This window comes from Vibrio sp. Vb1554 (assembly GCF_033344235.1).
Genome location: NZ_JAWPOJ010000010.1, coordinates 115,344 through 173,014, shown reverse-complemented (window position 1 = coordinate 173,014; position 57,671 = coordinate 115,344). Strand labels below are relative to the sequence as shown.

Here is a 57,671-nt window from a genome sequence, read left to right as displayed (position 1 = left end):
CTCAACCCAGTGCATTTGCGCCAGATGATTTTGGTTATTCCGGTCCATACGCGGCGAGATATACCAGTATTGAACGTCTTTATCTTGTTGACTCTGCGAAACTTGTTTATCAATCCATTGGTTCAAACGTTTGGAGATGATTCGGCTACCAAATTGGATAATAAGTTCACAAGATTCAAGCTCGTTTGCAAACTCGGGAAGTTGAAGCCATACATCGTAATGCGCCCAATCCGAACTCAAACCACTTTGCGGGTCTGCAAGTACCGGCCATCCCATTTTTTGTGCAAACGCCTGCGCCGAACGCGCTTGTTCAAGCGGTAAGCTGCCAATCACAACCAAGCCTTTTTTGTCCGAAAAAGGCGGGATGTTCGCCTGTGACAAATGGCTAAAACGCTGAGTATAAGTGCCGCTTCCTTTTCGCCATCCGGCGACCGAATCTAAGTAGGTTTGATAATCCGCTTTTGCGCCGTTGGAATACAAAGGCTCTGGAAATGCACAATTAATATGAACAGCACTACCCTGCAATTGCTGAGTAAACATAACTTCGTCAACAGAGGTCAGCAACCAGTTAAGCGACGTTGCTAAATTTGGGCTTGGTAAATTCAAACTGGCCGAAACATGATGTGAAAAAATACCCAATTGATTTATCGCTTGGTTTGCACCACAGCCGACAAGTTCTACTGGACGATCTGCTGTCAGCAGCACCAGTTTTTCACCAGTAAGTTTGGCTTCGGCAACCGACGGTAATAGGTTCGCCACTGCCGTACCAGAGGTAACGATAATTGCCACTGGCTCCTGAGTAGCTTTCGCTAAACCAAGAGCCATAAAGCCCAGTCCACGCTCATCAAAATGAGTATGAATGGAAAAGTCGGACTGTTCTGCCGCTTCTAAAGTTAAAGGAGTAGAACGAGATCCGGGAGCGATACAAACATGCTTAACGCCAAATCGCTGAAGCTCAATCAATATGGTTTCTGACCAAACTCGATTGAGCACCGCTTGGTCATGACTCATGATGCGACTCCCAATGGCGGATGATCAGAAATCAGCGTAAGTAACGTCGACATTTTCTTATCAAGTTCTGCCCACTCATGTTCTGCCACAGAACCAGGCACAATCCCTGCGCCCGCAAACAGTTGTACTTGATCACCGAGCACAAGCGCGCTTCTGATTGCGACACAAAACTCTGCTCGTTCATGGCTTATGTAACCCATTGACCCCGCGTACCAGCCGCGTGCAAAGGGCTCATTATCAAGAATAAACTGCATGGACTCTTGTCGGGGTAAGCCAGCAACTGCCGCTGTTGGCTGAAGCGCCGATAACAACTGAACACCATTTATCCCCGCTCTTAGACTAGCGTGAATATTTCGCTTAAGGTGCTGCACTTTTCGTAGTCTGACCAAACTCGGTTCAGCTTCCACTTCAACCACTTCAGAATGTGGTGATAGACGGTCAATGATGTCGTCCACCACATACTGGTTTTCGTTCAGGTTCTTTTGGTCTTGGGATAACCAATTCGCCAACTCCATATCTTGAGTGGCATTGTCTCCCCGACCAATCGTACCTGCTAACGCTTCGGTATGTAGCTCATGCCCTACGCGAGAATACAAACGTTCTGGCGTAGACCCCATAAAACTGTGCTTACTGTCTAAGCTCAGCATAAAATGGAAGCTATGATGGTTATTTAAGTAACTTGCTTTAAGTAGCCGTGCAGCACTTAATGTGTTATCAAGCTGCACGGTAGAACGACGCGCTAAAACCACTTTCTTAAAATCATCATTCTCTATACCAGTCAGAACCTTATGAACTAACTCATTCCATTGAGGCTGACTTGGCGTATGAACAATAGAGCGGATGTGAGACGAAATTGGAGCTAAGGTCGCGACCTCACAAACCAGTTTATTCAACCCAGCTAGAGTTCGCGCTTTGTCTTCTGAAATATTAACTGCGAGAGACCACTGTTGGTCAAAACGAATTAACTCAATTTGAGGCAAAAAGAAAAAAGAAGGCATACAGCGACGATTCTTCTCATGCTGTCCATCAAAAGAGCGCCCGCCCCAGACTCTTTGCCCTTCACCTAGAATGGTATAAGCAGGACCTGGCTCAACAAAAGCGTGCAATTGCCCTAGTGCAACGACCTCTTCACGTGTATCGCGGGACTGCCAATAAAACTTAGGGAAAAGTGGTTGTGCATCAAGCCAATCAATAAATGAGAAATTAGGTTTCTCGCTAAGGGGCTCGACCAGACGTGTTTGATTGCCTTCCGATTGCTGAACTCGCTCGATAATTCTCTTTACGGCTTGATGGAACTGTGACAAATCAACCTCGTTGTATGTGAGGATAAATGGTAACTGACGGCTACTCTAAGTTTAGACCCAAAGCAAATCAAGGTCGTATGCGATCTTTTGCAAAATCCTGTGATAGCAAGCGAGCAAAACTTAACCAGCAGACAGATTATTTACAGATATATATTCTAATAAAAAACAAATTATTGTATTTTAATAAAGAAATTAACGAATTTTTAGGAATTAAACAATGCAAAATATCGGGATGTCGTCAAAACTCGACAATGTCTGCTACGACATTAGGGGTCCTGTACTCAAACATGCTAAGCGCATGGAGGAAGAAGGGCATAAAATCCTAAAGCTAAACATTGGTAACCCTGCCCCATTTGGTTTTGACGCCCCTGATGAGATTTTAGTCGACGTGATTCGTAATCTGCCGACTTCTCAAGGCTATTGTGATTCCAAAGGCATTTACTCTGCTCGTAAAGCTGTGGTCCAACACTATCAGCGTAAAGGTATACGCTCGCTAGATGTCGAAGATGTGTATGTAGGTAACGGCGTGTCTGAGTTGATCGTAATGGCCATGCAAGCGCTATTAAACAATGGCGACGAAATGCTGATCCCAGCACCAGACTATCCGTTATGGACAGCTTCAGTTGCACTATCTGGTGGTAAGCCGGTTCATTATCTATGTGATGAAGAGGCTGACTGGTACCCAGACCTTGAAGACATCAAAAAGAAAATCACACCAAAGACACGTGGCATTGTTCTGATCAACCCGAACAACCCGACAGGTGCGGTATACAGCCGTGACTTCCTACTTGAAGTGATTGAGATAGCACGCCAGCACAAACTGATCATTTTCGCAGATGAGATCTACGACAAAGTGTTGTACGACGGTGCAACACATACCTCAGTCGCCACACTCACTGAAGACGTGCTAGTCATGACATTCAATGGCCTTTCAAAAGCCTACCGTGTTTGTGGTTTCCGTGGTGGCTGGATGTTCCTAACGGGGCCTAAACATCTGGCTCAAGGGTACGTGAATGGCTTGGAGCTGCTTTCATCGATGCGTTTATGTGCAAACGTACCAATGCAACATGCCATTCAAACCGCGTTAGGTGGATACCAGAGTATCAATGAACTGATTTTACCTGGCGGACGCTTATTAGAGCAGCGCAACCGAGCGTATGAATTGATCAATCAGATTCCTGGTGTTTCTTGTGTCAAACCTAAGGGTGCGATGTACCTCTTCCCGAAAATCGACACTAAAATGTACAACATCAAGAACGATCAGCAGATGGTTTTAGATTTCTTAAAACAAGAGAAGGTCTTACTGGTGCAAGGTTCTGGTTTTAACTGGCCAAAACCAGACCACTTCCGCATCGTGACACTACCGCACGTTGAAGATCTAGAAATCGCCATTGGACGTTTTGAAAGATTCCTATCAACCTACAGCCAGTAATGAATCACTGGTAGTAATTAGTGCTGATCTCTCATATGCTTAGAGGAACTCCTAGTGAGTTCCTTTTTTACACCAGAAACGGAGAAAGCCATGAAAGAAAGCCATTTTTTCGCCCACCTGGCTCGAATGAAGCTGATCCAACGCTGGCCTTTAATGCGGTCCGTCTCACCAGAAAACGTTTCAGAGCATAGCTTACAAGTTGCTTTTGTCGCTCATGCCCTTGCCCTAATTAAAAACAAAAAGTTCGGCGGCAACCTTAATCCAGAACGCATCGCTATTCTTGCCATGTACCATGACTCCAGTGAAGTATTAACGGGTGATCTTCCAACTCCAGTGAAGTATTACAACCCTGAAATTGCCAAAGAATATAAGAAGATAGAATCGGCAGCGGAACAAAAATTACTCTCAATGTTACCGGAAGAGTTCCACGATGATTTTGCCCCCTATCTTCTTTCTCACTCTGCACACGAAGAGGACGCAAAAATCGTTAAGCAAGCCGATTCCATCTGTGCCTATTTAAAATGTCTTGAAGAACTGAGCGCCGGCAACCATGAGTTCGCTCTGGCAAAAAAACGCTTAGACGTCACTTTGCAAGAACGCAGAACGCCTGAAATGGATTACTTTCTCAATACCTTTGCCCCAAGTTTCGAATTATCGTTAGATGAAATCAGTTAGCTTACGGAGATAATCGTGTCGTTTGAATTACACCCGCAATGGCAAGAGCGCCATGATGATGAGCATAAAATCCGTCGAGACGACCATCGGAGCCCGTACCAACGAGACCGAGCGCGTATTCTTCACTCGGCTGCATTTCGACGCCTACAAGCAAAAACCCAAGTACACGGCAATAGCTTGGAAGACTTTCACCGCAGTCGGTTAACACACTCCTTAGAAGCGTCGCAACTAGGGACCGGTATCGTCGCCCAGTTAAAGAAAAAACAGCCAGAGTTCCGCGATCTATTACCATCAGACAGCTTAATTGATTCATTATGTTTGGCTCACGACATCGGGCATCCTCCATACGGTCATGGGGGAGAAGTCGCTCTAAACTACGTAATGCGCGAACATGGCGGCTTCGAGGGGAACGCCCAAACCTTTCGTATCGTCACTAAGTTAGAGCCTTATACTGAGCATTTCGGAATGAATTTATCACGCCGCACACTGCTTGGTTTGATTAAGTACCCTGCCCTCATTAGTCAAACACGCTCCGTCAAGTTGCCTCAACCAGCCGAGCATCAACGTAAACTAAAAGCAAAAGATTGGAGCCCAGCTAAAGGCATTTATGATTGTGATAAAGACTTATTTGATTGGGTAATTGCACCGCTTTCTGACAACGACAAGGCATTGCTTAGTCTGATGCGTTCAACGCCAGAATCGGAGTTTGAGCACAGTAAAACGCGTTTTAAATCACTCGATTGCTCAATCATGGAGCTAGCAGATGATATCGCCTACGGTGTTCATGATTTAGAAGATGCAATCGTACTTGGTATGGTGACACGTCAGCAATGGCAAGAAGGCGCAGCAAGTCAATTAGCGGACTGTGGCGACCCGTGGTTTGAAGCTCATATCGATTCCATCGGACAGATGCTATTTAGCGGTAAGCACCATGAGCGGAAAGATGCTATCGGTGGTATGGTTAACGCGCTACTGACCAGCATTTCAATCAAAACGGTGGATGAGCCGTTTAATAACCCGTTACTGTCTTGGAATGCGTGTTTAGAACCACAGATGGCACGTGCACTTGACGTACTCAAGCACTTTGTCAGCACCTTCGTTATCCAAGTCCCGCAGGTCCAGATCGTTGAGTATAAGGGTCAGCAAATTATTATGGATATTTTTGAAGCGTTAACAGCAGACCCAGAGCGATTACTACCCGTTCATACAAGAGATCTGTGGTGTCAGGCGAAGAGCGAGAGCAATAAAATGAGGGTCATCGCCGATTATATTTCTGCAATGACCGATGGTCACGCGCAAAAGCTACACCGCCAACTTTTCTCTTCCATCGTTCTTTAGTAACACTCAACCTTTCAAGTAATTCTTTTCAAAAACGCCCGGAGGCATCTGGGCGATTTGGAATTCGATCATCTTTTCAAACGCACGCATCAGCGGTGTAAAGTCTCGCTCGGGTTCAAGCAAGCGAAGCGAATGATAACCAGCCTCGACTGTCGATAAGCTATTCTCAGAGGGCGCCTTACGAATGGTGTAGTGCCCTTGTAGTTGCTTAGGCAACTGCACGGTTGGGAGTGGATGTAAGTTGCTTGAGAGTTGCCACATTTTGTACGCTTTTTTCCACGTACCATCGAGCAAAATCAAACGTATTTTCTTAGATACACTATGACTCGCTTGAGTGATTTCAGAAATGCATCGTGACTCTTCTGATGGGTAAAGAACAAAATGTTGATATGACTCATCCGCTAATAAGTGATTTAAGGCATCATCACAAGAAAAGTCCTCTCCTATCAAACAAATACAGTTATCTAAACTCAAATTGAGAATCCGTGCCGTACCAAGCGGACGATGTTCTTCACTCGTGTGCTGAAGAATGATAAGTTCTACCTCGCTTGCCAGCGGTACAATCCATTGGCAAATACACGCTTTTTGCGATTTTCCACAACGAGAACAATAACGAGACATAGAGTGAACCTTTATACCTTGCTGAGTATTATCAGCGTGATCTGTTTGATACTTCAATTTGAACCAATGGCAAGCCTAACCGAGTGGCACAGCTACAATATACGCCATGGTGAATGGTGGCGAATCGTAACAGGAAATCTCACACATACCAACTTTGCGCACTTAGGAATGAACCTCGCCGGATTGTGGATCATTACTTTTATTTTTCGCCCAAGCACTCGTAACTTCCTTATCGTTTTTTCAATCTTATGTGCATGTGTTGGTGCGCTGAATTTGTTTACCAACATGTCGGTATACGTGGGTTTATCCGGCGTATTACACGGATTGTTTGGATTTTGGGCGCTCAGAGAAGTCTTTGAAAGCAGAAGAAGCAGTGTGTTGTTAGTTGGAGGACTAATCGCCAAAGTAGCATGGGAGCAGGTCTATGGCCCATCCAGCAGTACTGCTGAGCTTATCGGTGCAAACGTTGCTATTGATGCTCATATGTTTGGCGCACTCGGTGGGTTAGTAATGGCTTTACTGGAAAAAGGCCTTCGCCGTCGTTTATTCGGATAAAAAATCCCGAACCACGAAAGAGGGGCTGGTTCGGGAAAGCAGTAATAGGGAAACAGATATTGTTCTGAATTCAGACTCAATATCTGCAATACATCAAGCTACAGTAAAATGCGGTCTTCGTTTTTCTTAACTGTCGCTTCACCTATGCCTTTTACGCTCTTCAAATCTGCTGCCGTTTTAAAAGGGCCATGTTCCTCGCGGTAGTCCACTATACTCTGCGCTTTCTTCTCACCTATACCTTTCAACATGGTCGCTATTTCTTCAGCAGTGGCCGTGTTGATATTTACAGTAATTTCAATTCCTTCATATTTGTCAGTGGCTGAATCCGCAGCCATGCTAAAAGGTGCAAAAACAAATAAGCACAATGTCAAAATCCATTTCATATTGAACATACAATCTCCAAAATAGTAGGCTAAAAACAGTCGTCGAGAGCGAGTCACTATCAAGTTTGCAATGGAAAGCAATATGGTTATGCATTTAACAAACTGAGATGACCCGGAATTCACAACGGCCGCTATCACTTAAACGCGCACTAATTTAAGTAATGCCTATTGATGATTGAAGTTCATAAAGACAAAAATAAAACGGACCGCTTATGCGGTCCGTTTTATTCAACATACAAATTACACTAATTGTGCTTAGTTGCTCACAACAAAGTACTCAATGTCAGTATTTGCACGCAGTACGGCTAGTACAGATGATAAATCTTGCTGAGAAGATGCACGCTGCATTTGCATCGCAACTTGATCTTCTAACTCACTATCTAGCTCTGCGTTTACAGCATCAAGCTCGATGATAATGATGTTACCTTCAAGATCTTTAGACTGACCGTATACTGGTTTACCATCGACTGGTTTTGCCATCGCGAATACCGTTGTTGCCAACGGAGAACGACGATCTACTGTCTCTTGTTCACCAAAGGCAAGATTGTTTTCAGCAAGCTCGTTCGTCTTACCTTCTTTCAATGCCGCAACGACTTGTGTTCCAAGTTCCATCGCTTCTTGCTCACCTTTAACACGAGATAGCTCTGCAACAACCTGATCTTTCACTTCTTCTAGTGGAAGAACTGTCTCGTCACGCGCATCTTCAACACGAACAACGATAATATGCTCAGGCGCAACTTCGATAGCTTCAGAGTTTAGGCCATCTTCTTTAACTTCAGGGCTTAGGATAGCTTGCATTACCGCAGGACTACGAAGCACTTCAGGTGCATCAACCTGAGAAATAAAGTCCGTTGTCTTCACTTCTTGGTTAACCGCTTGAGAAGCATCATACAATGAGTCTGGGTATTCAAACGCTACGCGCTCAAGCTCATTTTGCAACTCGTAGAATTGATCGATCGCTTGTTGGTCGACCATCTCTTGTTTGATTTCAGCAGCGACTTCTTCAAATGGCTTCGCCACAGAATCTTTTAGCTCTTCAAGCTTGATAATGTGATAGCCAAAGTCCGACTTTACTAGACCCGACGTATCGCCAGGATTCTTCAGTGCGAATGCCGCTTCTTCAAAAGCAGGGTCCATCACATCACGCTCAATCCAACCTAGGTCACCACCGTTTTCAGCGCTGCCAAAATCGTCAGATTTCTCTTGAGCAAGCGTCGCAAAATCTGCACCCGCGTTTAGCTCATCTAGGATAGCTTGCGCTTTTGCTTCATCGTCCCCTTCTACAAGAATGTGAGCGACACGTCGTTGCTCTTCTGAAGAGTATTTGTTTAAGTGCTCGTCGTAGTACTTTTTCACCTCAGCATCAGAAACATTAACTTGTTCCTTTAGCGCTTCAGCTGACAGTTCGATGTAAGAGACTTTAACCTGCTCTGGGCGTGTAAAGTTGTCTGGGTTTGCTTTGTAGTACTCTTGAATTTCTTCGTCGGTCAATTCAATATTTTTCGCAAACTCCGCTAAGTCGATCTGAATCGTGCGAATATCACGAGTTTGAGTGAACAGCTTGCCTTCTGCTTGTACTTCACCCGGCAGAATAAATTCACTGTTTTGTAGCGCATTCAGCAGTTGCTCACGAACCAATTCACGACGCATGTACTCAGCAAAAGAGTCTGGCGAAAAGCCTGCACGACGCAAAGAAGCTTGATAGATCTCTTGATCAAACTGACCATTAGATTGGAACTGAGGCATGTCTAGAATCATGCTACGCACTTGAGTGTCGCTGATTCGCAGACCCAAAGCTTCAGCTTGTTGGTCAAGCAACACGTCATTGATCATTCGATCTAAAACGGATTTGCGGAAAGATTCAACATATGCAGGGTCAGCCAGCATTTGAGAGAAGTAGTCACCCAACTGAGCTTGCATACGGTTACGCTCATTTTGGTATGCCATCTCGAACTCACCACGAGGAATCTCAGTGTTACCGACTTTCGCTGCAGAGTTGTTGCTACCACCAACGATGTAGCTACCTACACCTGCAAATACGAAAGACAGGATGATAAGTCCAAGGATAATTTTGACCGCGATGCTATTCACGCCTTCGCGTAGTCGATCCATCATAATTTAACTGCTCTCCACAATTGAAGCCTACTGCTTCTATCTAATAGAAATAATGGCGCAATAATATCAGAAAAAGAAATGCGCATCAGTATGATGCGCATAATTTAAGAAAGTTCGGCTCGAAGTTTGTAAATTTTTGTTCGAAACTTATTGTTTGAGCAAAAGTTAAGCAAATGGCCGGTTACAGAAATAACGCCGTGATTAGTTACAAGCGTCTTTCAGTGCTTTACCAGCTTTGAAAGCTGGTACTTTTGCTTCTGCGATTTGGATTTCTTCACCAGTTTTTGGGTTACGACCAGTACGTGCAGCACGAGTACGAACGCTGAATGTACCAAAGCCAACTAGAGCGACTTGATCACCAGATTGAAGAGTTCCGCTTACTGCTTCGATGAATGCATCTAGAGCACGACCCGCTGACGCTTTAGAAATATCTGCATTTTCTGCGATTTGTTCTACTAACTGAGTTTTATTCACTGTAATTTCCCCTTTGTGTCATCTGTGATTATTTTTGTGATGACTTTCGTTCCATTGTTAAGAAAATATGCTCCACCCCTTATTCATCAAGGGCTGGCAGCTATCGAAACTAACTTAGCGCCCAAAAAAAACGCTGACAAGCCTTTTTGGGCTTATCAGCGTAAACTTTTACTTATTTTTGCTACACATCACTATTTTTGAGACTCAAACTCAACGCCCGTCGGGTCTCGCTCTAGTGCGACTTTCAGTACTTCATCAATCCACTGTACAGGGATAACTTCCAGATCCGCGATAACATTATCAGGAATCTCTTCCAAATCACGCTCGTTATCTTTTGGAATTAGCACTGTCTTAATGCCACCACGGTGTGCCGCAAGTAACTTCTCTTTTAGGCCGCCGATAGGTAGAACCTCACCACGCAGTGTGATTTCACCCGTCATCGCTACTTCTGCTTTCACAGGGTTGCCTGTTAGAGAAGAAACCAATGCTGTACACATTGCTGTACCCGCACTTGGGCCATCTTTTGGTGTCGCGCCTTCCGGGACGTGTACGTGAATATCTTTCTTCTCGTAGAAGTCAGTATTAATACCTAGCTTTTCTGCACGAGAGCGAACCACTGTCATTGCTGCTTGGATAGACTCTTGCATCACGTCACCAAGAGAACCCGTTTGTGTCAGCTTACCTTTACCTGGCATTGATTGAGTTTCAATCGTTAATAGATCGCCACCCACTTCGGTCCAAGCTAGGCCAGTTACTTGACCAATTCGGTTACTTTCATCCGCTTTACCGTAATCGAAACGTTGAACACCTAAGTACTCTTTTAGGTTGTCCATCGTTACCGTTACTGACTTGATGTCCTTATCCAGCAAGATGTTCTTCACCGCTTTACGGCAGATCTTAGAAATCTCACGCTCTAAGTTACGGACACCCGCTTCACGCGTGTAGTAACGAATGATGCCAATAATCGCAGAATCTTCAATGACGATCTCATCCGCTTTCAAGCCATTACGCTTCACTTGTTTATCAACAAGGTGACGTTTTGCAATGTTCAGCTTCTCGTCTTCGGTGTAACCAGATAAACGAATAACTTCCATACGGTCTAACAATGGACCCGGGATGTTCATCGAGTTCGATGTCGCAACAAACATAACGTCAGAGAGATCGTAATCCACTTCTAGGTAGTGATCGTTGAACGAGTTATTCTGTTCAGGGTCCAGTACTTCTAGTAGAGCCGATGCCGGATCACCACGCATATCTGAAGACATTTTGTCGATTTCGTCCAATAAGAACAGCGGGTTCTTCACACCAACCTTCGACATCTTCTGGATCAATTTGCCTGGTAATGAGCCGATATAAGTACGACGATGACCACGAATTTCCGCTTCATCACGCACACCACCCAACGCCATACGAACATACTTACGGCCTGTAGCTGAAGCAATTGAACGACCAAGAGACGTTTTACCTACACCAGGAGGACCAACAAGACAAAGGATAGGACCTTTTAGCTTGTTGATACGGTTTTGAACCGCCAGGTATTCAAGGATACGTTCTTTGACGCGTTCTAGACCGTAGTGATCTTCATTAAGAACCTCTTCTGCTTTCGCTAAGTTTTTCTTAACTTTTGAGCGCTTAGCCCAAGGAACGCTGACCATCCAATCGATGTAGCTACGAACCACTGTTGCTTCAGCAGACATTGGAGACATCATCTTAAGCTTTTGCAGCTCTTGCTCTGTCTTTTCACGTGCCTCTTGAGGCATTTTTGATTCGTCAATCTTCTTCTGTAGCGTTTCGAACTCGTCTGGTGCGTCTTCCATCTCACCAAGTTCTTTCTGAATCGCTTTCATTTGCTCATTCAGATAATACTCACGCTGAGATTTTTCCATTTGCTTTTTAACGCGACCACGAATTCGTTTTTCAACTTGCAGCAAGTCGATCTCTGATTCCATCTGGCCCATCAGGAATTCCAGACGCTCAGTGACGTCAACAATTTCAAGCACTTGCTGCTTATCCACCAACTTTAACGGCATATGAGCCGCAATGGTATCCGCTAAGCGTGCGGCTTCGTCGATACCATTAAGTGACGTTAGCACTTCTGGTGGAATCTTCTTGTTTAGCTTAATGAACCCTTCAAACTGATTAATCGCGCTGCGAACAATCACTTCTTGCTCACGCTCATCCAATTCTGGCGTAACAACAAATTCAGCTTCTGCTAGGAAGAAGTCACTCTCTTTAAAGTGATTGATTTTTGCTCGCTGCTGGCCTTCGACCAATACTTTTACTGTGCCATCCGGAAGCTTCAAGAGCTGGAGAATGGTGGCTACCGTACCTACGTCAAATAGGTCGTCAACCGTAGGCTCGTCAGTATCCGCTTGCTTTTGTGCCACAAGAAGAACTTGTTTGTTGGTTTCCATCGCCGTTTCTAGACAGCTAATCGATTTCTCACGACCAACAAACAATGGAATAACCATGTGTGGGTAGACCACTACGTCACGTAGAGGTAGTACCGGGATCTCGATACGCTCGGAACGTTCCAAGTTCATATAATTCTCTCTTCCGCTTTCACGTTTAACGTATTACTTAAGGCAGTATATGGGGGCTAATTGTTTGGATTCAATAAGAGAAATAAAAAAAGGAGGTAATTACTTACCTCCTTTTTCATTATGGCTGAATTTACTCTGCTCCAGCTGCCTGATTGTCTGCGTTACTGTAAATAAGCAGTGGCTCTGACTCGCCATTAATGACGGACTCATCAATCACGACTTTACTAACGTCTGTTGCAGATGGTAATTCGTACATGGTTTCAAGTAGCACGCCTTCAAGAATCGAGCGTAAGCCACGAGCACCTGTTTTACGCTCCATTGCTTTTTTCGCGATAGCGCGCAGCGCATCTTCACGGAATTCAAGTTCAGCGTTTTCCAGCTCAAACAATGCTGCATATTGCTTGGTCAGTGCGTTCTTCGGTTCACATAGGATCTGAATCAACGCTTCTTCATCAAGCTCAGTCAGTGTTGTTGTTACAGGTAGACGACCAATGAATTCTGGAATGAGGCCGTACTTCACTAAATCTTCAGGTTCAACTTGAGTAAATAGCTCACCTACCGTCTTCGATTCATTCTTCGAACGAACTTCAGCACCAAAACCAATACCTGTACCTGTTGCAACACGCTGCTCAATCACTTTGTCTAAGCCAGCAAAAGCACCACCACAGATGAACAGGATCTTAGATGTATCCACTTGTAGGAATTCTTGCTGAGGATGCTTACGACCACCTTGAGGTGGAACCGATGCAACCGTACCTTCGATAAGTTTTAGTAGCGCCTGCTGAACACCTTCACCAGATACGTCACGCGTAATAGATGGGTTTTCAGCTTTGCGTGAAATCTTATCAATTTCATCAATGTAAACGATGCCGCGTTCCGCTTTAGCTACATCGTAATCACATTTTTGCAGAAGCTTTTGGATGATGTTTTCAACGTCTTCACCTACGTAACCGGCTTCGGTTAGTGTCGTCGCGTCTGCCATTGTAAATGGCACATCCAAGAATCGAGCTAATGTCTCCGCAAGTAGTGTTTTACCGCTACCTGTAGGACCAATTAGAAGGATGTTACTCTTACCAAGCTCCACACCTTCGCTCGTTGTATCACCATTGCGTAAACGCTTGTAGTGGTTATATACCGCAACTGCGAGCACTTTTTTCGCGTAATCTTGCCCGATCACATAGTCATCAAGGTGTTCACGGATCTGTTTTGGCGTTGGTAACGCTTCAGATTCTTTCTTAGGGAGAACATCCTTGATTTCTTCGCGAATAATATCGTTACATAAGTCGACACACTCGTCGCAAATGTACACTGACGGACCTGCGATTAGCTTGCGAACTTCGTGCTGACTTTTGCCGCAGAAAGAACAGTACAGCAATTTACCGCTGCCACTTTCTTTGCTTTTATCTGTCATTCGCTAACCTCTTAGCCTTTACTCTTCATGAATGAGTGTATATCAATTTTTGCCAAAATGCGCTGGCTAATTACTCGCCACGGTGGCTTAACACTGCATCCACGATACCGTATTCCACAGCCTGCTCTGATGACATGAAGTTATCACGATCAGTATCGCGCTCAATGACTTCAAGAGGTTGGCCTGTATGTTCTGCTAACAACTTGTTTAGCTTCTGTTTAATCGTCAGGATTTCCTGAGCATGGATTTGGATATCAGAAGCTTGACCCTGGAAACCACCCAATGGTTGGTGGATCATTACACGAGAGTTAGGCAGTACGTAACGCTTACCTGGCGCACCACCTGCAAGCAGGAAGGCACCCATTGAACATGCTTGACCCATACATACTGTGCTCACATTTGGCTTAATGAACTGCATGGTATCGTAAATAGACATACCTGCTGTTACGCTGCCGCCTGGAGAGTTGATGTATAAGAAAATATCTTTATCTGGATTTTCAGATTCTAGGAAAAGTAGCTGAGCCACGACAAGGTTTGCCATGTGGTCTTCCACTTGACCCGTTAAAAAAATCACGCGCTCTTTAAGCAGACGTGAGTAGATGTCGTAAGAGCGTTCGCCTCGGGAAGTTTGTTCAACCACCATTGGTACTAGCGCGTCCATAATTGGCGACATTGCATTTTTTTCTTGGTAGCTCATATTCTTATGTCCCTAAAATAAATGGCCCGGATGATGACTATCATACGGACCATTGTTAGCAGAATAGTTAACGTTAAGTCAACCTTCTACGCAAGATATTGCTTATTAAGCAGCAGGTTGTTGTTGGTTAAGTAGCTCGTTGAAGCCTACTTCTTTCTCAGAAACCTGTGCTTTAGCGATGATCGCGTCGATTGCTTGCTCTTCTAGAGCTACGTTGCGCATGTTGTTCATCATTTCTTCGTTTTGCTCGTAGTAAGCAATAACTTCTGATGGATCTTCGTATGCAGTAGCCATTTCTTCGATTAGAGCTTTAACTTTCTCGTCGTCCGCTTTTAGCTCTTCAGATTTGATTACTTCACCTAGTAGAAGACCAACAACTACGCGACGTTTAGCTTGTTCTTCGAACAGTTCACGTGGAAGCTGAGCAGCAGCTTCTGGGTTACCACCGAAGCGTTGTGCAGCTTGTTGACGTAGAACTTGGATTTCTTGCTCGATAAGCGCTGATGGTACGTTGATGTCGTTTTGCTCAACTAGACCGTCAATCGCTTGCTCTTTGATGCGGTTCTTAACAGCTTGCTTAAGTTCGCGTTCCATGTTCTTACGAACTTCAGCTTTAAGTGCTTCAACACCACCTTCAACAACACCGAACTTAGCAACGAACTCGTCGTTTAGTTCTGGTAGTTCACGAGCTTCAACTTTGTTCACTTTGATTGCGAACTTAGCTGCTTTACCTTTTAGGTTTTCAGCGTGGTAATCTTCTGGGAAAGTCACGTCGATGTCGAATTCCATACCAGCAGTTTTACCTGCGATACCGTCTTCGAAACCAGGGATCATGCGACCAGCACCCATTTCTAGAGGGAAGTTCTCAGCTTTACCACCTTCGAACTCTTCACCGTCGATAGAACCAACGAAGTCGATGCTTACGCGTTTGCCATCTTCTGCTGCTTCTTCAACTTCAACCCAAGTTGCTTGTTGCTTACGTAGAGTATCGATCATCTCTTCTACGTCTGCATCTTTAACTTCTGTTAGTGGTTTTTCAACAGTGATGCTCTCTAGGCCTTTAAGCTCAACTTCTGGGTAAACTTCAAAAGTTGCAGTGAAAACTAGGTCTGAACCTTCTTTGTTCTCTACAGGAGCGAAAGTTGGAGCGCCAGCTGGGTTGATTTTCTCTTTAACGATAGCTTCGATGAAGTGGCGTTGCATTACTTCACCAAGAACGTCTTGACGTACTGCTTTGCCGTACATCTTAGCAACCATTTTTAGAGGCACTTTACCCTTACGGAAACCATCGAAACGACGGTTTTTAGCGATGTTGCGTAGTTCAGCTGTTACAGCGTCTTCGATGTTTGCAGCTGGAACAGTAATGTTTAGACGGCGCTCTAGGCCCTCTAGCGTTTCAACAGTAACTTGCATTATATATAAACCTCTAAAGTGGCTCGGTTTTCCGAGCGTATGAGCGAAACTCAGAGGAGCTTACGCTTCATCCTTGTGTAGTGTTCTGTCCGAACACCTAATTTAAAATCGAGTATCGATACTGGTTGTCAGTACCGGACTAATCAGTGATATCTTCGATAAAATAACCAAAGGTATCTCCTATTAGCCTCAGGACAGAATTTTTAGACGCGACATTCTAGCGATCTGTCGCAACCCTGTCGAGCCAATAGCCACTATGTGGACATTGTCTGCGCTAAATTCTCGAATGCTGACCCATTTTTTCTTCAAAAATGCGATTCAGACACCGTCTAAGCATCGCCAGCATATCTAGAATGGGGACAATAGCGACTTTTTCAAGAGAATCGACCGGTTTTTTTATCGAAAAGCCTAAAAAGAGATCTTGCTCTTGTTTTACTCCACAGAGTTGAAAACTAAATCCCTAATCCTTCCTACAAACTATTAACATTTTCTTACGTGACCAAAGGAAGTTGTAAGGAGTGTAAGGATGTCGCAAAAAAAACGGATTCTGCTGACATTTTTTGCTTTCTATTTCCTGTGCGCAATTATCGGTGGCCATTGGGTTTGGCAGACCAGTTATCAATCTCTACTTGATAAACACCAATCACAGCTTGAGCAATTTTCTGGCCATATAAAAAATAAACTCGATAAGTACGCCCATATCCCAAATCTTCTCGCTAAAGATGATCCACTTTATCAAGCGCTTCTGCACCCCAACAACAGTGCGCAACTGGAAATCACTAATCGGTATTTAGAATCCGTTAATGGCGTGATTGAAGCAGCGGATACGTACTTAATCGATCAATGGGGTACAACGATCGCGGCCAGCAACTGGCGTAAACAGCGCTCCTTTATCGGGCGAAATTTTGCATTTCGCCCTTATTTCAAACAAGCCATTGTAGGCAAAAGAAGCCAATACTACGCACTGGGCTCAACATCTGGTAAACGTGGCTACTACTATTCTTATCCCATCATATACGCTGGCGGTGTACTTGGTGTCGTCGTGGTGAAGATGGACCTAAGTAAGATAGAGGACAACTGGCAGCAACCAAACAGTGTTTTTGTCGCCAGCGACCCATACGGAATTGTTTTCATGAGTAGCCGAAGTGAATGGCTACTCAAAAGCTTACAACCACTGACAAAAAAAGAGAAAAAGCAAGTTTGGGCAAGCCAACAATATCTTGATGCGCCAATTGAAACGCTTGGATTAGTGGGTAGTTTGGACGAGGTGCATTCTGAGCTTAAACAGGGTTACCCATACAATAAAGGAACCTTGGTGGTCTCTTCGCTGCCCCTTCCCGAACTCAAACTGACAATTCGTGTGCTGTCTCCTAAACAGTCGATCGTTTGGTTCACCATGGGTTACATCTTTGTACTCACTCTAGCATTCATGGTTTTGTTTTTAATTGGTCAGCTTATCTATCACCGTCAACAGCGTCACTTGCAACTTGAACGAATTCAACAAGAAGCAAATCAAAAGTTGGAATATCAAGTCATGGCACGGACTGCCGAGTTGCAAGCGGAGATCGCACAGCGTATCGATACCGAGCAAACTTTACGCGTTACTCAAGATGAATTGGTGCAAGCAGCGAAACTCGCGGTGTTAGGACAAATGTCGGCCAGTATCAGCCATGAACTGAATAATCCACTTGCAGCAATTCGTAGCTTTGCGGAGAACGGCAAGCTGTTTCTAAAAAAAGAAAAATATGAGCGAGTGGAAGATAATCTCACTCGCATTTCTGCTCTCACTGACCGTATGGCAAATATCAGTCAGCAACTTCGCTCTTTCGCCAAAAAAACCAGTGGTGACGAGTTGGCTCAATCTCGATTGTTCCCTGTGATAGCCTCTGTAAAAGAACTGATGAAGCCCGCATTTAAATCAGGGCGCGTCACGTTAGAAACAAATTTGCCAGAGCATGATGTTGAAGTGCAGATCAATATTATTCAACTGGAGCAAGTGTTGGTCAATTTACTGACTAATGCGATAGAAGCACTCAAAGAACAACAAGACAAACAGGTAGAATTATCTGTAGAACACGATGAGCACACTGATTTAGTTTGGATTCATGTTGATGATAATGGCCCAGGACTTGGCTCTTTCTCACTTTCTGATTTATGTGAGCCGTTTCTAACCACTAAACTGAACGGTTTAGGTTTGGGTCTCTCTATCTCGCAACAAATCTTAGCCAGTATGAATGGAAAATTATGTGCCCATAATCGAGAACAAGGCGGCGCTCGATTCTCATTGTGTTTACCTATCACTTCTTACAACACTGAACCATCAAAAGGATAAGATCATGTGTCAGGTGTTTTTTATTGATGATGAGGCCGATCTCAGACTCGCTATAGAACAGACCTTTGAACTTGCGGATATCGACGCCAAGTTTTTTGTGGATGCAGAATCGGCTTTAATAGCGATGCAGCAAGGAGAAGAAGCTGGCGTCGTGGTCACTGATATCTGTTTACCGGGCATTTCTGGTATGGATATGCTAACAACTTTGACTCAACGCGATGCAAACTTACCCGTCATCATGATCACTGGACACGGTGATATTTCCATGGCAGTGCAAGCCCTTCATCAAGGCGCTTACGACTTTATTGAGAAACCTTTTGCGCCAGAGCATTTGGTTGAAACGGTTAAGCGGGCGATTGAGAAGCGCAAACTAACCAATGAAAATGAAAAACTGCGCCTGTCACTTAAAGCCAGTAAAACCCTTGGTCCACGAGTTATTGGTGAAACCTCTAGCATCCAAATATTACGAGAGACCATCACCCAAATCGCCGATACCGACGCCGATATTTTATTGTTTGGTGAAACCGGTACAGGGAAAGAGTTAATCGCTCGTTCTTTACATGAGCAAAGCTCTCGCCGGAACCAAAACTTTGTCGCCGTAAATTGTGGAGCGGTTCCAGAGAACTTAATTGAGAGTGAACTCTACGGCCATGAAAAAGGCGCATTCACTGGCGCCGAAAGCCGTCGTATCGGTAAATTTGAGTTTGCACAAGGCGGCACACTTTTCTTGGATGAGATCGAGTCGATGCCTATCCAAGCCCAAATTCGTTTATTGAGGGTATTACAAGAGCGCGTGATTGAGCGTGTCGGTTCAAATGAATTATTGCCTTTAGATATTCGAGTGATTGCAGCAACAAAGGTCGATTTAAAACACGCAGCTGAAGAAGGTACTTTCCGTCAGGATCTCTATTATCGGCTCAATGTCGTGACCTTGGATCTCCCGCCACTACGCGAACGAAAAGAAGACATTCCAGCCCTCTTTCACCACTTTCTGTTGGTAGCAGCTTCACGTTATGGCAAAAGCTCACCTAGCTTGTCACCCCAAGATCTAGCGCAACTGATGAGCCATGACTGGCCTGGCAATGTTCGAGAACTCAGAAATGCTGCAGAGCGTTTTGTGCTATTGGGTAAGTTAATTCAGTTGGGAGAATCAAACCCAGTCGCTAAGTCTTCCTCAAGCCTTGCAGAGCAAGTGGCGGAGTTTGAGAGAGCAGCCATTGAAGGCGCTTTATTAGAAAACAACGGTAGTATTAAACAGACAATGTGCCAATTGAATGTGCCAAGAAAAACCCTTTACGACAAGATGCAGCGCTACCAAATAAATAAAGACCTTTACAAATAAAACACGTTCAAATAGCTGGCATTATATTCAACTTGAATCATAATTTTTAACAACGGGTTTATCATGGTTGTTATAGATATGAACGAAAAAGTGAGAATACCGATTGTTACAGATACCGTGCTCGTAGACGGTTGCTATCAAGAAGAGAGAAGATTCGGTGAAGAGCGTCGTAAAAATAAAAAGAGGTGGCGACACTATGAACGTCGAATTAATTCAGACCCGCGCAAAACTTGTTACAAGTCAATAGACGAAGAGGTGTGAATTCTCACACCTCTTTCTACTTTCTGGCTTCCATTACTTGGTAATGATCTCCGGCCCCATCAAGGTAGTAGGCAACCAAGTCGAAACCCATGGTACATATGTGACGATAATTAGGAACAAGAACATCACTCCAACCCAGGGTAATGCTGCCTTCACTACGTTCATCATCGACATTTTGGCAACACCAGCGGTCACAAATAAGTTAAGACCCACGGGCGGCGTTATCATTCCTATCTCCATATTCACCACCATCATTATGCCCAAATGAATTGGGTCTATACCTAATGCAATCGCAATTGGGAACACGAGCGGCGCAACAATGATCAACAAGCCTGATGGCTCCATGAACTGACCACCAATCAGCAACAAGACGTTCACCACAATCAAAAAAGTGATTGGTCCGAGACCAGCCGAGAGCATCGACTCGGTGATCATTTGCGGGATGCGTTCTTCCGTTAAAACATGCTTCAAAATTAAGGCATTAGCAATGATGAACAGCAGCATGATGGTGAGTTTGCCCGCTTCATACAGGGTGTGTTTCGTGTCTTTATGAACAAAGGTTTGGAAGATTTTAACGAGCGCAGGTTTAGTGTTTTTCTTGTCTGCAAATGGCCCCATGTCTTTGTATACAAAGTTAGCAATAAAGAATGAGTACACAGCAGCAACCGCAGCGGCTTCTGTCGGCGTAAAGATACCGCCATAGATACCACCAAGAATGATGACGACCAACAACAAGCCCCAGCTTGCATCCTTGGCGGCATCAAAAGTTTCTTTCCAACCGACAAAAGGTTGCTTTGGAAGGTTCTTGATTCTCGCGGCAATGTAAATCGCGATCATCAACATGACACCCGCCAGCAAACCGGGAATCACACCACCAAGGAACATACGTCCAACTGACACATCCGTTGCGGCTGCATACACCACCATCACAATCGAAGGTGGGATCAAAATCCCTAGCGTACCTGCGTTACAAATTACCCCAGAGGCAAACTCTTTTGAGTAACCGTTTTTGATCATACCTGCGATAACAATACTACCTATGGCAACAACCGTTGCAGGTGAGGAACCTGACAACGCGGCAAACATCATACACGCTACAACCGAAGCCATCGCCAAACCGCCGCGGAACCAGCCTACAATGGCAATGGCAAAACGAATTATCCGCTTTGCTACGCCACCCGTCGACATAAAGCTTGAAGCCAATATAAAGAATGGAATAGCCAATAGCGTGTAGTGGCCCGCGAATGCATTAAACAGCGTTTGAGCAACTGACGCTAAAGAGGCATCCGAATGCATTAAAAGGAAAAGAACACTGGAAAGACCCAGCGAAATAGCAATTGGCACGCCAACCAGCATAAAGCCAATTACCATCAAAAATAGAAATAAGATATCCATGGCTTATTGCTCCTTGTTTTTAGCGTCTTGCGAGGCCTTTGGAGCCATTACGTCTTCAGCGTCACTCATCTCAGCTTTAAGAGATTCGAGCTCTTCCTCCGCTTCATGTCCTGCAATCAAGCGATCGAGCTTACCAGTAGCGATTTGCCACGTGACTTGAACAAATCTAAACGTTAGTAGCGCCATTCCAAGTGGCAAAGCGAAGTAAGGAATAAAACGTGGCAGCTTTTCATAACGCTCTCCCTCATTTAACCAGTCGGCCATGAACTGGAGTATTTCAGGCATCGGAATATCGTCCGTTTCATACCACGCTCGGTCAGTAGCGAACGGATACCAGTAGTTCCAAGCGCCAATTAACAGCAAAATAGAGAAGGCTAAGCAACACATTGCAGCAAAAAGCGCCAGGGCTTTTCGTTTACCTTCCGGAACGATGTTAATAATGACATCGACACCAATATGAAAGTGTTTTTTCACACCATAAGATGCGCCAACCAACACCATCCATGCGAACATGAAAACGGTGAGCTCAAGCGCCCAAAGAATATTGTCGTTAAAGACATAACGAAAGATGACATTGGCAAAGGTCAGCAAGGTCATGGCACCCAAGAAGAAAGCAATCAAAGTCTCTTCAATGGCATCGGTGATTCGTCCAGCCTTGGCAAAAAAAGTCTGTTCCATAATTACATCACGTCGTCTGTAGGGGGAAAGAGCCCCCTCAGTTTGAGAGGGCTAAATGTGCTAGGTGTTATTATTTTTGGTTAGACGCCAAAGCGGCTTCGATTAGGTCAGAACCAATGTCTTTTTCGAACTTCTTCCATACTGGTTGAAGTGCAGTGACCCATTCTTGGCGCTGTTCTGGCGTTAGAGTACGAACCACACCACCTGCTTCGATGATATTGTTCTTATTCGCAAGGTTTACTTTGGTTGACTCAGCATTACGCTGCGCAGTTACCTCTTGAATAATGGTGTTTAACTGCTCGCGCTGATCATCTGGTAAGTTTTTCCAGAAGTCGTTTGACGTCACAACTAAGTAATCCAGAATTCCGTGGTTCGTTTCCGTAATGCCATCTTGAACTTCGAAGAATTTTTTGCCGTAAATGTTTGACCAAGTATTTTCTTGACCATCAATAACCTTAGTTTGCAAGCCGCCGTAAACTTCTTTGAACGACATTTTTTGTGGGTTAGCACCTAGCTGCTCAAACTGAGCAACGAGTACATCAGAGGCTTGAACACGGAACTTAAGTCCTTCAGCATCAGTTGGAGAAATGAGCGGCTTGTTGGCTGACATTTGCTTCATGCCGTTATGCCAAAACGCAATGCCTTGTAGGCCACGACGTTTCATTGAGTTTTTCAGCTTTTCACCCGCTTCCGAGTTTTGGAAACGGTCAACCGCGTCGACATCATCGAACAAGAAAGGGAGATCGAAAAGGCGGTACTTCTTGGTGAATTTCTCAAACTTAGAAAGAGAAGGAGCAGCGAGTTGAACATCACCATTCAGTAGCGCTTCCAACACTTTATCATCATCATAAAGTGTTGAGTTAGGAAACACCTGCATACAGACTTTACCGTTCATCTCTTCGTTGACGCGCTTTTCAAGTAACGAAGCCGCGATGCCTTTAGGGTGTTTGTCCGCATTCGTTACATGGCTAAACTTGATGACCGTTTCACCCGGGTCACAATTTGCGGCAGCATTAAAACTGGTAACAGCAAGTGCAGAGACAGATAGTAGAGTTAGAGGCTTAAACATTATTATTCTCCTTGTTGAATCACATCCCATCCCGTCCATGAGTAACTAGGTGTTAGGCGATGGGTACGGATGTTCAACAAAGAGCAATTAATGGACCATGTTAAAATTTATATGCATTTCAATAAATTAACACAGTCCATTAACATGAATCCGAAGTGTAACGAGTGAATTCCACCCAAGAAAAAGATACAAATGGGTGGAAAATGACCCACTTATGAAGAACAGCTTATCTCCATTTTCTTCCCCCATTCCGGTGGCAATTTCGCATAGTCATCAAACTCGGGTTGCTCATCAAATGGGCGTTTTAACAGTTCGACCAATCGGTGTAATTCGCTAAAGTCCCCTTCTTCCGCTTTATCAATCGCCAACTGAGCCAAGTAGTTACGCAAGATGTATTTGGGATTGGCCTGACGCATCTGTTTGCAACGCTGTTCGGTTGAAATCAGGCCCCCTAGTTCATCAACCTCTAGCTCACACCGAGCTAAGTACAGATCAAGCCAAGCTCGCGCAGCTTCTCGGTCGAGAAATAAATCGATTACGGCTTGGGAAGGCGCATTATCAAGGTTTGAAAGCGTTCTGAAGAAGCGAGTGTAGTCCGTTTTGTTCTGGTGAAGAAGCTCAAACATAGCTTCAAACAAACGCCCATCTTCCGCTATCTTGGTTTTTAAGCCCAACTTCTCACGCATGAGGCGGCTGAACTGCTGGCTTAAATGAACTTCAAATTGACTCAACGACGATTCTAAATCTTCTCGTTCAACGAGTGGCGATAACGCATGCGCCAGTGCTGACAGGTTCCAAAGCGCAATTCTAGGCTGTTGATCAAATGCGTAACGACCCTGGTAGTCTGAATGATTACAAATGTATCCCGGCTCATAATCATCAAGAAAGCCAAACGGACCATAATCAAAAGTTTGCCCAAGAATTGACATGTTATCGGTATTCATCACGCCATGCGCAAAACCAAAAGCTTGCCAATATGCGATCATCTCGGCTGTTTTAGTCACGATGGCGTCAAACATCGCGGCATATGGTTTCTCCGCCGATGCACAATCAGCAAAGTGCCACTCAATCACCTTATCCGCCAACAGCTTCTGCTCTGCTAACTGGTTGGTGTAAAAGAAATGCTCAAAGTGACCGAATCGAACATGGGTTTCAGCCATTCGAAGTAACAAAGCGCCCGATTCCGTTTTTTCTCGATAAACAGGTGTATCACTGACCATCATACCGAGAGCACGTGTCGTGGGAACCCCAAGGCCCGCCATGGCTTCACTGCACAGGTACTCACGGATAGTCGAGCGTAATACCGCTCGCCCATCCCCCATTCGCGAGTAAGGCGTTAGCCCTGCACCTTTGAGGTGAAGATCAAACCAAGTACCATCCTGATGCTCAATTTCTGCCAACAGTAATCCACGTCCATCGCCCAAATCTGGGTTGTAAACGCCAAACTGATGGCCTGCATATTTCATCGCAAGAGGACGAAATTGTTCGAATTCGCTTAGCCCAGAAAAAACCGCCAATAACTCATCGTTTTGCTCTGCTGGTAAACCAAACTGCTGTGCAAACTCACCATTCCAAGCGACCCAGCGAGTGTTGTCCAAGGGTTGTGGCTCGACCAACGTATAGAACGCTGACGGTAATTGACTAAAGCGATGGGTGAAATTGACCCGTTGCCAAATGGACATGTAGGGTTCCTTAATAAAAAGAAGTACTGTTGTGAGTATACGTGTGAATGTCCCTGTCATTCAGCCATGAAATGGACATGGGTATTTTGCGTGAATAACGCGAAAGCGGCAGGAAGGTATCAACCTGCCGCAGACCGTCTCCTAAACGGAGGTAGCATGTAAAAACGATCAAAGGGTTAAGCGGAAAATTCTTCACCCGTTTTTGGTGGCTGTGATGGCGTATCAAAACGAGCGCGTTCGATATCCACTACCGTTTTATAGCTCAACGATAACAATGCCAGCTGGTACGCGCCAAAAATACCATAGGCCACACCGACAAGGCTCAACATAAAGAGATTCGTAAAGTGGCTAAAGATCAGCTGACTGAGCAAGCCCGCACCCAATGGAATTAGTCCCATCAAAATGAATACTTGTTTGTTGTATGGTCTGCTCTGGTTCCACGAACGACGCAAACTGCGCGGCTGATGATCCATTGCAGTCGCTGGCAACACAAATGACCATCGCGCCATTACCCAATAGCCAGGAATGCTTGCAATCGTTGTGATAATAGCCATAGCAACGAAGTCGGCTTCACCACTTTCTGCAATGTAGATAAACGACAACACAAAGATCGGGATACCAATAACGAGCATCATCATCAGTCCAAACAGTATCCACCAGCCTATGAAACGGAATTCTCGAGCTGACAAACGAAATACATCCAACGCAGAGTGCATGTAATCGCCGGCTAAATAAATTCGATGCACACGCACAGCCGCCATAGCGGCAACAAGTGGGTACAAAATAATTGTGACGAAATAAAATCCTGAGACATTGCCTTCTTGAACGTTCGCTTGATCTTGCCCCGTCATTTCAGGATACATAAAAGCAAAAATTGAGTGCACGATAATCAACGGAATACAAGCAATAACAATTGCGAGTAGATTCCTTCTGACCATCACTGCCGCTTCTCGGCATATTTCCGAAACAGAAAAGCCCTCGGTAGACATATAACATCCTTAGTTCATAAAAATCGGCCCCTAGGGTAACCGCAGAGTAGAAAAATCGCTTTAAAAATAATGAGAAACACATCTCATAAGATAATGAGAACGAAACCAAAATAAATCAGATAAAAAATAAGCCACTCAATGTGAGTGGCTTATACAGCAATTCCATACCGTTTTAGACGCGACGTCGCCAGCCTAATGTTGCAAGTAACATCAAAGCCCAATAAGAAACACTGCCGCTACCTTCAGAGTTCTTGAATGTCGTTGTCTTCAAAGAAGCAACAACCGTCACGATAACTTCCCCCGTAGCAGTGGCACCATGACCATCTGAAACCGTATATTGCAGCTTGATGCCGTCAGTAGGGCTATCCGGTGCTTGAAAACGGATTTTGCCATTCTCTACACTCGCACTTCCCACACCCGTTACGTTCTGTACGCTTTCTACAACCAGTTTATCGCCGTTCACATCCGAATCATTGCTCGCTGCATCAATCAGAATACTTTCACCAACGGCAACGGTCGCCGTATCTGCAAGCGTAAGTGGCGCTGCGTTTTTCATGGTTAAATCGACGGTAGCACTGGACGTTTCATTACTAGGATCAGTCACGGTTAAACGGAATGTCAGAACCTCACCCGCTTTTGCACCTTGAGGCACCGTAAAGCTTGTGCTAACACTGGTTGCATTGCCAAGAGAAACTGAAGTGCCAGCCAACTGCTCCCATTTATAACTCAACACGTCACCATCAGCATCCGTACTATTTAACGCAGACAACGTGACTCGCTGCCCAACCGTCATGTCTTTATTATCAACATCAATCACGGCCACTGGCGCTTCGTTGCTGCCAAGCACTTCCACCTGCACATTCACGATTGAAGATGAGTACGCACCATCAACCGACAACAAACGATATTGGAAAGTGTCCAGACCAACGAAGTTAGCTTCAGGTTGGTACTGGTTGCCAGAGATGGTGCCGTGCTCAGGCTTCTGCACAATGTCCACATTGAACTGATACCCTACCGCCATGAAATCATTGTCCATCAGGTTCAGTTTGATTGGCGTATTTTTATTGGTTTGTAACGAATCAGATTTCGCTTCAACCAAGTTGCTCGCATCCACATTTAATAATGCTGCAAACGGAATATAAGAGAACCCGGCTTTTTCTAGACCAAACGTGCCAATCTCACTGTAATCACCAGTCCACATTACAGGTAGGGAGGCTTTTTCAGTTTTTAGCAAGCGGCCGAAATCAAAGTTTGCATCAAATTGACCGCCTTCCAATTCAACAACCAATAAGTGCTGACCCGCACTCAATTGGCTTGATTGAGGGAATAAAATTCGAGATGACTTTTGGAAGTTACCTTGCTGTAAAAGCTCAGCGTTGTTTTGATTCAATATTAATCGATAGCCAATGTTTCCAGAAAATGGGAATCGCCAAACTCGATAAGTCATGTCACTTTGAGCGCTATCTCTTTGCGCGTAAAGTTGAAGACCATCAAGCTCTGTATCACTATTCAAGTCCAGTGACACCGCCAGAGTGTTACTCCCACTCGCGTACACATAACCTTGGTGAAGAGAGTTCAGCCATGCTGATTTATTTGGTTCGTTTGTATGCTCAAGAGAAAAGCTACCGCCGTTGGTGTTGCTGGCAATGTTGGAAATACGAACCCCAGTATCAAACCCTGTGATCGCTCTCAGACCCGGGGTCGATGTATCTGAAATGACATCGCCACCATTAGGGTATAAATCGTCAGCGTCACTCCTACCATCATTTTCTAACTCATTCAGACCATCAGCCTGCATGATTTGAACCTGCATCGCGCCAACATCATTAAAGCGGTTCTGGACATTAACCGACGTCGCCAGGATACCTTCAGCCGCCAATGCTCGGTCGTAACCGCTAAAGGTGCGATTTTCCAAGTAAACACGTGGGCCAAACTCTTTCAAGTACGGGTCGAGATACACCAGCTTGACATCGTCGTTGTTCACAGAAATAGGCGCTGGACTTTCATGAGTTACCGTTGGTACAACAAAACCAGCAGCGTGTTTGCTCCATGCACTCATGTTCACCGGAGTGTCACCAGCGTATGAATCTCCCGGTTTCTGCGCCCATGAACCGCCACCCATCACGCCCCAAGAGCCGATCGAGGCATCACTGTTCCTTGCGTACAAATCCGGTAAGCCAAGCATTAAGTGGCCAAGCTCGTGTACGATCACGCCCAACGTCGCTTGATGATCAACTTGATAGTCAGCGAACACACAATAGTCTGTGATCTTTTTACCATCTAGTGTGACATCATCGTGAGAGAATTTGTGCGGCCAAATCGCAGGACGGTTGAGAACCCCTGTTGAACGATCTCCCCCCGCAAAAATAAACATGACAGAGAGTTCTGACGGTTCTACGGTACCATTTTGATTGCTGTCGTAGACCGAAAGATTAAAGTATGGATCCAGTTTTTGATAAGCCTCGGTGAAAACCGCATTCAACTTGGCGGTGCATGTTTTATCAGTCGAACTAGAGTGACAGTTAGGGTGGCTTTGTGCCACAGTCACATCTATCACACCGTCATTGGCGGTGCCGTAACTCTCAAGTGCAGGAACAACTTTGAATTTACCTTGAGAGTTTTTATCAAAGTAATCCACAACGCTTTGACCATTGGTATTAAATACGCGTTGCTCAAAATCATGCACCATTGCTTGGTCATCAAACGAAACTTGCACAACCAATAGGGGCTGCTGCTTCACCGTTGAACTGCTCATCGCCTGGTAACCTTGCGCCGAACGCAGTAGGTTTTTTCGTGCCATCGGTTCAATGGTTTTTAGAGAAGATAATTGCGGTTTAACTTGTAAATCCGGGCGAAACCTCGCCGACTCAGGTGGCTCACTCGACTGCGTTTTCACCACACCTGTCGAGATCAATATTGGCGTGCCTGACTCGCGCTGAATCTGCGCGAAAAACCAAACGCCGTCTTCCTGAAGTAAGGCATTGCCCTGCTTATCTTCAAACCAGTGGAAATCTGCCGTTCCACGTAGAATTGCCTCACTGGAGCTACCATCACTCAACGCAATAGTATGCCAAACCGGTGATGGCGGAGTAGTTGCCATGCTCTTCCCTGCAAGAAGCGCAGTTAACATAGCCATGGCGAGTGTGTTGAATTTCAAAGTACGACTCCATCTTTTCGATTCGTTCATTAATACCAAGCACAACAAACACAAAGTAACCCTATGGGCATAGAGTAAGACTGAGTGACTATTGACGAAGGCTGGTATCAATTCGCTCAGATAACACGACGTAGTTTGGTGTCACACTACAAAAGCGTCGGATTCCAAAACGCTGTTATGAGCGTAGCTTCTGAGAATATAAATTGAGTGAATGAATAGTATCGAAACGAAAGGAAGAAGAAATGAACTTCTACGAATTTATAGGTAAAACTGGGCAACATTCCACATATTCTATAAATGTACGAGCACTGCTATTAATCAATGCTCGTAATGGTCGCGCGGCCATTGTTTAACGCTATATTAACCTGTAAGAACGGCGTCTTCTGGGTATTTGACCAAGGTAGGTTCAGGACGTGCCAACATGTAGGCAAGCGTGAGCGGCCCAATACGACCAATGATCATCACCACGATCATAATGTATTTACCAGGTTCAGAAAGTTCCGCAGTCAAACCGGCGGTGAGCCCCACTGTGGCAAATGCGGAAATGGTTTCAAACATAACTTTATCAAAGCTGGCCTTCTCGGTAAGCATCAATAAAAACATTGCGCTTGTCAGGATGGCTCCGCTCACAACGATAATTGCCAATGATTTAGTCACAGTTTGCCAATTTATGGTTCGCTTAAACATAACCACATGTTTCTTTTGGCGTAAAAAGGTCCACGTAGCCATAAACGCAACAGCAAATGTGGAAACTTTAATACCGCCCCCCGTTGAGGTGGAACCCGCTCCAATTAACATCAGAACAATCATGACCAGTAAGGCCGGCTGGGTAAACAACGCCAAGTCAACACTATTAAACCCTGCCGTTCGCGCACTCGCAGATTGAAAGAATGCCGCCAACCATTGCCCTGTTGCAGGTAAAGACGCCATTGTGTTTGGGTTGCTTCGCTCAAGTAACCAAAACATCATCGTTCCGACTAAGAGCAATATCGGTGTCGCAATCAGCATGATTTTGGTGTGAAGATGCAAAAAGTGGAAACCTTTGCGCCAGTTTAGCCAGATGTCACCCACAACAGTAAAACCAAGCCCGCCAAAAATGAATAGCCCCGCCAGTGTAAAGATAACCAACGGATCATTCACAAAGCTCATCATACTGTCAGAAAACAGCGCGAACCCAGCGTTGTTAAATGCAGAAATTGCATGAAACAAGGCGTAAAACATACCAGTCTGCCAGCCCATTTCAGGGACCCAGCGGATAGAGAGAAAAATAAACCCGATCGTTTCTGCAACAAGCGCGAAAACAACAATCCGCTTTACTAGTCGGTTTAGATTGACTTGCCGATCTTGCCCTAATGCTTCTTTCGCCAGCGCTTGTTGACGCAAACTCAAACGCACGCCGAACATATAGAGTAAGACCGCCGACAACGTCATCTGCCCCAACCCACCGATTTGCATTAAAAACATCAGCAAGATTTTACCCGCAAGCGTAAAGTGTTGCCCAGTATCGACTACACCAAGCCCTGTCACACTAATAGCGGACGTTGCGGTAAACAAAGCATCCGTTATCGACAGGCCCGTAACAGAAAAAACTGGCAAGGTTAGCAATACCGCAGAAGGCAGTAAAACACCGAGAAAACTGAGCAATATAATTCGCGGTTCGTTGCCTTTCGCTTTCTCTTGTTTACCATCTGGTGCGTAAAAAACACCTTTCTGATGAAAATACGTCATAGCGATTTTAATTTATTTGCGAGCGCATCTTGAGGGCCGACCACAATAATTAGGTCACCAATTTCTAGTGTGGTATTAAGGTCAGGTGCCTTGGTAATTTCTGGGCCCCGTTTAAACCCTAGCACTTGCACGCCATCGACTTTGCACAGAGCCAAATCACTTAGTGTCTTACCCATCCAACGAGAGCCAATCACAAACTCCGTCATAGCTAAGCCACTGCCTAATGGGTGGAACTCAAGAACCCGTTTATCGAGCATTTTACGCGCGACACGTATCCCCATGTCACGCTCAGGCATGATAATGTGGTCTGCGCCAATTTTTTGCAGAACACGAGCTTGGAAGCGATCGTTGGCTTTAACCCATACTGACTTTACTCCCGCCTCTTTAGCAATCAATGTCGCAAGAATACTGGCATTGACATCCGCTCCGATGGCAATCATCACCATGTCGTAATCATCAAGTTTGAGCTCAGCAACCGTCTCTTCGTGAGTACAGTTAGCCACAACCGCCTGACTAACAAAACTGGCGGCTTCTTTAACTCTGTCTTCGTTGATGTCAACGGCTAAAACTTGAGCGCCTGAATCTTGTAACTCTTTACACACTGCCAAACCAAATCGGCCAAGACCAATAACGGCGAATTGCTTATCACCTGTTTTCATTTGTGCCCCATCTTATGCATTCATTAGCAAGCAAAAAAGTTTGCGCCCATTCCTTACCTTGTGCAAACCTGCGGACAGATAATTGACAAAAGCTTAACGCACCTTGATTCACTTTACGTGTTAAGCGTATGACACTGATTAACTTTTTTCCTCATTACCGAATAGAAACCGTCGCGATGGCTACATAATTGGATGCCTAAAAACGCAAAAAGCCGCAAGAATGCGGCTTTTAGATCATGGGATAAACTGGCTATTTTGATTCGCGCTTATCGTGCGGTTTACGTTTATTCTTAGGCACGTAATTTAAAATTGAAATTGGTACTGGCTTTCTTGGCGCAAAACCTTCAATTTCCACTCGCTCTAGCAAGTGCCCTAAACGACTTTCAATCATGCAGAGGTTCTTAAAGTCGTCTTTTGAAACCAGTGATATCGCCTCACCTTTCGCGCCAGCACGACCTGTACGACCAATACGATGTACATACTCATCCGCTGGGTAAGGTAAATCGTAGTTGATGACAACTGGCAGATTATCAATATCAATACCGCGCGCAGCAACGCCGGTTGCGACTAAGTACTGGATTTCACCCGCTTTAAACTTTTCTATTAATTCCTGGCGAACACGCTGATTACGGCCACTGTGGAATGCTTCTGCCACAATGCCACGTTTCTCAAGTTGGCTTACCAGTTTGGCTGCACCGTGTTTAGTTTCAATAAATACCAGTACTTGCGACCAGTCATTTTCTTTAAGCAAGTGACTTAACAGCGACGACTTCATGTCTTTATCGACGGCCGTGATCCACTGTTTAATATTTGATTTTGAGGCACTGTGCTTTGCAATCGTGATCTCTTCAGGATCAATAATCGCATTTTTCGCCAAGTCACGAACAGGGTTAGATAACGTCGCTGAGAACAGCAAACTTTGCACATGTTCTGGCATACAGTCGACGATTTTGTCGATCGCATCGATGAATCCCATATCCAACATTTTGTCGGCTTCATCAAGCACTAGCATTTCCACTTCATCAAAGTGAATCGCGCGTTGACCGTACAGATCAATCAAGCGCCCAGGCGTGCTTACCACAATATCGACACCCTCGATCAAGGCTTGTTTTTGTGGTGCATAATCCACACCACCAAACATCGCCATTGAGCGTAATGGTAAGTTTTTACCATAAGCTTCAATACTTTGATGAACCTGAAGCGCAAGTTCGCGTGTTGGCGTTAGGATAATCGCACGAGCGCGTTTTTTACGTTGCGTTTCGCCTCGACTAAGCTTTTCTAAGATTGGCAGAACAAAACTGGCCGTTTTACCTGTGCCCGTTTGCGCTGCTGCAATTAAATTGCGGCCACGCAATACGATTGGAATGGCTTTTTGTTGGATAGAAGTGGGGTTTTCATAACCTAGCGCTTTTACTGCATCAGCAATCGATGCGCTTAAACCAAGCTTAGAAAATGGCATAGAAAGGTCTCAACAGAGGAAATGGGCGCGTAGTGTATCAGAATCCCCGTGAAGTAACAGAAGGATTCATGCGCGAAAAACTAGGAACATGACACAATCTTAGCCCATGAAATTGGGCTGCAAACCTTTTTCTAGTTTTTTCCTCACTTTGTAGGAAACATCATTAAGCGTGATTTTCCCCGTGTTGTGGCGGTCGATACCTGCATTCTGTCGATAGGCAATTGAGCCTTGTCTGAACAAAACGAAAGACGGCGGTTTGCCAATCGCAGCAGGGTAGAGAATGGCCATGTAAGCATCTTCTAGGCTATTAATTTTATTTCGATAGGGCCAATAGTACGCTTTCACATAGTCAAGTTGTTCAAGCGCGCTCATTCTCGCAAGAGTCTTTGTGTTCACTCCTAATGACTCTGCGGTAGAGGGCATAAATTGAATTAACCCTGTAGCCCCGCTTCCGGAACCATTTTTGATGCTTGGACTGAAAGTTTCAGCAGTTTCAAATGCCATGCACGCCATAAGATGATTAGGATTGATCTTTAGCTCTTTACTAATACGGATGACTTTAGATTTGAACTCTGGAGAAACTTTACCTCCCCACGCTACCGCGTTCTCGGGATCTGCAATCGAAGAGACCGTTGATGCGTCATGTTCTTCGACAATTTTAGAAAGTAGAGGAAGCGTTTGGCGTAGTCGATGGCTCGAACTCACCAAGCGAATTGATTTGGTAAGAAACTTGTCTTTTTTTTGATGTAGTTTTTGGAACTTTACTAACTTATACAGTTGCTTATAAACCGTTTTCACAACGAAGCCGGATGTAGGGAACACTCCCAGAATGTGATCCATTTCCCACAAATTTAATATAAATATCAGCAACAGGAACTCTAGACGTGATCAATATCACCATAAAAATTCTCAAATTCGATACACACCGATGTAAGTGGTCAATGTGTCTCCAACACGCTAGAAGTAAAAGTAAAGAGGCATTAAAAAGGTCTTACCAATTTTTTGGTAAGACCTAGGTTTACTGATTCTCGGATAAGCGAATGTATATTCTTACAGTTCAGCTTCCCGAACCAGTTCTGCAAGCGTCGACAAACGCTGCTCACTTTGTTTTACGTAAGGATTATTCGTATCCCAAGCATATCCAGCCAAAATCGCACTAATCATCTGTTTAATACGTGGGTTCGGGTTTTGATAGAAAATCACATCTTGCAACGTGCCGTTGTACCAGCCTTCCACATAAGTGCGGAATGTGTTCACTCCCACCATTAAGCGTTGCGAGTACTCTTCTTGCCAATCAACCTTTTCACCATTCAGCTGACGAACCACGCAGTCCGCTGCAAACTCGGCCGATTTCATGGCGATAGTGACACCCGATGAAAATACAGGATCAAGAAACTCACCTGCATTACCAAGCAACGCGTAGTGCTCTGTCGCTAAACGTTTGACGTTAGCAGAATAGCCACCCAACTCGCCTGCTGGATTCGGGTAATTCGCATTTCGCAACAAAGAAGCCAAACCCGGCTCTTCATTGGCTAACTGCTGCAACGCTGCAATCTTATCTTCTGGGTATTGTTCGAAAAATTCTGGCTCACCCACCACACCAAACGAACAAGTACCATTAGAGAATGGGATTAGCCAGTACCATACGTCGTGATTTTCAGGATGAACTGAAATTAAAATTTTGTTGCGATCGTATTCCGGCTCTTGGGGAGAGATATGATCTTCGATATGGGTAAAGATCGCTTTTCTAGGCGGAAGACAAGAAGGTTCTTCTAGCTCCAACAAGCGTGGCAAAACACGCCCAAAGCCACTTGCATCCAACACAAAATCTGCTTCGATTTGATAAGCCTTCTTATTTGAGTCGAGCACTTCTAATCGAGACTTTTTCCCTTCAAACACTAGGTTGAGCAGCTCATGCTGATAGCGAATCTCTACGCCTTGATCTTCAGCGCTATCTGCCAATACTTTATCAAAGTTGGCACGTTGAACCTGAAACGTCGTGCCCGGTCCTGGCGTGTATTTGTTTGTAAAGTCGAACTGGGTGTATACGCCATTACGACGAAATGCAGCACCATCTTTATACTGGAAGCCAAACTGCTTTACTGCATTGGTCATTCCTGCTTGTTCAACAACTTCCATACAGGCAGGGAGTAGGCTTTCTCCTATGGAAAAACGTGGAAAAGTCGCTTTTTCTAAGACAACAACATCTATGCCACGCGATTTTAATAACGCAGAAACGGTTGAACCTGATGGCCCCGCTCCTACGACAACAACTTGCTTGAGCTCTGTTTTCATTCTGAATTTAGTTTGCTTGTAGTTTTAATAAGGTATGACCAAGGCCAATATTGTCGGTTCTTTCAACGACAGATAAACCTGCCGCTTCGACAATTTCTAAGAAATCATCACTGCGATAAAAGCGACTATTACCGTTAGCTAAACAGGTAAAATAAAGAGAAGTGGCATTAAGGCTATAGGAAGCTCCCGCGTATTTTTGAGCATCCCAAAACAGCTCCAATACGTAAATAGTATCTCCCTTCGTTAACTGGGCTTTAACTTTTTTAAGGATATTGAGGATCTCAATTGGGGAAAAGCAATCCAAGAACTGGCTCATCCACCATACGTCAGCATGCTCAGGCAATGTTTGTGCTTTATCAAGCATGTTTGCAGGGTATGGACGTACACGCTCGACGAACTGGTTTTCTGAAACATTCTTCATCGCTACTTCTAATTGCTGCGGTAAATCAACAATCGTCACTTGAACGTCAGGGTCATGTTTACAACACAGAATCGCCCATTTTCCCGTATTTCCGCCAATATCCACAAGATGCTTTGGCTTGCTTGCAAATACCTCTTTAAGCAGAAGTGGGAAAGAGCGATCCGAATAGAAATGATCGAACTTAAACCAGCTCTGTTTGGCTTGTTCTGGTAACGTCGATAGACCTTGATAGATGGTCTCCCAATTGCCCAACTCTTTCAAACCAGACGGTTTACCTTCTTGAATTGCTTCCGTCAAATGCATCATCGCGGCGTAACAAACATCTGCTGTAAAATCCATGTTTGCATTCGTCATACCATCATGAAGAAGGTAAAAACCAAGGTTTGCAAGCGAATAGTTAGGTCGTTCCCATAAAACAATATGCGCACTAATCGCCATATCCAACAGTACTTTAACACCATATTCTGATACTCCCGTTTTCTCGGCAATATCTGTGGCACTCATGCCTTGAGCGCCAGCGCTGTCTAAAGCGGCTAAAATACCTAAATCTCGAAGCGTTTTGGCGGTCTGGAACACGATTGGTGCAAAAGATAACTTCTGAGCTTCTGTCTTCGCTTCAAAAGCATTAAAAGGGTCATTATTTTGATTTAACACGGAAAAACCTAACTGCAATTAATAGTTTTATTGTTGAGATTGATTGCCCAACAATGCAATAGCTCGCTGAATATCAACATTCAAGTTGTTTACCCAACGATTGTAATTGCGGTGGATTTTGCCATCACTTGCTTTGAGATTTACTGAGTTGAGATAAATAATTGAGTAATATTTATTATTGTATGGGATTTTTACTTCTGCAGAGTGTTTACGAACGTGGATTTTTGCAATAAGAACACCAGGGCTTACTTCTTCGATCGTCCAGCCTCGGTTAGTTGCTGATTGCACTATGGCCATTTTTACTTGTTTATTTTGAAGATCATAAGCAACTGGAGTATCCTCCACATTCATTACAGGTTGTACTCGTCCACAACCAACAAGAAGCAAAGTTAATAATAACGAGACATACAGCTTAAAACGCGACATGATAATTTCCTTTTTATTGTGAATTTGGGTCAACCCCAATTTGTATCGAGCTGTAAAATAAACAATTTAACCCAATATGCCAAACTCGAAGATCAACATTTCGTTCAATATTGATGCGTGGACAGCGAATTCATTCGGTTTATCCGAATCCAATGAATGGAAACAATGGGCAACAGAGATAAAATGGCCAGAAGATGGCAAAATCAATGTTGCAAATATTCCTGCGATGATGCGTAGAAGAATGAGCCCACTCAGTAAACTGGCGGTACAAACTGCAATCGAAATGCTTAATCAACATCAAGTTGATTACCTTGTATTTTCAAGCCGTCATGGTGAACTGCATCGCAGCGTAGCACTAGTTGAAGATATAATTAATGGAGAAGAGGCGTCTCCGATGGCTTTTTCTCAATCGGTGCACAATACCGCCGCAGGGCTTGCCACTATCGCAACTAAACAACCCATTCCCCTAACTTCTATCGCTGCGGCAGAAAACACATTCCAAAGCGCAATATTAGAAGCATGGCTGTTTTTGTCCGACAATCCTGACAAAAAAGTACTGCTTGTTGATTTTGATGAGCCTATGCCTGACTCTTATTTAGAATATGAAAACCAACAATACCAAGGGTTTGGACTTGGCTTAATACTTTCTCATGGAGACAATTTCGCGATACAAAGCTCCATAAACGCAGAACGTTCCGGTCATCCTCTTCCTCAAGGTTTAGTATTTTTGCAACAATACTTGTTAGATAAAAGCCAGTGGACTATTTTCGCTCCGCATCAAGCTTGGGAATGGCACAAAAAATGACTCGCTTAAATCAGTATTGGCGTGTGCTAGCAACAGGCTTTTGTTTTTCAGTATTTGGGTTAGGTGGTTTAGTACTGAGTTTCATTGTTATTCCGACCATTCGTATTTTTGTTTCAGACCAAACGGAACGCGAATATAAAGTTCAGGGTGCGATTCGATATTCATTCAACACATTTTGTAAATTGATGAAGTTGAGTGGCGCAATCGATTATCAAATTATTGGTGCCGATATTCTTCAACAAGATCGTAATTGTTTAATTGTTGCCAACCACCCTAGTTTAATCGATTACGTTCTCATTGCTTCACAATTAAATCGCTGCGACTGTTTAGTAAAATCGGCAATATGGTCGAATCCTTTTATGAAGCACATCGTAAAAGCAGCCGGATATATTCCCAATGAAGCACCGGATGATTTATTAGCACTTTGTGATGAACGATTTAACAAAGGCAACGTGTTGCTTATATTTCCTGAAGGAACAAGAACAACACCAGGTGTAGAGCCGAAATTACAACGCGGTGCAGCACAAATTGCGGTAAGAACAGAACGAGATTTAAGAGTTGTCCATATTACGGTAACGCCAAGTTTCCTCACAAAAGAGAAAAAATGGTATCAAGTACCGGCAACAAAGCCCTTTTTCAGGGTTGAAGTTAAGGATAAAGTTGAGATTACCCCCTTTATAAAGCAAACTACGTCGCCGACAATAGCGGCGCGACGCTTACAACAGCACCTAGCTGAAAACATTTTTCCAGAAAACTTTTATTAATAAGCAGGTCCCAGTGGAACAGTTACACAACGACATTAAGCAACTTATTATTGATGCTTTAAACCTTGAAGATTTAACCGTAGATGATATTGAAACGGATGCACCACTTTTTGGTGATGGACTTGGCTTAGATTCTATCGACGCGCTTGAGCTTGGACTCGCAATAAAAAAACAATACAACATCGTTATTGATGCCGACGACTCAAATACGCGCGAACACTTTGCGTCTGTAGCAAATCTAGCGAAATACGTTTCTTCTCAAACTAATGAATAAGTTGTAGGTATATTCATGACTGATGTAAATAAAGATCAAGTATTTGAACAAGTTAAAGATGCGCTTGTTGAGCTGTTCGAAATTGACGCAGCCGACATTCAATCAGATGCGCACTTATACCAAGATCTCGATCTTGATAGCATTGACGCCGTTGATTTGGTCGTACACCTACAGAATGTCACTGGCAAAAAAATCAAGCCAGCAGAGTTTAGTGCAGTAAGAACCGTTGACGATGTGGTTAACGCTGTCACTGAATTATTGAAGGAAAGTTAATGCGCCAATTGCTGACTGGTCTGTCTGCAATTGTACTGTTTGCCTACCCCTTCGCCGTCTATTTCGGTATAGATAAATTTGGCTTGAACTTAGTTGGGGGCTTGTTAATTGCTGCGTTACTTTTGCGTGTTTTCGTCGCAAATAAGACCCCACTAAAAGAGTTTAAGTTCTTGGCGCTCGTTACAGGCGCTGTTGGCATTGTCCTAATTACGCTTGGCATGGTGTTTAAACAACATGGGTGGCTTCAGTTTTACCCTGTCGTTGTCAATGTATGTATGCTGTGTGTATTTGGACTGAGCTTAAAACAGCCGCAATCGATCATAGAGAGGCTTGCTCGCTTGCAAGAACCCGACCTTCCGGCTAGTGGCGTTGCTTACACTCGCAAAGTGACGATGGTTTGGTGCGCCTTTTTTACGCTCAACGCTGCCGTTGCACTCTATACCTGTTTCCTACCAGTAAAAATATGGACGCTTTATAACGGCCTCATCAGCTACTTACTTGCTGGTGGCTTGTTCGCTGGAGAATGGATCGTGCGTCAATTTGTTCGAAAGGAACACTAATCGTATGAATACAACGTATTCGAGCTTTACCTCCCTAGCGACCTTGTTCATCGCAGAGAGGTCTGAGCAATCTCCTGTCTCTTACGATCGCGACACGGTTATCACGTGGGGTGATTTCCAGCAGCACGTCGCAACACTTGCTCAGCAGTTAGAAACCCAACCAACGCAAAACATTGCGTTGTGTTTTGGCAGCAGCTACCTGTTTGCCGTTGGCTTTTTTGCTTGTTGTTATGCAGGAAAATCCATTGTATTACCTGGTAATTACCAACCAGAAGCACTCAAAGAGCTCAGTGAGCACTACGATTTGTTGCTGCATGATGCCGATGTCTCGGCTCCAGAACTCGTGAGCTCGCTTTTGATCGAAGCTCAATCATTGCTAGAAACCACCGTGATTAGCGAGCCAGAGGCCAAACAACCTTATTTTTGGCGTGAATTAAACCTGGCAGAAATACCAGTAACGCTATTTACTTCGGGTTCAAGCGGCACACCAAAAGCCATTGCAAAAACGCTGAAACAGCTTGATATCGAAGTTGCTATTCTAGATAACCTGTGGGGCGACACAGTTGCCAACACACGCGTTGAAAGCACCGTTTCTCATCAACACATTTACGGCTTGCTGTTCCGCGTATTGTGGCCTTTGTGCTCTGCACGTCCATTTTCAGCACACAACCTAGAGTTCCCAGAGCAAATTGTCCATCACGCCGATGCTGACACCACGCTAGTAAGCAGCCCTGCGTTACTAAAACGACTCAGTGAAGAGCACAATCCGGTTGCGATTCGGTGCGTATTTTCTTCTGGTGGCCCCTTGCCAAACCAAGCGGCGCAGCACAGCCAGCAGTTGTTTGGGTCACTTCCTATTGAAGTTTTTGGCAGCACAGAAACCGGCGGCATTGCTTACCGTCAGCAGCACGAAGCCAGTACTCCCTGGACGTTATTCCCTGGTGTTGAAGCCGAGCTTAACCATGAAAATTGTTTAAAGCTCCGCTCGCCACACATTGATGAAAACACTTGGTACCAAACTGCGGATGAATGCTATTTCCATGATAGTATTTCTTTTGAATTGCGTGGACGCACTGACCGAATCGTCAAAGTCGAAGAAAAGCGTGTTTCCCTTGTCGAAGTGGAAAAACGTTTAGATCAATTGCCGTGGGTTCAAGAAAGCGTGGTGATCCCAATGGAAGAATCTGGTCGTCTCACGTTAGTCTCGATCATCGTACTTAACGATCAAGGCAGCGATGTGCTTAATGAACTTGGTAAAGGCAAATTTTGGCTTGAGCTTCGCAAGGCACTGCGCAATTGGCTAGAACCGATCGCTATCCCGAGAAAATTCCGAGTGGTCGACGAAATTCCCTTGAACAGCCAAGGCAAACGCCAAGTTGCTGAAATTGAAAAACTATTCCAATAAAGCTAGTAACATGGATAAAAGAAAACCAACTATTCAGAATATTGAAGTGAGTGACCATACCGCGGAGCTGTCGCTGCGAGTGGATGCTGACATCTTAGATTTCCAAGGTCATTTCAATCACTTCCCTCTTTTACCCGGCGTCACTCAAATTGATTGGGCGCTGTTCTACGCCGTTCAACATTTGAATACTCCCAAGGTATTTAAAGGAATGGAAGTCATCAAATTTCAAGAGCCGATTCTACCAAACGCAGCCGTTTGCCTCTCACTCTCTTGGGACAATGAGCGCGAGAAATTGACCTTTAAGTACACATCGAAAAACGGTGAAACCTTGGTGACTCACTCTTCAGGCAAAATGAAACTGGGTGAGTCACGTGAGTGATTATCGCCCCTGCTTTTTAATTCCTTGCTACAACCACGGCAGCACAATTGCAGACGTGGTTGCGTCGTTATCCTCTTTCGCTTTGCCAGTGCTGGCCGTTGACGACGGCAGCAATGAAGACACCAAACAAGCGCTTTCTGCTTTGAGCAAGCAAGGACTGATAAAACTGATTAGTTTGAGAGAAAACCAAGGCAAAGGTGGCGCTGTGATGGCAGGCCTACATCAAGCTCACCAACTTGGTTTTACGCACGCCATTCAAATCGACGCAGACGGTCAACACGACCTAGAAGCATTGCCGAAATTGCTCAGCGCCAGCGAAACAAAACCAGATAACCTGATTTCGGGCCAACCGATATACGACGAGAGCGTACCTAAATCCCGTTTGTATGGTCGCTACGCTACGCACGTGTGGGTGTGGATAGAAACCTTGTCACTATCTATCAAAGACAGCATGTGCGGTTTTCGCGCCTACCCAGTGGCGAAAACGGTCGCCGTGTTGAACAAGTACAGCATCGGCAAACGCATGGATTTTGATATCGAAATTCTAGTGCGAATTTATTGGGAAGGCGTCGACATTGATTTTGTTCCAACGCGCGTGATCTACCCTGAAGGTGGCATTTCCCACTTCGACGCATTGTGGGACAACGTCAAGATAAGCTGGATGCACACTCGCCTATTTTTTGGCATGTTGCCGCGCATTCCTTCGCTACTCGCCAGAAAGCGCCAAAACACAGATGACAGTAATGCCCACTGGTCGAAACGAAAAGAACAAGGCACGATTTTAGGCATCAAAACCTTACTCGCGGTTTACCGCTTGTTCGGCAGAAAAGCGTTTGACCTGATTTTAAAATTAGTCATGCGCTACTACCACTTCACGGGTAAATCTGCCCGTGAAGCGTCTGAGGTTTACCTGCAAAACTTGCAGTACTACGCAACGCAGCAGAGCATCGCACTACCAAAACAGTTGGACAGCTATCATCATCTGCTTTCTTTTGGGCGAACCATGCTCGACAAACTGGCTGCCTGGCAAGGTGACTTTAACGTCGATAACCTAACCATTCACGGCCAGCATCATTTCGAAGAGATGGCGCAGAAAAAACAAGGCGTGCTCATTTTAGGCTCGCACCTTGGCAATATCGAACTCTGCCGCGCGCTTGGTCGTCGACACTCTCATGTCAAAATCAACGCCTTGGTATTTACCCAACACGCTGAACAATTTAATGCGGTAATGAAGGCGGTAAACCCAAACTCGGAACTGAATTTGATTCAAGTCAGCTCAATGGGACCAGACACCGCGATTCTGCTTCAACAAAAAATCGAGCAAGGCGAATGGGTGGTGATCGTTGGCGATCGCACTTCTACCAGCAAAGAAAATCGTGTCGTTTGGGCAGATTTTCTTGGTAAACCAGCGCCATTTCCGCAAGGCCCATTCATGCTGGCCTCGGTATTAAAAGCGCCGGTTTATCTACTCTTCGGCCTACGCGACGATGAAGCAAACACTCCGCATTTTAATGTGTACTTTGAACACTTTAGTGACCAAATCACGCTACCGCGCAAGGAGCGTCAGCAGGCACTAGAACACGTTGTTCAACAGTACGCCCACAGATTAGAACACCACACACTGCAAGCGCCGTTACAGTGGTACAACTTTTTTAACTTCTGGACTTTAAGTAATCAGCCACATGACAAACAACAATAATCACAACATCACTTTTGGTGCCCAATCTTTAACCATCGAAGATGTCGTTGCCATTGCTCAAGGTGCAAAGGCAAACATGAACACCTCGCCAGAATTTACCGCGAAAATTGATCGTGGCGTGGCGTTTCTGGAACGATTACTGAAAGAAGAAGGCGTTATTTACGGCGTGACTACCGGTTACGGCGATTCATGTACTGTGGCGATTCCACCCGCTCTTGTGGATGAACTTCCGTTGCACCTTACACGCTTCCATGGTTGTGGCTTAGGTCAAATCCTTTCTCATGAGCAAGCTCGCGCGGTGCTGGCAACCCGTTTGTGTTCATTGTCGCAAGGCGTATCTGGCGTGTCTCACGATCTGTTGAACCAAATCGTTACGCTTATCAACCACGACATTGCGCCGCGTATTCCACAAGAAGGCTCGGTGGGCGCAAGTGGCGATTTAACGCCTCTGTCTTACCTAGCGGCGACCTTAATTGGCGAGCGTGAAGTGCTTTACAAAGGCGATGTGCGACCAACACAAGAAGTGTTTGCAGAGCTGGGCATTGAGCCAATTCGCCTAAAACCAAAAGAAGGTTTGGCGTTAATGAACGGTACATCCGTGATGACTGCCCTCGCCTGTCTTGCCTACAAACGCGCAGAATACCTAGCTCAGCTTTGCACCAAGATTACCGCGATGGTCTCTGTGGGTATGCAAGGTAATGACTTCCACTTTGATGAAGCGTTGTTTGCGGTAAAGCCTCACCCTGGTCAACAGCAAGTTGCGGCTTGGCTGCGTGATGATCTCAATGCTGAGCGTCCGCCACGCAATAGCGACCGACTGCAAGATCGCTACTCGCTGCGTTGTGCGCCACACGTAATTGGCATGGTGCAAGACTCACTGCCTTGGCTACGTCAATTGATTGAGAATGAACTAAATAGTGCCAACGACAATCCAATTATCGATGGCGACAACGAGCGCGTTCTGCACGGCGGTCACTTCTACGGTGGTCATATCGCAATGGCGATGGATACGTTGAAAGTGAACATTGCCAACTTAGCTGATTTGCTGGATCGTCAGATGGCGCAATTGATGGATTACAAGTTCAATAACGGCCTGCCGTTTAACTTAACCGGTGCAGAAGGCGAGCGTAAACCGATCAACCACGGCTTTAAAGCGGTTCAGATTGGTATCTCAGCTTGGACGGCAGAAGCGTTGAAAAACACCATGCCAGCAAGCGTTTTTTCTCGCTCAACCGAATGTCACAACCAAGACAAAGTGAGCATGGGCACCATCGCGGCTCGTGATTGCTTACGCGTACTTGAGTTAACAGAGCAAGTTGCTGCGGCTTCACTCCTAGCAAGCGTTCAAGCGGTTGAGATTCGTCGCCGTCATAACGAATTGGACGAACACCACATGAGTCAGAGTTTGCGAGTAATTCGTGACGCCGTACTGAGCGAGTTTGAGTTTGTGATTGAAGATCGCCCGTTAGAACAAGATTTGCGTCATTTCATTGAACGCATTCAGCAACGTCATTGGCCACTCTACGCGGAGGTATAATGCAAGAGCAGGTTCTCTACCCATTAGAAGCGGAGGTGACTATGGTCACCTCATTCCAAGATGCTGACCCGATGGGCGTGATTTATCACGGCAACTTCTTTCGGTATTTTGAAGAAGCGCGTCGTGTGCTGATGGAGAAGATTCAATACAGCTATCGCGATATGCAAAACTCTGGGTATATGTGGCCGATCATCGACACGCGCGTTAAATACGTCAAGGCGATTCCGTTTAATCACACCATTCGTATTACCGCGCAACTCACTGAGTGGGAAAACCGCTTGCGTGTGGATTACGTGATTTACGACGCCGAAACGAATCAACGTATGTGCAAAGCGCATACAACGCAAGTCGCCGTATCCATTGAAAGGCAAGAGATGTGCTTTGTTTCTCCAGCAGTTTTTTTAGATAAAGTAGAGCAATGGCACAACCATGGGAGCCTGAATTAATGCAAAAGTGGTTACTCTCTTTTTTGCTGATATTTTCTGTTTCAGCACTGGCCACACCGACAGCAAACGTAACGGATTTGGCGTCGCTTCAACAGCAGTTGTCTCAGCATGAAATAGTACGCGGAGATTTTACGCAGCAGCGTCATCTGGAAATGTTCAGTCAACCTCTAACCTCTAAAGGTCAGTTCACACTGAGCAAAACATATGGCTTGTTGTGGCAACAAACAGAACCTTTCGCAGTCAATTTGGTATTGACGGAAAACAAACTTCGTCAGACTTTTGCCGACCAAGCTCCGAAAACGATCTCTGCACAAGAAAACCCAATGGCGTTCTACTTTAGCCACGTGTTTTTATCCGTGTTCCACGGGGATACTTCTGCACTGCAAGAACAATTCACACTCGATTTTTCAGTTGAGAACAATCAATGGCAGCTCGTTTTAGTGCCCAAACAGTCGCCATTAAATGCGGTGTTTGAAGCCATCACTCTTTCCGGTAAAACGCACATTGATCGCCTAACCCTACAAGAGCTGCGTGGCGATAAGACCGAAATCACGTTTACGAACCAGACCTCTCTACCTCAGGAACTCACGGATGCCGAAGACGCTCAATTCCGTTTCTAAACTCAGTCTCGGCACTCACACCTTTGCTATTGTTTGGCTCAATCTCGTTGTTTTAGCGGGCGCGTTGCTACTCAAACAATGGGTTTGGAGTGCAGAATCTCCGATTGAGACCAACATTTTAAAACTGCTGCCTAAGAACCAACAAAACCCGGTGGCTGAGCAAGCCTTTGAGTCGGTCTCGGCAAGTATGAGCGACAAAGTCATTTTCGTGATCACAGCGCCGGACAAACATGCCCTTTTTGCAGCGGCCGCTGAATTTGATAAGGGGTTACGCCAAAGTAATCATTTTCGCGATGTGGTGGGAAAAATCTCACCTCAAGAGCAGCAAGCTTGGGCAAGTTACTACTTTAAGCACCGCTTCCAATTGCTGACACCTGAACAACGAGAGCGTTTAAGCCAAAATCCAGAACAGCAAGTGCAGCATGTGATTCAGTCTCTGTATAACCCGTTTTCTGGGGTGACCGGGCAAGAGTTACAAAATGACCCGTTCTTGCTATTTCGTGATTATTTAAGCCAAGTTACCCAGCAATCGTCCTCTTTTCGATTGGATAACGGCTATCTGTCCGTCGAAAAAGACGGTGCTCAATACTTGCTTATTACTGCCGAACTAAAAGACTCGCCTTATAGCCTAACGGGGCAGCTTGCAGTCCCTGATATTCAAGCGCTAGAACAAAGCGTCGCGCAGAAATATGGCGCTGAAGTCGCACATACTGGCGTTCTATTTTACGCCGACTTTGGTACGCAAAGTGCAAAATCGGAGATCAGCACCATCGGTGTGTTCTCTCTGCTCGGTATCATTGCATTGTTCGTGTTGGTCTTTCGTAGTGTGATGCCACTGTCTCTGGCGCTGCTTTCCATCACCATTGGTTTGCTCGTTGCGTTGTCCGTTACGACGTGGATTTTTAGAAAAGTCCATCTGTTCAGCTTAGTGTTTGGCGCAAGTTTAATCGGCGTGTCTATCGACTACGCATTCCACTACCTAACCGAACGTCTTGCGGCGGGAAATGAATGGGATAGCGAGCAAGGGTTAAAGCATATTTTCATCGCTATCACACTTGGCTTAATCACCAGTTTGATCGGCTATTTGGGCATGTTAGTGGCACCGTTTCCTGGTTTGCAGCAGCTTGCGCTGTTTTCATCCATTGGTCTGATTGCCGCTTACATCACCGTGGTGGCTTGGTATCCGATACTGGCTCGTAACCCATCGCGCTCCATTTCGAATTTACCGGGACAATCACTGTTGGCGAAATGGTTAACGCTTTGGAATCAACCTCGAATTAAAATCGGATTACCGATGTTATGTGTGGTTGCGAGTGGCATTTTCTTGCTGCAATTGAACTACGATGACGACATTCGTCTGCTGCAAACGATGCCGAAAGATCTCAAGCAGCAAGAAACCTTGATTACGACGCTCAGTGGCATGCAATCTTCGCAGCAAATGTTGGTCGTTACCGCCGACGATGACGAAAACCTAATGAAAAAGCTGGAGTCTTTAACGCCAACATTAGAAGCGTGGAAAGCGGACAGCACCATCGAAAGCTACCAGAGTCTGAGTCGCTACTTGAGCTCAGTGGAGCGTCAGCAACAAGACTATCAATTGATTCACGATCTTTACGCGACACAATCCAGCCCACTTGCATCCGGACTGCGCTTAAATAAAAAGCCGAAAATGGACGCCGACTTTATCCCTGTCACGGTTGATCAGTACTTGCAAAACCCAGTATCAGCGCCTGTGCGTTTTCTCCATTTGGGTAAAATTAAAGGAAAATCGGCAACGGTAGTGGTGTTAAACCAATTGCAAGACTCCGCTGTTGTTAAGGCATTTGCCAAATCACAGTCTGATGTTGTCTACCTAAACAAAGCTGAAGAAATATCCACCCTATTTGGTGAATACCGAATCAAAATCATGGAGCTATTGGCAGCCGCCAGTGCTGTGATCTTTCTGGTATTAATCAAGCGGTACGGTCTGCAACACAGTTGCCGAGTTTTACTGCCATCATTGATTGCTTGCGCCTGCGGTCTTGCAACTGCTGTCGCGATGGGAACAACATTAAACCTGTTCAACTTGCTTGGCTTGGTGCTCATTCTTGGTATAGGGATCGATTACACTCTGTTCTTTGCCGAGAAAGCCCGCAGTGTGAGCACACTATTGGCGATCACCCTTTCGGCAATGACCACTGTGTTGTCATTTGGATTGCTGTCACTCAGCCAAACTCACGCGATTCACAGTTTTGGCATTACGGTGTTAAGTGGTATTTTTGTCGCTTGGCTGCTCTCTCCGATTGCAATTAAAACAGAGGAAACGACGTCATGATTTTCAATCACGCCTTTCGCTGCGCGACGTTATTCGCACTGAGCCTGTTTTTAAGTGCATGCAGCTTGGTCCCTCACCAATCGACGCCTCAGGTCGACATTGCCGAGCACACCCAAGTTAGCTTGCCCACTCCCGCAAGCTTGGGCTATCAGTTGTCTGCCAGTCAGTTAATTACGGCTTCTTGGGCAATAGATGGTAAAACCAAATCTGAGCAACTTCCGGTACAACTGCAAGTGATCAACAACGAAGTGGTGCTGGCAGGCTTCTCATCCTGGGGGACGAGAGTACTCTCACTGTCTTACGATGGAGAACAAATTCAAACCGAAGTGCTCAACGGTTTACAAGGTTCGCTACCGCAGCCAGAACAGGTATTATTTAACCTGATGATCACGCTCTGGCCGAGTTCCGCTTGGGAAGGGTCGTTAAATGAGGTAAGGTGGCGAATTATTGATAAAAATAATTCTCGCGCCATCTTTGATAGCGACGGTGAAAAGATCATTAAGATTCAATACAGCTCTTCTAACAAGTTAGAGGGTAAGATTGATTTTCATCACCTCAAACATCAGTTTTCAATTTCTATTCAAACACTGCAACATCAGATTAATTAAGAACAATTTAGAATAACAATATGCCTATTCGCTCTTCTCAACCTTTGTATATTCAGGCCTGTGGCTTTCACTCTGCCATGGGACAAGATGATGCGCTCATCCACCAGTGTTTATCAGGAGCGAAGCCATCCAACATGGTGGTTGACCAAGATATTTTAAATTCAGGCCGCCAAACAGTAATCGGTCGAATTGCACAGACGTTACCGCAATTACCGACCGCACTCAGCCAGTTTGATACGAGAAACAACCGCCTCGCACTTTCGGCTTTGCTGCAAATCGAAGGCGACGTGCGTGACGCCATTGCTAAATATGGTCGTGACCGTATCGCAGTCGTGATCGGCACCAGCACATCTGGCATTTCAGATGGCGAAATCGCATTTGGCGAAAAGCTGGCAAACGGTAATTTTCCTGCCGACTACCATTACACCAAACAAGAGCTTGGCAACTGCAGCGATTTTATTGCCGCCTACTTTGATTTGAGCGGCCCACATTACTCAGTTTCAACCGCCTGCTCTTCTAGTGGTCGTGTTTTTTTAACCGCGCAACGCCTGATTCGCTCTGGCATTGTTGATGCGGTCATTGTGGGTGGTGTGGATACCATTTGTCGCCTAACACTAAACGGCTTTAACGGTTTAGAAGCTCTATCCGATACCCTTTGTAAGCCGTTTGACCAACATCGCAACGGCATCAATATCGGTGAAGCAGCAGCATTAATGTTGCTAAGCAAAACACCTGCGCCCGTTGCTCTTCTCGGAGCTGGCGACAGCTCAGACGCACACCATATTTCCGCACCACATCCAGAAGGGTTAGGCGCAGAAGAAGCGATGAAAAAAGCGTTGGCCAATGCAGGACTTACAGCGCAAGACATTGGTTACATCAACGCGCATGGCACAGCAACGCCGTTAAACGATGCGATGGAAAGCAAAGCCATTCATCGCTGCTTTGGTGACTCCGTTCCCGTAAGCTCGACAAAGCCACTTACCGGACACACATTAGGCGCAGCAAGTGCAACGGAAGCCGCGATCGCTTGGCATATTCTCAAGTACAACCTTGATTTGCCAATACAACACTGCGAAACCAAAGCAGACGATATCCATATATCGTTAGTTGAGACGCCAACCAAACTGGGTAACAAAGCGATTCTCAGCAACTCTTTTGCTTTTGGTGGCAATAATATTAGTCTTATTTTTGGTTACGCTCATGACTAAACTTCCTCCCATCGAACAACTTTTGCCACACGGCAAACCAATGATCTTGGTTGATCGTGCTTTGGATGTTCAACAAGATACGATTCACTGCCAGGTTGATATCGCAGAACACAACCCGTTCTTCGACTCAACTTCTCAAACCGTGCCAGCTTACGTTGGCATTGAGTTTATGGCGCAATCTGTCGCGGCGTGGTCTGGTTACCACGCATTAATGAAGGAACAAGCGCCACCGATTGGCTTTTTGCTTGGTAGCCGTCGATACACGTCTGAATGCGATACGTTTTCTCGCGAACAGGTGCTCGATGTGTATGCTGAAAAAGTTATGGAAGATAACGGTATGGCGGTTTTTTCAGCCCGTATTGAGCTACAAGGAACTGTTGTAGCGACTTGCCAATTGAACGTTTACGTTCCATCAGAAGAAAAATTACAAGAAATGAAAATCAGGAGTCAACAATGACCCGACAAGTCCTCGTTACAGGTGCCAGCAAAGGCATCGGTAAAGCCATTGCCGTTCAATTAGCCAAAGATGGTTTCCAAGTCATTGTCCATTACATGGGCGATCAACAAGGCGCGCAAGACACCCTAAACACCATCGAACAGCATGGTGGTAGCGGTCGTCTTATCCAATTCGACATCAGTGACCGTGCAGATTGTCGTGAGAAGCTAGAAGCCGATATCGCCGAACACGGCGCTTACTATGGCGTCGTAAACAACGCTGGCATCACAAAAGATACCGCTTTCCCTGCGATGACCGAAGAAGAATGGGATGGTGTGATTCATACCAACTTAGATAGCTTCTACAACGTTCTTCACCCTTGTGTTATGCCAATGGTGCAAAAGCGCAAAGGCGGCCGAATTGTTACGCTTGCATCAGTCTCTGGCCTAATGGGGAATCGTGGTCAAACTAACTACAGCGCAGCGAAAGCGGGCGTAATTGGTGCAACAAAATCACTCGCGCTTGAACTGGCAAAACGCAAAATCACCGTCAACTGCGTTGCTCCAGGGCTTATCGACACAGGCATGGTAGACGAACACGTGAAAGAACATGCGATGCCGCAAATTCCTTTGCGCCGCATGGGAGAGCCAGAAGAAGTTGCTGGTTTAGTCAGTTACCTTATGTCTGACATCGCAGGCTATGTAACTCGCCAAGTCATTTCGGTAAACGGAGGCCTAGTATGAGCCGTCGAGTTGTTGTAACCGGAATGTCAGGCGTGACTGCGTTTGGTAACGATTGGCAATCTGTCGAACCAAAACTGCGTGACTGCCAGAACGCGACGCAATACATGCCTTCTTACGAACAGTATGATGGTTTGAACACCAAGCTCGCGGCACCAATTTTAGATTTTGAACTGCCAAAGCACTACAAGCGCAAGCAAGTACGCGGCATGGGGCGTGTTTCCAAATTGGCGACCGTCGCAACAGAAAACGCACTAAGCCAAGCAGGTTTGATTGGTAACGACGTACTCACCAATGGTCAAACGGGTATCGCATACGGCTCATCAACAGGCAGTACTGACGCAATCGGCGCATTTGGTGTCATGCTGAATGAGAAAACCACTAAAGCGATCACCGCAACGACTTACGTGCAAATGATGCCGCATACCACGGCAGTGAACGTTGGTCTATTTTTCGGTTTGAAAGGCCGAGTGATCCCAACCAGCAGTGCATGTACCTCTGGCAGTCAAGCAATCGGCTACGCCTACGAAGCGATCAAGCACGGCTACCAAACGGTCATGGTTGCTGGTGGCGCTGAAGAATTGTGCCCAACGGAATCCGCGGTCTTCGATACCCTTTTTGCCACCAGTCTGAAGAATGAAGACCCGAAAAGCACACCAAGACCTTATGACTCCGATCGCGATGGTTTGGTGATTGGTGAAGGTGCGGGAACGCTAGTTTTGGAAGAGTACGAACACGCCGTCGCTCGTGGCGCGAAAATCTATGCAGAAATCATCGGTTTTGCCAGCAACTGTGATGCCGCACACGTCACTCAACCACAGATGGAAACCATGCAAATCTGTATGGAAATGGCTTTGCAAAACGCGGGCATTCCTGCTGAGAAGATCGACTATGTATCTGCTCACGGCACTGCCACCGACCGCGGCGATATTGCGGAAAGCAACGCAACAGCGAATGCTCTGGGCAAAGTGCCAATCAGTTCACTCAAGAGCTACTTTGGCCACACACTAGGCGCCTGTGGCGCGATTGAAGCGTGGCTAGGTTTAGAAATGATGCACACAGGTTGGTTTAACCCAACGCTCAACCTAGAAAACCTCGACGAGCAATGTGGCGATTTAGACTACATCGCCGGACAAGGCCGAGAGCTGGACGTGAAATATTTGATGAGTAACAACTTCGCCTTTGGCGGCATCAACACCTCCATCATCTTTAAAAAGATGTAATGCCCTTAATAAATGCAAAAGCGCTGGTTAACCAGCGCTTTTTTGTTGGTGGCTATCCAGATTGCTAGAAATTGCAATGGCTAGAATGCCATTCAAAAGTTGTAGATAGAGTGGCAATTACAGCCAAAAACCTAAAAACGACAAAGCCCCGACAACTCAAAGAGTTATCGAGGCTTTTGAATAAATGGCACGCCCTATTGGATTCGAACCAATGACCACATCCTTAGAAGTGATATTGTCTTATGATTACCCTTGGTTACATATTATTAAATTAACCATTAATAACAAAAGCTTAAATTAATACGCGACTAATTTCCAATTACCTTCGATTACATATAACTACACTAACCCACCTCCTTACTTGACTAGTTACTTGACTAACTTTAATGTTAGTCAAGTAACGGCCACTTAGGGATTTCAGTAAACATATGCTAACGGTTAAAGAAATAAAGGGACTAAAACCCAAAAAAACACCCTACTACACCTGGGACAAATCAGGCGAGAGGGGGAAAGGTCGTCTTGGTGTACAAGTGATGCCTTCAGGAGCTATCAACTTCAAATTTCGCTACTTCAAACATTCCAAGTCCATCTTCATACAGTTAGGTAAGATGCCAGGAATGAGCCTCGCTTTAGCTCGAGACCTTTGTAAAGAGTACGGCGATTTATTGTCCCAAGGCATAGATCCAAAAGATGAGCTTGAAAAGCGTGCCAGAGAAAAGTCTCAAAAAGAACGTGAAGCGACTGAAATTGGTAGCTTTGAGCAATTAATCACGCTACATGCAGAACACAAGAAAACAGAGGGAAAGCGATCTTATCAAGATGAAATGAAAAAGATTGTTGATAACGTATTTCCTTATCTGGATATCAAGCGAAAGGCTAAGGATTTTAAAGCTGAAGACTTCATCCACATCCTTTCCATTCCGATCGAGTCAGGACATGCAGCTAAAAGCAACAAGATACGCTCAATCCTTCACGCTGCTTTCAATTTTGGTCGTTTCTATGACAATGACCCCGCATACAAAAACCGTAACACTAAGTTTGGCATTTCAGGGAATCCGATTGCTGACATACCAAAACAGACTTGGGCAGAAAAAGCTGGTACACATTTCTTAAGCTGGGAGGAAGTCGAAAAACTACTCTGGGATATGGATCATCGATATGCAGATCTTGATTTTGCTTTTCAAACCCGCCAAGCCATAAAACTGTGCTTTCATCTAGGTGGTCAACGTCCATACGAAGTCGTAACGCTTGAATGGAGTGACATTAATTTCAAGGATAAGTATCTCACCGTTCAACAAGGAAACTTCAAAACGAACGTTCCTCACGTAATTCCTTTAACCAAAACAGCAATTAACATACTTCATGACTTAAAGAGCAACGCAGCACAAGATAGCCCTTACGTTTTCTACAAGAAGACAAATCCTCTTGAGCACATGCCTACGAATTCGATTGCTCAAGCATTGTTAACTTATAAGTCCCGCACAAAGGAAGTTAGACCATTCATCGGCAGAGATTTCCGAAGAACCGTAAAAACTCTTGGTGCAACAATAAAGTTATCCAAAGAGATTCGAGATCGCATACAAGGTCACGCTCTTTCTGACGTCTCGTCTAAGCACTATGATATGTACGAATATCTCGACGAGAAAAGAGAAGGTTTGGAAATTTGGGAAAAGGAACTAAACAAGCGGGTAAAGAAGTTTACACCCTAACTAAGCCAAAATGACTACCAAACTTAGCACTAAATCATCGTCCTAGATTGTAATAGCTTGAAACTCAACCTGTCAGAACTCACACTGCGATGCAATCAGATCTGACAGATTTTTGTATCTAACTTCTGCCCCCTTGTATATTTGCGAGAGTTCGGGCCGATATATATCTTCCCTTATCTATGGACACAAACTAAGTGAACGAGAGCTAAGAGGCAGCGAAAGGCAACTCCCAGTTTCACGCAAAACAAGAGTCCTACTACTCTGAATAATTGTTCAAGTTGCGATCAGTAATGATCTATGTCTTTATAAAGGCTTTTGCTCAATCATTACATCCATCCCGACCTTATTACGTCTCATCACGACATTAGTTTTGAACCTCCTAATATTTGGATCGTCGAAAAATAGTCTATGGGTTAATACTTCGAAGTCTTCCATATCTTTCGCCAGACAAATCACCGCAAAGTCTGCTTCTCCAGTAATGTAGTAACATTGCTGTACTTGGGGCTCATTAATCATTCTCTTTCGAAAGTTATCTAGCATATCGGAGCGCTCTCGCTCCATTTCGACTAAAACCAAAAAGGTCATTTTCCACCCCAGTTGCTCTGGGTCGAGAACAGACACATCTCTTAGGATGACTCCACTATCTCGTAACCGTTTTATTCGCCTTTGGACAGTAACCGTTGATAATCCTACTTCATCGGCGATCAGGTCAAGAGGTGCGCGACAATCTTCCTGAAGAATAGAGAGTATTGCTAAATCAGCTTTATCAAGTTCTATCATCGTTTTCCTATCTCATCGGTATGCATGTTCATTTTTAACACATAAAGCCAAATTCTGACAGATAGTCATCAAAAGTTTAGATAAGTATGAGGCATAGACATCACCTAGAAAAGTTAAGCTATAAAAAAGCTCACAAAACTTGGATGTATGATGAACAAAGTAACTTCAGACTCTATAGAAATATCGTGTCCAACGAAGCCACTATCATGGCTAACACACTGCACGGATTATGAACCAACTCCATTAACAGAGTTAGCTCTTGCTACTGAGGCCGTAGGGGGCTCGACTCTATATATCAAAAATGAAACTAACAGAATGGGGCTTGGTTCCTTCAAAGCTCTCGGCGGAGCGTATGCTGTTTTTTCTTTGGCTGAAGAAAAGCTGGGTCGAATTCTGAAAAGGACTCCCAGCCTAGAAGAGGTAACGCAACTAAGCCATGAATATTTGAAACAAGAAACTATTTGTTGTGCATCAGCAGGAAATCATGGTCTCTCGGTTGCAAAAGGAGCAGCTATTCTGGGCTTACAGTGTGAAGTGTTTATATCTGAGCAGGTTCCTAGCGGATTTGAAAAACGTTTGCAACAAATAGGAGCGAGAGTAATTCGTGCAGGAGTGACCTACGAGGAATCCATGAGTAAAGCTTTGTCTCGTTCACAAGCAGATAAAGTCACTCTCATTACAGATTCATCATGGACAGGTGAAACTTATTATCCTTCTTTAGTAATGCAGGGATATTCAGTATTGGCTCAGGAGATGCTAGATGAATTTAAACGATTAGGTCAATGGCCGACACACGTTGTTTTGCAGGCTGGCGTGGGAGGTATGGCAGCGGCTGTAACTCAACACATACGAAACAAATGGCCAGTACAACCTGAAATTATCGTGGTCGAACCCGAATGGGCAAATTGTTTACAGCAGAGTGTCAAGCATGGAGTTATAACCTCTGCTAAAGGGCCTGTTTCAAATATGGGGAGACTAGATTGCAAAGAACCTTCAATCTTGGCATTTGACATCCTCAAAGTAGGTGCAGACAGTTTTGTTACTATCACAGATGAACAGGCTACAGCAGCAAAAAACATGCTTTTTAGTCATGGTATCAATACCACAACATCAGGAGCGGCTGGATTAGCTGGCTTAATGTTTTCCACCATTCCAAGCGATGCTAGACCATTAATCATTGTTACAGAGACCCAATGAGATCGAAGATCGATTTGAACACACATAACTTAGCAAAAACCAATAGATAGTTATTAACAACTTCAAACAAGAGATTAGTCAGATGAAGAAAACGCAAATCTTAGCCTTTGGCGAACCAACTTTACATATTCCAAGTGCGGAAGTTGACTTCAACGATCCTGGATTGTCCGATGAGATTGAACAACTAATCGTTGCTTTAAAAGAATTTCAGTCTGAGCATGGCTGGGGGAGAGCTATGGCTGCACCGCAAATTGGTATAAACAAGCGTATGATTGCTATCAGGATTAATCAAAAAACCCAAGTATTGATTAATCCTCAGATTACCCGTACAAGCTCAGAAAAAATGGTCGTCTGGGATGATTGTATGAGCATGCCTAATATTGCAGTGGAAGTAGAAAGGCACTGTAGTATTGATATCCGCTATACAGATGAGAGCGGACAGCAATGTTCTTTGACCAATATAGACCCTGACTTTTCCGAACTTTTGCAACATGAAATTGATCATTTAGACGGTATTGTAATGACAGATAGGATAATAAGTGGTGGTGCAGTCATTCAACGAGACCTAGTTGAGAAGTATGAGGGACATAGGGAGCTAGCAAAACGACATAGTGACAGATAGCGGCAAAGCAGAGGTCTTCCACAATACAGTGAAGGCCTTACTTGGATACACTGCACACCATGTACATCTCTTGAATAGGATAAAATAACTAACAAGAACCTAAGGCAAGGGTTTTATCCATTTTCGAGCACGAGCGGCATCATCTTAAGTGGTTCCGCTCTGCTATTTAGGATGTAAAAAACTCCCTAATGAGTAGATTTCGTCCGCGAATAAAACACATCTTTTTCAAAATGTGAGTTGCGATAACAGTAGCTCAACACAAATCACATAGCTGAGAATAACTAACGTGTGTAAGATCGAATCTGAATCACTATGTCTAAATACCCAAACAACATTACAAACATTTGGTTGCTACGCCCATTAGCGTTTAGTTTTCACTGCGCTATCTATGGAATCAGCAGGTTTCTTTTCGCGAACCTGCCTTGCTGCCGCATTAACAGCTTGTGCAAAGGATTCAGCTATCTCAGGTGTATAAACCTTACTACCTTTGCGTTGTTTTACTTTATCTACCATACCTCTACCACATAACCGCTACTTCAACTCGACAAGTTCGACGAAGTCGGCCAACATACTTACATAGTCAACCTTAAGCATAATGGTGTTTCCTCTCCTACTCAATCAATTTGGTTCGATTCGTTAATTATTTACTTAATCAATCCAAGACAAGAAACCACTACTCCATACCTTTTAAAAGGTAATAAGTTGACTAACTCTAATTTTATATTATACGAAAATTAAGTTATTCCAACATATTCCCATTATAAGCAATTTACTTTTTAATAATCCAACGATACATAATTTACTTTATACAACACAAATCAATTAATTCCCTAAAAAATTAAAATCATACTAAATATTAATTTTAATGTCAGTTGAACAAATACCATATAACGAATTAAAATATAGAACAGGCACTCTCTGTTTATTCCCATCTGTAAATTTTGACACTGCTCTCCATGAGTGCGAGCAGGAGAATAATCACAATGGTTCCACTAAATTAAAAAACACGGAAACAAGCCAGTACTAATTATTTCTCGTTCCTCGAAATTAATTAGCAGCTTGTCCTGCGGAGCTTCCTCGCTAACGCTGCGGTGCTCGAACCTTACGGTTCTGCGCTTGTCGCTCCGCTCCTCCTTACCACTAATAAAAATAATAAAGGTAATCAGTATGATTAATTTTGAATTAAGCATCAGAGAAAAGCTAGACCAAATGAGCAGTGCAAAGCTCATCGAACAACGTCAGCTCGTAATTGAAATGCAGGGTGACTACCGTCATCTGAGGGATTCTGATGAGCAACTTGAAGTCCTAAAACTTATTGAACAGCGTATCAATAAGCCAAACCGCGGCAGACCACGGAAATCAGCAGAATCAAAATGCAGTGAACAGGTCAAAATCAATATAACTCCGCAGGAAAGAGCAGAACTCGAGTACCGTAGAACAAAGCTAGGCTACAAACATCTATCCACTTACATGCGCGATATCACCCTTAACCTGACGCCAGATCTGCAAGTCAGTTCTATAGAAAGACCCGAGCTTGATGAAGGTTTTCTGGA

53 protein-coding genes (2 of these 53 cut by a window edge) are annotated in these 57,671 nt (G+C 44.8%); 28 read left to right on the top strand and 25 right to left on the bottom strand.

The window, feature by feature from the left end:
* Both menD and R8N28_RS11095 read right to left on the bottom strand, forming a co-directional pair.
* Positions 1 to 1,011 carry the 5' portion of a 2-succinyl-5-enolpyruvyl-6-hydroxy-3-cyclohexene-1-carboxylic-acid synthase gene (gene menD / locus R8N28_RS11100; protein ID WP_065274279.1) on the bottom strand. 708 nt of this gene lie to the left of the window's left edge, so only the first 1,011 of its 1,719 coding nucleotides appear in the window; it begins with the start codon at positions 1,009 to 1,011; the stop codon falls past the left edge of the window.
* The gene (locus tag R8N28_RS11095) at positions 1,008 to 2,315 is read right to left on the bottom strand and encodes an isochorismate synthase MenF (RefSeq protein WP_065274278.1); all 1,308 of its coding nucleotides are present in this window, start codon (positions 2,313 to 2,315) and stop codon (positions 1,008 to 1,010) included. The genes menD and R8N28_RS11095 overlap by 4 nt, the downstream gene beginning before the upstream one ends.
* A 217-nt stretch (positions 2,316 to 2,532) precedes the next feature.
* On the opposite strand from R8N28_RS11095, the gene R8N28_RS11090 reads away from it, so the two are divergent.
* From R8N28_RS11090 to R8N28_RS11080, 3 genes are all read left to right on the top strand, one after another.
* Positions 2,533 to 3,747, top strand: coding sequence for a pyridoxal phosphate-dependent aminotransferase (locus R8N28_RS11090; RefSeq protein WP_005384283.1), 1,215 nt, complete (start codon positions 2,533 to 2,535; stop codon positions 3,745 to 3,747).
* A gap of 90 nt (positions 3,748 to 3,837) precedes the next feature.
* Entirely contained in the window at positions 3,838 to 4,422 is a 585-nt protein-coding gene (yfbR, locus tag R8N28_RS11085; protein ID WP_017634778.1) for a 5'-deoxynucleotidase, read from the top strand.
* Between the two features lie 15 nt (positions 4,423 to 4,437).
* Complete coding sequence (locus tag R8N28_RS11080; protein ID WP_017634779.1) at positions 4,438 to 5,760, top strand: anti-phage deoxyguanosine triphosphatase; 1,323 nt, start codon at positions 4,438 to 4,440, stop codon at positions 5,758 to 5,760.
* Between the two features lie 6 nt (positions 5,761 to 5,766).
* Here R8N28_RS11080 and R8N28_RS11075 read toward each other — a convergent pair whose 3' ends face one another.
* Positions 5,767 to 6,381, bottom strand: coding sequence for a tRNA-uridine aminocarboxypropyltransferase (locus R8N28_RS11075; RefSeq protein ID WP_025766956.1), 615 nt, complete (start codon positions 6,379 to 6,381; stop codon positions 5,767 to 5,769).
* A gap of 3 nt (positions 6,382 to 6,384) precedes the next feature.
* Here R8N28_RS11075 and rrtA point away from each other — a divergent pair, with 3 nt between their 5' ends.
* Positions 6,385 to 6,936 (top strand): rhombosortase, encoded by a 552-nt coding sequence (gene rrtA, locus R8N28_RS11070; RefSeq protein WP_005382331.1) that lies wholly within the window; start codon positions 6,385 to 6,387, stop codon positions 6,934 to 6,936.
* 98 nt (positions 6,937 to 7,034) lie between these two features.
* Here the strand turns inward: rrtA and R8N28_RS11065 are convergent, their stop codons facing one another.
* The 7 genes from R8N28_RS11065 to tig all read right to left on the bottom strand — a co-directional run bounded on the left by R8N28_RS11065 (position 7,035) and on the right by tig (position 15,972).
* Positions 7,035 to 7,319, bottom strand: a complete 285-nt coding sequence (locus R8N28_RS11065) for a ComEA family DNA-binding protein (RefSeq protein ID WP_031777211.1) — start codon at positions 7,317 to 7,319, stop codon at positions 7,035 to 7,037.
* 255 nt (positions 7,320 to 7,574) lie between these two features.
* Entirely contained in the window at positions 7,575 to 9,434 is a 1,860-nt protein-coding gene (gene ppiD / locus R8N28_RS11060) for a peptidylprolyl isomerase (protein ID WP_042524021.1), read from the bottom strand.
* Positions 9,435 to 9,635: 201 nt separating this feature from the next.
* Positions 9,636 to 9,908, bottom strand: coding sequence for an HU family DNA-binding protein (locus R8N28_RS11055; RefSeq protein WP_005382341.1), 273 nt, complete (start codon positions 9,906 to 9,908; stop codon positions 9,636 to 9,638).
* 191 nt (positions 9,909 to 10,099) lie between these two features.
* Positions 10,100 to 12,451 carry an endopeptidase La gene (gene lon / locus R8N28_RS11050; RefSeq protein WP_005382343.1) on the bottom strand — a complete coding sequence of 784 codons (2,352 nt, stop codon included), beginning with the start codon at positions 12,449 to 12,451 and terminating at the stop codon, positions 10,100 to 10,102.
* Positions 12,452 to 12,581: 130 nt separating this feature from the next.
* A complete protein-coding gene (clpX, locus tag R8N28_RS11045; protein ID WP_005382345.1) occupies positions 12,582 to 13,862 on the bottom strand; it encodes an ATP-dependent protease ATP-binding subunit ClpX in 1,281 nt (426 codons plus the stop codon).
* A 70-nt stretch (positions 13,863 to 13,932) separates the two neighbouring features.
* A complete protein-coding gene (gene clpP / locus R8N28_RS11040; RefSeq protein WP_005382347.1) occupies positions 13,933 to 14,559 on the bottom strand; it encodes an ATP-dependent Clp endopeptidase proteolytic subunit ClpP in 627 nt (208 codons plus the stop codon).
* A gap of 105 nt (positions 14,560 to 14,664) precedes the next feature.
* A complete protein-coding gene (gene tig, locus R8N28_RS11035) occupies positions 14,665 to 15,972 on the bottom strand; it encodes a trigger factor (RefSeq protein WP_005382251.1) in 1,308 nt (435 codons plus the stop codon).
* Between the two features lie 526 nt (positions 15,973 to 16,498).
* On the opposite strand from tig, the gene R8N28_RS11030 reads away from it, so the two are divergent.
* The 3 genes from R8N28_RS11030 (at position 16,499) to R8N28_RS11020 (ending at position 19,907) form a co-directional block, all read left to right on the top strand.
* A complete protein-coding gene (locus R8N28_RS11030; RefSeq protein WP_017819921.1) occupies positions 16,499 to 18,304 on the top strand; it encodes a sensor histidine kinase in 1,806 nt (601 codons plus the stop codon).
* Between the two features lie 4 nt (positions 18,305 to 18,308).
* Positions 18,309 to 19,646 carry a sigma-54-dependent transcriptional regulator gene (locus R8N28_RS11025; protein ID WP_017819922.1) on the top strand — a complete coding sequence of 446 codons (1,338 nt, stop codon included), beginning with the start codon at positions 18,309 to 18,311 and terminating at the stop codon, positions 19,644 to 19,646.
* Between the two features lie 78 nt (positions 19,647 to 19,724).
* The gene (locus R8N28_RS11020) at positions 19,725 to 19,907 is read left to right on the top strand and encodes a hypothetical protein (RefSeq protein ID WP_021034161.1); all 183 of its coding nucleotides are present in this window, start codon (positions 19,725 to 19,727) and stop codon (positions 19,905 to 19,907) included.
* A 33-nt stretch (positions 19,908 to 19,940) separates the two neighbouring features.
* Here R8N28_RS11020 and R8N28_RS11015 read toward each other — a convergent pair whose 3' ends face one another.
* From R8N28_RS11015 to R8N28_RS10955, 13 genes are all read right to left on the bottom strand, one after another.
* Positions 19,941 to 21,302, bottom strand: coding sequence for a TRAP transporter large permease (locus R8N28_RS11015; protein ID WP_005382255.1), 1,362 nt, complete (start codon positions 21,300 to 21,302; stop codon positions 19,941 to 19,943).
* Between the two features lie 3 nt (positions 21,303 to 21,305).
* A complete protein-coding gene (locus R8N28_RS11010; protein WP_005384308.1) occupies positions 21,306 to 21,980 on the bottom strand; it encodes a TRAP transporter small permease in 675 nt (224 codons plus the stop codon).
* Between the two features lie 70 nt (positions 21,981 to 22,050).
* Positions 22,051 to 23,049 carry a TRAP transporter substrate-binding protein gene (locus R8N28_RS11005; protein WP_017634784.1) on the bottom strand — a complete coding sequence of 333 codons (999 nt, stop codon included), beginning with the start codon at positions 23,047 to 23,049 and terminating at the stop codon, positions 22,051 to 22,053.
* A 212-nt stretch (positions 23,050 to 23,261) separates the two neighbouring features.
* The gene (locus R8N28_RS11000; RefSeq protein WP_065274277.1) at positions 23,262 to 24,731 is read right to left on the bottom strand and encodes a protein adenylyltransferase SelO; all 1,470 of its coding nucleotides are present in this window, start codon (positions 24,729 to 24,731) and stop codon (positions 23,262 to 23,264) included.
* Between the two features lie 176 nt (positions 24,732 to 24,907).
* The gene (locus R8N28_RS10995; protein ID WP_053303269.1) at positions 24,908 to 25,720 is read right to left on the bottom strand and encodes a hypothetical protein; all 813 of its coding nucleotides are present in this window, start codon (positions 25,718 to 25,720) and stop codon (positions 24,908 to 24,910) included.
* Positions 25,721 to 25,892: 172 nt separating this feature from the next.
* A complete protein-coding gene (locus R8N28_RS10990) occupies positions 25,893 to 28,877 on the bottom strand; it encodes a M6 family metalloprotease domain-containing protein (RefSeq protein WP_237289056.1) in 2,985 nt (994 codons plus the stop codon).
* A gap of 360 nt (positions 28,878 to 29,237) precedes the next feature.
* A complete protein-coding gene (locus R8N28_RS10985) occupies positions 29,238 to 30,605 on the bottom strand; it encodes a TrkH family potassium uptake protein (protein WP_005388288.1) in 1,368 nt (455 codons plus the stop codon).
* Complete coding sequence (locus tag R8N28_RS10980; RefSeq protein WP_005388291.1) at positions 30,602 to 31,264, bottom strand: potassium channel family protein; 663 nt, start codon at positions 31,262 to 31,264, stop codon at positions 30,602 to 30,604. The genes R8N28_RS10985 and R8N28_RS10980 overlap by 4 nt, the downstream gene beginning before the upstream one ends.
* A gap of 250 nt (positions 31,265 to 31,514) precedes the next feature.
* Positions 31,515 to 32,723, bottom strand: coding sequence for a DEAD/DEAH box helicase (locus tag R8N28_RS10975; protein ID WP_054576724.1), 1,209 nt, complete (start codon positions 32,721 to 32,723; stop codon positions 31,515 to 31,517).
* Between the two features lie 99 nt (positions 32,724 to 32,822).
* A complete protein-coding gene (locus R8N28_RS10970) occupies positions 32,823 to 33,563 on the bottom strand; it encodes a transglycosylase SLT domain-containing protein (RefSeq protein ID WP_262635450.1) in 741 nt (246 codons plus the stop codon).
* A gap of 210 nt (positions 33,564 to 33,773) precedes the next feature.
* Positions 33,774 to 35,018, bottom strand: coding sequence for an NAD(P)/FAD-dependent oxidoreductase (locus tag R8N28_RS10965; RefSeq protein ID WP_065274276.1), 1,245 nt, complete (start codon positions 35,016 to 35,018; stop codon positions 33,774 to 33,776).
* A 7-nt stretch (positions 35,019 to 35,025) separates the two neighbouring features.
* The gene (locus tag R8N28_RS10960) at positions 35,026 to 36,093 is read right to left on the bottom strand and encodes a class I SAM-dependent methyltransferase (RefSeq protein ID WP_065274275.1); all 1,068 of its coding nucleotides are present in this window, start codon (positions 36,091 to 36,093) and stop codon (positions 35,026 to 35,028) included.
* Between the two features lie 27 nt (positions 36,094 to 36,120).
* Entirely contained in the window at positions 36,121 to 36,519 is a 399-nt protein-coding gene (locus R8N28_RS10955) for a hypothetical protein (RefSeq protein WP_005382272.1), read from the bottom strand.
* A 76-nt stretch (positions 36,520 to 36,595) separates the two neighbouring features.
* Here R8N28_RS10955 and R8N28_RS10950 point away from each other — a divergent pair, with 76 nt between their 5' ends.
* From R8N28_RS10950 to R8N28_RS10865, 18 genes are all read left to right on the top strand, one after another.
* A complete protein-coding gene (locus R8N28_RS10950) occupies positions 36,596 to 37,324 on the top strand; it encodes a beta-ketoacyl synthase chain length factor (RefSeq protein ID WP_054865733.1) in 729 nt (242 codons plus the stop codon).
* Positions 37,321 to 38,088: a lysophospholipid acyltransferase family protein gene (locus R8N28_RS10945; protein WP_005388305.1), complete on the top strand. Its 768-nt coding sequence runs from the start codon at positions 37,321 to 37,323 to the stop codon at positions 38,086 to 38,088. The genes R8N28_RS10950 and R8N28_RS10945 overlap by 4 nt, the downstream gene beginning before the upstream one ends.
* A gap of 13 nt (positions 38,089 to 38,101) precedes the next feature.
* Positions 38,102 to 38,362, top strand: coding sequence for a phosphopantetheine-binding protein (locus tag R8N28_RS10940; protein WP_005382278.1), 261 nt, complete (start codon positions 38,102 to 38,104; stop codon positions 38,360 to 38,362).
* A gap of 15 nt (positions 38,363 to 38,377) precedes the next feature.
* Complete coding sequence (locus R8N28_RS10935; protein ID WP_005382279.1) at positions 38,378 to 38,635, top strand: acyl carrier protein; 258 nt, start codon at positions 38,378 to 38,380, stop codon at positions 38,633 to 38,635.
* On the top strand, positions 38,635 to 39,195 hold the full coding sequence (locus R8N28_RS10930) for a hypothetical protein (protein WP_025766967.1): 561 nt from the start codon (positions 38,635 to 38,637) through the stop codon (positions 39,193 to 39,195). Before R8N28_RS10935 ends, R8N28_RS10930 begins: the two co-directional genes overlap by 1 nt.
* Positions 39,196 to 39,199: 4 nt before the next feature.
* The gene (locus R8N28_RS10925; protein WP_065274274.1) at positions 39,200 to 40,600 is read left to right on the top strand and encodes an AMP-binding protein; all 1,401 of its coding nucleotides are present in this window, start codon (positions 39,200 to 39,202) and stop codon (positions 40,598 to 40,600) included.
* A gap of 10 nt (positions 40,601 to 40,610) precedes the next feature.
* Positions 40,611 to 40,979: a 3-hydroxyacyl-ACP dehydratase gene (locus R8N28_RS10920; protein WP_053315508.1), complete on the top strand. Its 369-nt coding sequence runs from the start codon at positions 40,611 to 40,613 to the stop codon at positions 40,977 to 40,979.
* Positions 40,972 to 42,678, top strand: coding sequence for a glycosyltransferase family 2 protein (locus R8N28_RS10915; protein WP_065274273.1), 1,707 nt, complete (start codon positions 40,972 to 40,974; stop codon positions 42,676 to 42,678). Before R8N28_RS10920 ends, R8N28_RS10915 begins: the two co-directional genes overlap by 8 nt.
* Positions 42,662 to 44,215 carry an HAL/PAL/TAL family ammonia-lyase gene (locus tag R8N28_RS10910; RefSeq protein ID WP_017448720.1) on the top strand — a complete coding sequence of 518 codons (1,554 nt, stop codon included), beginning with the start codon at positions 42,662 to 42,664 and terminating at the stop codon, positions 44,213 to 44,215. The genes R8N28_RS10915 and R8N28_RS10910 overlap by 17 nt, the downstream gene beginning before the upstream one ends.
* A complete protein-coding gene (locus R8N28_RS10905) occupies positions 44,215 to 44,661 on the top strand; it encodes an acyl-CoA thioesterase (RefSeq protein WP_065274272.1) in 447 nt (148 codons plus the stop codon). Before R8N28_RS10910 ends, R8N28_RS10905 begins: the two co-directional genes overlap by 1 nt.
* Positions 44,661 to 45,281, top strand: a complete 621-nt coding sequence (locus tag R8N28_RS10900; RefSeq protein ID WP_065274271.1) for a LolA family protein — start codon at positions 44,661 to 44,663, stop codon at positions 45,279 to 45,281. The genes R8N28_RS10905 and R8N28_RS10900 overlap by 1 nt, the downstream gene beginning before the upstream one ends.
* Entirely contained in the window at positions 45,253 to 47,595 is a 2,343-nt protein-coding gene (locus R8N28_RS10895; protein WP_065274270.1) for an MMPL family transporter, read from the top strand. Before R8N28_RS10900 ends, R8N28_RS10895 begins: the two co-directional genes overlap by 29 nt.
* Positions 47,592 to 48,203 (top strand): DUF3261 domain-containing protein, encoded by a 612-nt coding sequence (locus tag R8N28_RS10890; RefSeq protein ID WP_017634797.1) that lies wholly within the window; start codon positions 47,592 to 47,594, stop codon positions 48,201 to 48,203. The genes R8N28_RS10895 and R8N28_RS10890 overlap by 4 nt, the downstream gene beginning before the upstream one ends.
* Before the next feature lie 20 nt (positions 48,204 to 48,223).
* On the top strand, positions 48,224 to 49,411 hold the full coding sequence (locus tag R8N28_RS10885) for a beta-ketoacyl-[acyl-carrier-protein] synthase family protein (protein ID WP_054730341.1): 1,188 nt from the start codon (positions 48,224 to 48,226) through the stop codon (positions 49,409 to 49,411).
* A complete protein-coding gene (locus tag R8N28_RS10880; RefSeq protein ID WP_065274269.1) occupies positions 49,404 to 49,868 on the top strand; it encodes a hotdog family protein in 465 nt (154 codons plus the stop codon). Before R8N28_RS10885 ends, R8N28_RS10880 begins: the two co-directional genes overlap by 8 nt.
* Positions 49,865 to 50,590, top strand: a complete 726-nt coding sequence (gene fabG / locus R8N28_RS10875; protein WP_005388326.1) for a 3-oxoacyl-ACP reductase FabG — start codon at positions 49,865 to 49,867, stop codon at positions 50,588 to 50,590. Before R8N28_RS10880 ends, fabG begins: the two co-directional genes overlap by 4 nt.
* The gene (locus tag R8N28_RS10870) at positions 50,587 to 51,810 is read left to right on the top strand and encodes a beta-ketoacyl-ACP synthase (RefSeq protein WP_025508283.1); all 1,224 of its coding nucleotides are present in this window, start codon (positions 50,587 to 50,589) and stop codon (positions 51,808 to 51,810) included. Before fabG ends, R8N28_RS10870 begins: the two co-directional genes overlap by 4 nt.
* A gap of 428 nt (positions 51,811 to 52,238) precedes the next feature.
* Positions 52,239 to 53,519 (top strand): tyrosine-type recombinase/integrase, encoded by a 1,281-nt coding sequence (locus R8N28_RS10865; protein ID WP_318183379.1) that lies wholly within the window; start codon positions 52,239 to 52,241, stop codon positions 53,517 to 53,519.
* A gap of 303 nt (positions 53,520 to 53,822) precedes the next feature.
* Here the strand turns inward: R8N28_RS10865 and R8N28_RS10860 are convergent, their stop codons facing one another.
* Entirely contained in the window at positions 53,823 to 54,299 is a 477-nt protein-coding gene (locus tag R8N28_RS10860) for an Lrp/AsnC family transcriptional regulator (RefSeq protein WP_318183378.1), read from the bottom strand.
* A 150-nt stretch (positions 54,300 to 54,449) separates the two neighbouring features.
* Between R8N28_RS10860 and R8N28_RS10855 the strand changes: the two genes are divergently transcribed.
* Positions 54,450 to 55,496 (top strand): diaminopropionate ammonia-lyase, encoded by a 1,047-nt coding sequence (locus R8N28_RS10855; RefSeq protein ID WP_318183377.1) that lies wholly within the window; start codon positions 54,450 to 54,452, stop codon positions 55,494 to 55,496.
* A gap of 82 nt (positions 55,497 to 55,578) precedes the next feature.
* Complete coding sequence (locus tag R8N28_RS10850) at positions 55,579 to 56,118, top strand: peptide deformylase (RefSeq protein ID WP_318183376.1); 540 nt, start codon at positions 55,579 to 55,581, stop codon at positions 56,116 to 56,118.
* A gap of 360 nt (positions 56,119 to 56,478) precedes the next feature.
* Here R8N28_RS10850 and R8N28_RS10845 read toward each other — a convergent pair whose 3' ends face one another.
* Complete coding sequence (locus R8N28_RS10845) at positions 56,479 to 56,631, bottom strand: hypothetical protein (RefSeq protein WP_318183375.1); 153 nt, start codon at positions 56,629 to 56,631, stop codon at positions 56,479 to 56,481.
* Between the two features lie 654 nt (positions 56,632 to 57,285).
* Here R8N28_RS10845 and R8N28_RS10840 point away from each other — a divergent pair.
* Positions 57,286 to 57,671 carry the 5' portion of a hypothetical protein gene (locus R8N28_RS10840; protein WP_318183374.1) on the top strand. 262 nt of this gene lie beyond the right edge of the window, so 386 of the gene's 648 nt are visible here — the first part of the coding sequence; its start codon is at positions 57,286 to 57,288; its stop codon lies beyond the right edge, outside the window.

Excerpts from the sequence above, each read along its gene's own strand:
- R8N28_RS11005 (WP_017634784.1), bottom strand. The coding sequence starts at position 23,049 with ATGTTTAAGCCTCTAACTCTACTATCTGTCTCTGCACTTGCTGTTACC.
- R8N28_RS11065 (WP_031777211.1), bottom strand. The coding sequence starts at position 7,319 with ATGAAATGGATTTTGACATTGTGCTTATTTGTTTTTGCACCTTTTAGC.
- R8N28_RS11020 (WP_021034161.1), top strand. The coding sequence starts at position 19,725 with ATGAACGAAAAAGTGAGAATACCGATTGTTACAGATACCGTGCTCGTA.
- R8N28_RS10975 (WP_054576724.1), bottom strand. The coding sequence starts at position 32,723 with ATGCCATTTTCTAAGCTTGGTTTAAGCGCATCGATTGCTGATGCAGTA.
- R8N28_RS11090 (WP_005384283.1), top strand. The coding sequence starts at position 2,533 with ATGCAAAATATCGGGATGTCGTCAAAACTCGACAATGTCTGCTACGAC.
- lon (WP_005382343.1), bottom strand. The coding sequence starts at position 12,451 with ATGAACTTGGAACGTTCCGAGCGTATCGAGATCCCGGTACTACCTCTA.
- ppiD (WP_042524021.1), bottom strand. The coding sequence starts at position 9,434 with ATGATGGATCGACTACGCGAAGGCGTGAATAGCATCGCGGTCAAAATT.
- R8N28_RS10845 (WP_318183375.1), bottom strand. The coding sequence starts at position 56,631 with ATGGTAGATAAAGTAAAACAACGCAAAGGTAGTAAGGTTTATACACCT.
- R8N28_RS11030 (WP_017819921.1), top strand. The coding sequence starts at position 16,499 with ATGTCGCAAAAAAAACGGATTCTGCTGACATTTTTTGCTTTCTATTTC.
- R8N28_RS10935 (WP_005382279.1), top strand. The coding sequence starts at position 38,378 with ATGACTGATGTAAATAAAGATCAAGTATTTGAACAAGTTAAAGATGCG.
- R8N28_RS10925 (WP_065274274.1), top strand. The coding sequence starts at position 39,200 with ATGAATACAACGTATTCGAGCTTTACCTCCCTAGCGACCTTGTTCATC.
- R8N28_RS11000 (WP_065274277.1), bottom strand. The coding sequence starts at position 24,731 with ATGTCCATTTGGCAACGGGTCAATTTCACCCATCGCTTTAGTCAATTA.
- R8N28_RS10970 (WP_262635450.1), bottom strand. The coding sequence starts at position 33,563 with ATGGATCACATTCTGGGAGTGTTCCCTACATCCGGCTTCGTTGTGAAA.
- clpX (WP_005382345.1), bottom strand. The coding sequence starts at position 13,862 with ATGACAGATAAAAGCAAAGAAAGTGGCAGCGGTAAATTGCTGTACTGT.
- R8N28_RS10860 (WP_318183378.1), bottom strand. The coding sequence starts at position 54,299 with ATGATAGAACTTGATAAAGCTGATTTAGCAATACTCTCTATTCTTCAG.
- R8N28_RS10870 (WP_025508283.1), top strand. The coding sequence starts at position 50,587 with ATGAGCCGTCGAGTTGTTGTAACCGGAATGTCAGGCGTGACTGCGTTT.
- R8N28_RS10945 (WP_005388305.1), top strand. The coding sequence starts at position 37,321 with ATGACTCGCTTAAATCAGTATTGGCGTGTGCTAGCAACAGGCTTTTGT.
- R8N28_RS10920 (WP_053315508.1), top strand. The coding sequence starts at position 40,611 with ATGGATAAAAGAAAACCAACTATTCAGAATATTGAAGTGAGTGACCAT.
- R8N28_RS10865 (WP_318183379.1), top strand. The coding sequence starts at position 52,239 with ATGCTAACGGTTAAAGAAATAAAGGGACTAAAACCCAAAAAAACACCC.
- R8N28_RS10895 (WP_065274270.1), top strand. The coding sequence starts at position 45,253 with ATGCCGAAGACGCTCAATTCCGTTTCTAAACTCAGTCTCGGCACTCAC.
- R8N28_RS10980 (WP_005388291.1), bottom strand. The coding sequence starts at position 31,264 with ATGAAAACAGGTGATAAGCAATTCGCCGTTATTGGTCTTGGCCGATTT.
- tig (WP_005382251.1), bottom strand. The coding sequence starts at position 15,972 with ATGCAAGTTACTGTTGAAACGCTAGAGGGCCTAGAGCGCCGTCTAAAC.
- R8N28_RS11025 (WP_017819922.1), top strand. The coding sequence starts at position 18,309 with ATGTGTCAGGTGTTTTTTATTGATGATGAGGCCGATCTCAGACTCGCT.
- R8N28_RS10890 (WP_017634797.1), top strand. The coding sequence starts at position 47,592 with ATGATTTTCAATCACGCCTTTCGCTGCGCGACGTTATTCGCACTGAGC.
- R8N28_RS10900 (WP_065274271.1), top strand. The coding sequence starts at position 44,661 with ATGCAAAAGTGGTTACTCTCTTTTTTGCTGATATTTTCTGTTTCAGCA.
- clpP (WP_005382347.1), bottom strand. The coding sequence starts at position 14,559 with ATGAGCTACCAAGAAAAAAATGCAATGTCGCCAATTATGGACGCGCTA.
- R8N28_RS10910 (WP_017448720.1), top strand. The coding sequence starts at position 42,662 with ATGACAAACAACAATAATCACAACATCACTTTTGGTGCCCAATCTTTA.
- R8N28_RS11075 (WP_025766956.1), bottom strand. The coding sequence starts at position 6,381 with ATGTCTCGTTATTGTTCTCGTTGTGGAAAATCGCAAAAAGCGTGTATT.
- R8N28_RS10885 (WP_054730341.1), top strand. The coding sequence starts at position 48,224 with ATGCCTATTCGCTCTTCTCAACCTTTGTATATTCAGGCCTGTGGCTTT.
- fabG (WP_005388326.1), top strand. The coding sequence starts at position 49,865 with ATGACCCGACAAGTCCTCGTTACAGGTGCCAGCAAAGGCATCGGTAAA.
- R8N28_RS10850 (WP_318183376.1), top strand. The coding sequence starts at position 55,579 with ATGAAGAAAACGCAAATCTTAGCCTTTGGCGAACCAACTTTACATATT.
- R8N28_RS10965 (WP_065274276.1), bottom strand. The coding sequence starts at position 35,018 with ATGAAAACAGAGCTCAAGCAAGTTGTTGTCGTAGGAGCGGGGCCATCA.
- R8N28_RS11015 (WP_005382255.1), bottom strand. The coding sequence starts at position 21,302 with ATGGATATCTTATTTCTATTTTTGATGGTAATTGGCTTTATGCTGGTT.
- R8N28_RS10855 (WP_318183377.1), top strand. The coding sequence starts at position 54,450 with ATGAACAAAGTAACTTCAGACTCTATAGAAATATCGTGTCCAACGAAG.
- R8N28_RS10905 (WP_065274272.1), top strand. The coding sequence starts at position 44,215 with ATGCAAGAGCAGGTTCTCTACCCATTAGAAGCGGAGGTGACTATGGTC.
- R8N28_RS11010 (WP_005384308.1), bottom strand. The coding sequence starts at position 21,980 with ATGGAACAGACTTTTTTTGCCAAGGCTGGACGAATCACCGATGCCATT.
- yfbR (WP_017634778.1), top strand. The coding sequence starts at position 3,838 with ATGAAAGAAAGCCATTTTTTCGCCCACCTGGCTCGAATGAAGCTGATC.
- R8N28_RS10880 (WP_065274269.1), top strand. The coding sequence starts at position 49,404 with ATGACTAAACTTCCTCCCATCGAACAACTTTTGCCACACGGCAAACCA.
- R8N28_RS10985 (WP_005388288.1), bottom strand. The coding sequence starts at position 30,605 with ATGACGTATTTTCATCAGAAAGGTGTTTTTTACGCACCAGATGGTAAA.
- R8N28_RS10955 (WP_005382272.1), bottom strand. The coding sequence starts at position 36,519 with ATGTCGCGTTTTAAGCTGTATGTCTCGTTATTATTAACTTTGCTTCTT.
- R8N28_RS10930 (WP_025766967.1), top strand. The coding sequence starts at position 38,635 with ATGCGCCAATTGCTGACTGGTCTGTCTGCAATTGTACTGTTTGCCTAC.
- R8N28_RS10995 (WP_053303269.1), bottom strand. The coding sequence starts at position 25,720 with ATGTCTACCGAGGGCTTTTCTGTTTCGGAAATATGCCGAGAAGCGGCA.
- R8N28_RS10950 (WP_054865733.1), top strand. The coding sequence starts at position 36,596 with ATGCCAAACTCGAAGATCAACATTTCGTTCAATATTGATGCGTGGACA.